Below are 56,255 nucleotides of genomic sequence, written 5' to 3'. Positions count from 1 at the left end.
AGCGCAGCAAGCGCAAGGGCAAATGGTCGGAGTGGGTGCGGGCCGAGCTGGACGCCATGTCGCCGCCCGAGTACGCCAACATGGTGCGCGCCGAAGTGAACCGCCTGGTGGCCGCCGCCCGCGGCTGATTCAGAACAGCCCCTGTATCGCCTCGCGCACCTTGAGCACCGCCGAGTCCAGTTGGGTGGAGGTGCGCCAGCCCAGCTCGACAGGATAGCGCGGCATCGGCAGGGGGCATTCGAGCAGGGCCAGCCCGGCAATCTGCGCCACCGCTTGCGCGGCGTGTGACGGAATGGTCGAAATCGCGTCGGTGCCCTTGAGCAGGTAGGGCAAGGCCGCGAAATGGGTGGTCGAGGCGCAGACCGTGCGGCTCAGGCCCAGGCTCGACAGGCCTTCGTCGACCATGCCGATGAAGCCGCCCGACGACACCAGAATCTGCTCTCGGGCGATGAACTCCCCAAGGCTCAATGTGCGCTGGCCGGGCGCCAGGCTGGCCGGGTCCGCCAGGCACAGATATCCGCCTTCCCCCAGCACCCTGCGGCTGAGCAGCCGTTCGGCGAATCCTCCCGATGCCACCGCCAGGTCGATGCTGCGCTCCATCAGTGCTGTGCCGACGATCTGGCTGTGGGTCTGGCGAAAGATCAGGCGCAACCCCGGCGCGCTGTGCCGCACCGCTGCCATGAGGCGCCTGCCGAACGCGATCTCGAAGTCATCCGACCAGCCCAACGCCACCGAGCGTCCTTCGAAATGACTGCCCTCGGGCTCGACCATCGCCAGGCTTTGCCGGCACTTGTTCAGCGCGTCAGAGACCACCGGCTTGAGCTGGTTGGCCCGCAGGGTCGGCGCCAGCCCACGGCCCGTACGCTCGAACAGTTGATCGTCGTAAACCTCGCGCAGGCGGCGCAACGAGGCGCTGACCGCCGATTGCGTGACGCCCAGGCGCAATGCCGCGCGGCTGGCGCTGGCCTCATCGTGCAGGGCTTCGAAGACTTTCAGCAGATTAAGGTCGACGCTGGCGATATTCATGCTGCTCATATCATTAACAAGTGGCGAGGGGTTTATTCATGTTGAGGGTGAGGCGGAGAATTGGCAACAGATCCCGCATTCACATCACAAGGAGTACCCCTGATGAGCAAGTCCATCGTTGCTGCGTTGCAGATCGGCGCCTTACCCGGCGGCAAGGCCGAGACCCTGGCGCAGATCCTGTCTTACGAGTCGGCCATTCGCGAGGCGGGCGCCAGTGTAGTGGTGATGCCCGAAGCCTTGCTCGGCGGCTACCCCAAGGGCGAGACGTTCGGCACTCAACTGGGTTATCGCCTGCCTGAAGGGCGCGATGCTTTCGCTCGCTACTTTGAAAACGCAATCGATGTGCCGGGTGCCGAAACCGACGCCCTCGGCGAGCTGTCGGCGCGTACCGGAGCCAGCCTGGTAATCGGTGTGATCGAGCGTTCAGGCAGCAGCCTGTTCTGCACCGTGCTGTTCTTCGAGCCGGAGGGCGGGCTGGTCGCCAAGCATCGCAAGCTGATGCCCACCGGCACCGAGCGGCTGATCTGGGGCAAGGGCGACGGTTCGACCTTGCCGGTCATCGACGCGAAGGCCGGGCGTATTGGCGCCGCTGTCTGCTGGGAAAACCAGATGCCGCTGCTGCGCACGGCGATGTACGCCAAGGGCGTGCAGATCTGGTGTGCGCCGACGGTGGACGAGCGGGAGATGTGGCAGTGCACCATGCGCCACATTGCCCAGGAAGGCCGGGTGTTTCTGATCAGCGCCTGCCAGGTTCAGGACTCGCCGCAGGCGCTGGGCCTCGACGTTGCCAACTGGCCTGCCGAACGTCCGCTGATTAATGGTGGCAGTGTGATCGTCAGCCCCATGGGCGAGGTGCTGGCAGGGCCGCTGGTGGGCGAGCGCGGCCTGCTGACCGCCGAGATCGACACCGACGAACTGGTGCGCGCCCGCTACGATTTCGACGTGGTCGGCCACTACGCGCGGCCGGATGTATTCGAATTGGTGGTAGATGAGCGGGCCAAGCCCGGGGTGCGGTTCGTCAAGGACTGATAGGTTTCCAACCTCTGCCACGGGAGCGCTTCTGGCCGAAGGCCGTGGGAGCGGGCTCGCCCGCGAAAGCGGCGTGCCTGACGCTCCGATGTTGTCTGACCCGCCGCTTTCGCGGGCAAGCCCGCTCCCACAGGGACGAGGGAGCCTGTCGCCAGGTGTCAGATCACCATCCCGCAGGGACGGGGGAGTCTGTCGCCAAGCCTCGGATCACCACTCCCCACTCGCCGGCTGCGGCAGGCTCAGGGTTCCGCTGTCGTAGAAACGCATGGTGCCGAACAGTCCGCCCGCCAGCTTGCCGTGCAGTTCATAGGGCAGGTTGTCCAGGCCCTGGCGTTCTGTCAGCCCGACTGCCTGACGCAATGCGGCAAACGCCGAAACGGTCACCGGCACGGTGAGGACGCCTTCGGAAAAACGCCCGATGGTGCCTTTCTGGTCGCTGACGCCGGAGGCCAGCAGCTTGCCGTTGACGTCCAGGTTCAGTGCCACGCCGTCGTACTGGATGTCCACGTCGTTGGGGTTCTGCAGGCGCAGTTTCACGGCGAAGCGCACTTCCAGGTCCTGCCCTTGCAGCGGCTCGATGCCCACCACGTTGATGTTCAACGGATCGCGATTGGGAAAAAGCGCACAGGCGCTCAGGGCCAGAAGCAGCACACAGGTACACAGGGTGCGGAAGGGGTGTCGCGGCATTGACGGCGCTCCGGTTGCCAAGGCGTGGCAGAGGCGCGATTGCGCCCCTGCCATTGAGCCTAGCGGTTCAACTCTGCGACCGCGCGCGCCGACAGAGGTTCGCTGTCGCCCGGCTGTTGCGGGTCTTGCAGGACCTTGACGGTGGAAGCCTCGGGGTCGAACTCGGTGACTTCCTCTTCATCCTGGTATTCCTCCGGCAGGAAGATATTGAGGATGATCGCGCAGAAGGCGCCCACCGTGATGGGCGATTCGAAGATGTTGTGCAGCGCCTTGGGCAGTTCGCGCAACACCTCAGGCACCGCCGCCACGCCCAGGCCCATCCCCAAAGAGATCGCCACGATCAGCATGTTGCGCCGATGCAGACCGGCCTCGGAAAGGATCTTGATCCCCGCCACGGCCACGGTGCCGAACATGATCAGCGTGGCGCCGCCCAGTACCGGTTTGGGCATCAATTGCAGCACCGCGCCGATGATTGGGAACAGCCCCAGCAACACCAGGATGCCGGCAATGAAGAACGCCACGTAGCGGCTGGCCACGCCCGTGAGCTGAATCACCCCGTTGTTCTGGGCGAAGGTCACCATCGGCAGGCTGTTGAAGGTGGCAGCCATCGCCGAGTTGAGGCCGTCGGCCAGCAAGCCCGATTTGATCCGGCGGATATACACCGGGCCGCTCACCGGCTGTTGGGAAATCATCGAGTTGGCGGTCAGGTCGCCCGCAGCTTCCAGCGGCGAGACCAGGAAAATCACCGCAATCGGAATGAAGGCCAGCAGGTCGAACGAGAAACCGTACTTGAACGGCACCGGAATGCTCATCACCGGCACATTCGGCATCTTGGCGAAATCCACCCGGCCCAGATACCAGGCCACGAAGAAGCCCAAAGTCAGGCCGATGATGATCGCCGAGAGGCGCAGCAACGGAATATTGAAACGATTGAGGATCACGATGGTAGCCAGTACCAGGCCGGCCAGCCCCAGGTTGGTGGCCGAGCCCAGGTCGGTGGCGCCGAAGCCGCCGGCCATGTCAGTCATCGCCACCTTGAGCAGCGACAGGCCCATCAGGGTGATGATGGTGCCGGTCACCACCGGGGTAATCAGCTTGCGCAGCTTGCCGATGAACTGGCTCAGGGCGACTTCGATGAACGCCGCGCAGAAGCACACGCCGAAGATGGTCGAGAGGATTTCCTCGGTGCCGCCGCCGCGGCTCTTGACCAAAAAACCGGCGCTGAGGATCACGCTCAGAAACGAAAAGCTGGTGCCTTGCAGACACAACAGTCCCGAGCCGATGGGTCCGAAACGCTTGGCCTGGACGAAGGTGCCCAGGCCTGAGACGAACAGCGCCATGCTGATGAGGTAGGGCACTTCACTGTCCAGCCCCAGAACGCTGCCGACGATCAGGGTAGGGGTGATGATGCCGACGAAGGACGCGAGAACATGTTGCAGCGCGGCGAAGATCGCCGCCGTGAAGTGCGGTCGGTCGTTGAGGCCGTAGATCAGGTCTGTCTTGCGGGACGCAGGGTGCGTCGGGGGCGTGCTGTGAGCTGTGGTCATGGTTAGCCTGCCTGTTGTTTTTATTCGGTCGTGGGCTTTGCAGTTGACGCTGGCCTGGCCTGTATACAAAAGCTGTCTACTGGGTCAGGTTTTGCGACTCTACAACATGTCGACACATTGAAAAACAATTCATTTGCAGATTGTGTACAAAAAGATGCCATGAGCGAGAAGCAGGGCCGTAGGAAAAGGCCGCGCAGAATGCCAGAAAATGCTTCGCGGGTCTGCGATACCCGCTTATTCTGTCGCACTGAACCTGAGCCGCACCCGGGCGTCCAACCTGACGCACGGTTTCGGGCCGCGACCGCATTCAGACTCTACAAGGAGGTTTCAAACGGGGTGTATCGATCTTGATGAGCACTGTAGAGCCATTTCCATTGACAGACCTGCAAATCGCGCTGATTTCCCGGGCGCTGGCGGACAGCAGGCGCTATCAGATTCTGCTGCAGATCAGCGCGTCCACGGAGCCGGTGCCCTGCGCCGAACTGCTCAAGGTGCATCCGGTCAGTGCCGCCACGGTGTCCCACCACACCAAGGAGCTGGAGCGAGCCGGGCTGATCAACACCCTGCGCGAAGGCAAGTACGCCCGGTTCGCCATGCAACGCGACGTGTTGCGCGCCTATGCGCAGCAGTTGATGCAGTTCTGCTGAAGTTCGGCCGAGGCGAGCTGGTCAGTCATCATATAAAGGTCCTTGACCGTTATCGGCATACGCCAGTAAATTGCCCGGCCTACGCTTTTCTTCCTTCTCCTGCCTGCGACAGGCGCATTCGGAGCTTCTTTATGTACCCAGACGTTCAGCTGTACATCGACGGCCAATGGCGCGCCAGTGAAGATGGTCGTACCATCGCCGTGCTCAACCCGGCCACCGGCGAAACCCTGGGCACCGTTGCCCATGCCTCCGTTGCCGACCTGGACCAGGCGCTGGCCGCCGCCGAGCGCGGTTTTGAAACCTGGCGCAGCACGCCGGCCTATGATCGCTACAAGATCATGCAAAAAGCCGCCAACCTGCTGCGTGAACGCGCCGACCAGATCGCTCGCATCATGACGCAGGAGCAGGGCAAGCCACTGGCCGAAGCTCGCATGGAAACCCTGTCCGCCGCCGACATCGTCGACTGGCTGGCCGAAGAGGGCCGTCGCGCCTATGGCCGCCTGGTGCCCTCGCGCAATGTTTCGGTCGAGCAGAAAGTCATCAAGGAGCCGGTAGGTCCAGTGGCTGCCTTCACGCCTTGGAACTTCCCCATCAACCAGGTGGTGCGCAAGCTGTCGTCGGCACTGGCCGCCGGTTGCTCGATCATCGTCAAGGCCCCGGAAGAAACCCCGGCGTCCCCTGCAGAGCTGATCCGCGCGTTCATCGATGCGGGCGTTCCGGCCGGTGTGATCGGCCTGGTGTTCGGCGACCCGGCGCAGATTTCCAGCTACCTGATCGCCCATCCGACCATCAAGAAAGTGACCTTCACCGGCTCCACCCCGGTGGGCAAGCAACTGGCCGCGCTGGCCGGTCAGCACATGAAGCGCGCCACCATGGAGCTGGGCGGTCATGCGCCGGCACTGGTGTTCGACGACGCCGACATCGACCTGGCCGCCCGTACTCTGGCAGGCGCCAAGTTCCGTAACGCAGGCCAGGTGTGCGTGTCGCCGACCCGTATCCTGGTTCAACGTGGCGTGTATGAGCGGTTCGTCGAGCAGTTCGTCGGTCTGGCCCGTGAAGTGAACGTGGGCAACGGTCTGGAGCAGGGCGTGACCATGGGCCCGCTGGCCAACGAGCGCCGTGCTCCGGCACTGGCGGCGCTGGTCAAGGATGCCTGCGAGAAGGGCGCGAAGCTGGAAACCGGTGGCAAGGCGATCGACGGCCCTGGCTACTTCTTCGAACCGACCGTGCTCAGTGGCCTGACCACCGACATGCGCGCCATGAGCGAAGAACCCTTTGGCCCGCTGGCGCTGATCGTGCCGTTCGACACGGTCGAAGACGCGGTCAAGGAATCCAACCGCGTGCCGTTTGGCCTGGCGTCCTATGCGTTCACCACCTCGATGAAAACCGCGCACATCCTCAGCACGCGCATCGAAGCGGGCATGCTGTCGATCAACCACCAGGGCATTGGCCTTGTCGAAGTGCCATTCGGCGGGATCAAGGATTCCGGCTACGGCTCCGAAGGCGGCACCGAGGCCATCGAGGCGTACCTGAACACCAAGCTGGTGACGGTGTTCAACCTCTAAGCATGTCGATGCGCCAATCCTTGTAGGAGCGCGCTTGCCCGCGACCGCGGTGTGTCAAATCCGGATGTGTGAATGACACACCGGGGTCGTCCGAATGCGGCCCAGAGCAAGCGCGCTCCTACAGTTCCTGCGCCGAGCCTCTCTTCTCGCGTTTCATCTGCATCACCAGGGTAAACCGGTCATCGGGATACACCGTCTCCGACACGGCAATCAAACCACCCTGATCGTCGCGGTACTGGCGGATGATGTTCAGCCCCAATAAGCCCGCCGCCGCATTCAAACGGGTCGCCAGGTCGGCATTCAACTGCACTGGCCGCACCTGCTGATCCACCGCATCGATCCGCCGCCCGAACTCCCGCTCGATCAACGCCGCGATCAACTCGCCAGGGCACTCCTGGGCCAGAGGAATCACGCTGGCATAGACCTCATCGGCGTACACATCCGTCCAGCACAACGGCGCGTGACGCTGGCCGACATCGACCTTGATGCTCGACATACAGAAGCAATGTGAACCCGGCTCCAGCCCCAGACGCCGGGCCTGGGCGATGTCCACCACGAAGTGCTCGACCTGCTGCACATCGCGGATATGGGTTTCGGCCACATGCACCAGATCCGCCACCGACGCCAGCGACTGCGAATAACCCCCACTGGGCGTCGCCGCTTCGACACGGGTGCCGACACGCTTGCGGCGCGACACCATGCCCTGGTTCTGCAACTGGGTAATGGCCGCGCGCACGGTGTGGCGGCTGACCTCGTACAGCTCGCACAGCTCGAACTCCGTCGGCAGCAGTGAACCCACCGGATAGCGGCCGTTACTGATGCCTTCCATCAAGTCCCTGGCGACCACGGCGTAACGCGTTTGATTGATGCCTTCCATCGAGCTCTCCCAACGACGAGTTGACAGTGTATCAGGGCAGGGGGTAATAATTATGTACGGACATAATAAATATGTACGGACATAATAAATATGTACGGCCAATAACAACATTTGGGACCCTCTTCATGTCCACTACCGTTTTTGATTCCGCCCTGTTCCGCGACATGTTCGGCACCGCCGAGATGCGTGAAGTGTTCTCCGACAAGGCGCTGATCGAGCGCTATATCGAAGTCGAAGTCGCGCTGGCCCGCGCCGAAGCCCGCTGCGGCGTGATCCCTGCCGAGGCCGCTGAACAGATCGCTGCCAGATCCACCTTCGAATCCCTTGACCTTGCGCTGATGCAGCACGAGACCGAGATCGTCGGTTACCCGATCCTGCCGCTGGTGGAGCAACTGTCGAAAACCTGCGGTGAGGCCGGGCGCTACGTGCACTGGGGCGCCACCACCCAGGACATCATGGACACTGCGGTCGTGTTGCAGGTCCGTGCCGCGCTGGCGCTGATCGAGCGTGACATCCAGGCCGTGCGTGGCCTGCTGGCCGGTCTTGCGCAGAAGTACCGCGACACGCCGATGGCGGGCCGTACCCATCTGCAGCACGCCTTGCCGATCACCTTCGGCTACAAGTGCGCGGTGTGGCTGAGCATGTTCGACCGGCATGCCGAGCGTCTGGTGGAGCTGCGTCCGCGGGTGGAAGTGGGGCAATTCGCCGGCGCGGCGGGCACTCTGGCCTCCCTGGGCGACAAAGGGCTGGAAGTGCAGGAAGCGCTGATGGATGAACTGGGCCTGGGCGTTCCGCAGGCGACCTGGCACGTGGCGCGCGACGGCCTGGCCGAAACCCTGAACTTCCTCGGCCTGGTCACCGCATCCCTGGGCAAGGTGGCGCTGGACGTCATGATGATGATGACCAGCGAGCTGGGCGAAGCCTACGAGCCCTTCGTCAAAGGCCGTGGCGCCAGCAGCACCATGCCGCAGAAGCGCAACCCGATCTCCTGCGAGCTGATGTACGCGGCGGCCAAGGGCGTGCGCCAGCAGGCGGGGTTGATGCTCGATGCGATGATTCAGGATTTCGAGCGCTCCACCGGGCCCTGGCAGGCGGAATGGATTGCCATCCCTGAAGCCTTCGCTCTGAGCGCCGCCTCCCTGGGCCAGGCCAAGTTCATGCTGGCCGGCCTTGAAGTGCGCCCGGAGCGCATGCTCAAGAACCTCAACATGACTCAGGGTCTGATCGTCGCTGAAGCGGTGATGATGGGCCTGGCGCCGGCCTTGGGGCGCCAGTTGGCCCACGACGTGGTGTACGCCGCCTGCCGCGTGGCCAACGACGAAAACATCAGCCTGCTCGACGCGCTGGTGGCCCAGGGCGCAGTCACCGAGCGCCTGGACCTGGCCGAACTGCAACGCCTGACCGACCCCTGCAATTACCTGGGCCTGGCGCCGCAGATGGTCGATCGCGCGCTGGCCCGTGAAGGTTCGGTCAAGCGCTGACCGGTTGAACCGGGCCTGCCAGGTTGCAGGCCCGGTGTTTCGCTATCTGTGCCCGATAAAAACAATGAGAGCGCCAACATGTCTTCTACCGGTAAAAAACCGTTCTACCGCGACCTGACGTTCCAGGTCGTCGCGGCCATGGTCCTGGGCATCGCCTTTGGCTTTATCGCCCCGGAAACGGCGGCCAGCTTCAAGATCCTCGGTGACATCTTTCTCAAGCTGATCAAGACCGCCGTCGCGCCCTTGGTGTTCTTTACCGTGGTGCACGGCATCGCGTCGGCGGGGGATATCAAACGGGTGGGCAAGCTTGGCCTGCGTGCGCTGATCTACTTCGAAGTGCTGTCCACGGTGGCGCTGGCCATCGGCCTGATCTGGGGCAACCTGCTGAACATCGGCTCGGGCATGCACGACGCCCATCCGAGCAGTGCGACCGCTGCCGCAGCCAGTGCCGCCGTCGCCAAGGGCCATGGCCCGGCATCGACCATGGATTTCATCTACGGCATCTTCCCGGACAACTTCGTCGGCGCGTTCGCCGGTGGCCAGTTGTTGCAGGTGCTGGTGATTTCCGTGCTGTTCGGCTTCGCGCTGCTGGCGCTCAAGCCCGAGCGTCGTGAAGTGATCGAGGACGGCCTGACGCGCATCTCCGAGTGCTTCTTCGAGTTCATCAACCTGATCATGAAGTTCGCCCCATTAGGTGCCTTTGGTTCGGTGGCTTACGCGGTGGGCAGCAACGGCACGGCGGTGCTGATGTCGCTGGCCAACCTGGTGCTGATGTTCTACGTGGCGATCTTTTTCTTCATCTTCGTGATTCTCGGCGCGGTGTGCCGGTTGTCCGGCTTCAGCCTGTGGCGCTTTTTGCATTACATCAAGGATGAAATCTTCATCGTGCTGGGCACAGCGTCTTCGGAAAGCGCGCTGCCGCGCCTGTTGCAGAAACTGGAGAAATTCGGCTGCTCCAAACAGAGTGTCGGCCTGGTGCTGCCCACCGGGTATGCGTTCAACCTGGACGGCACTTCCATCTACATGTCCCTGTGCGTGCTGTTCATCGCCAATGCCTACGGCGTGCCTCTGGGCTGGGAGCATCAACTGGGGATCATCGCGATCATGCTGGTCACCTCCAAAGGTGCAGCGGCGGTGTCTGGCGGCAGTTTCGTGGTGTTCGCCGCCACCGTCACGGCGGTCGGCGTGCTGCCTGCCGAAGGGCTGGCGCTGCTGTTTGGCGTGTACCGCTTCATGTCCATGGCGATTGCCACCTGCAACACCATCGGCAACAGCGTCGCCACCGTCGTCGTGGCCAAGTGGGCCGGGGAGTTCTCCGAGCAGACCGCCCGTGAGGAATACCGGCGTGAATTGGGCCGTGCGCCGGGGGCTGCGCTATGACCGGCACGCGGATCGAAAACGATGCGTTCGGCCCGGTGACGATCCCGGCCAATCGCTACTGGGGCGCGCAGACGCAGCGTGCCCTTGAGGTCTTCGGCAATCACGGTGAGCGTTTCGCCCCGGCGTTGATTCACGCCTTCGGCTTGCAGAAGATTGCCGCTGCGCGGGCCAACCAGCGCCTCGGCGTGTTACCTGAGGACATGGCCCACGCTATCGAGCAGGCGGCGCAACGGGTGGCGGCGGGGGAGTTCGATGAGCATTTCCCGCTGACGGTCTGGCAGACCGGTTCCGGCACCCAGACCAACATGAACGCCAACGAGGTGATCGCCAACCTGGCCAATCTGACGCTGGGCGGCGAGCTGGGCAGTAAACACCCGGTGCACCCCAACGATCACGTCAACCGTTCGCAGTCGTCCAACGACAGCTTTCCCACGGTGATGCACCTCTCAGCCACTTTGCAGTTGCGCGACGCTCTCTTGCCCGCCTTGAGCGAGTTGCGCGATGCACTGGCGGACAAGGCTCAAGCCTGGGCCGGCGTGTTGAAGATAGGTCGCACCCACATGATGGACGCGGTGCCGATGACCCAGGGCCAGGCCTTCGATGCCTTCGCCCGGCAGATCGGCCATGGCATCGACCGTCTCCAGGGCTGCCTGCCGCGCTTGCGCGTATTGCCCCAGGGCGGCACGGCGGTGGGCAGCGGGCTGAATGCGCCAGCGGGGTTCGATCAGGCGTTCTGCGAGGAACTGAGCCGGATCACCGATGAGCCGTTCAGCCCTAACCCGAGCAAGTTCGAGGGCATGGGCACCCATGATGCGCTGGTGGAGGTCTCGGGGGCGCTCAACGTATTGGCCGTGTCCCTGAGCAAGATCGGCAATGACATCCGCCTGCTGGGCTCAGGCCCGCGCTGTGGCCTGGGGGAGCTGCTGTTGCCGGACGACGGCCTGACCTCATCAATCATGCCCGGCAAACGCAATCCCACTATCGCCGAAGTACTGGTGCAGGCAGCCATGCAAGTCATGGGTAATCACACCACCATCACGGTGGCGGGGGCGTCCAGTGCGTTCGAGCTGAACGTGGCCAAGCCGGTGCTGATCCACAACCTGTTGCAGTCCATTGGCGTGCTCGCCCATTGCGTCGGGATCTTTACCGACAAGCTGGTCAAGGGGCTGGAGGTCAATCATCGGCAACTGGCGGCCAACCTGGAGAACGCACTGCTGATGGCCACCGTGCTCAACCCGCTGCTGGGCTACGACCGCGTCGCGCAGATCACCCGCAAGGCCGCAGAAGAAAGCATCTCGCCCAAGGCCGCAGCGGTGGCGCTGGGGTTCATCACAGCCGAGGAATATGAGCGGCAGGTGAGGCCGGAATTGATGGTCTGAACTGAAGGGTTTGGGTGTAATCACCGGCCCCTTCGTGGGCAAGCCCACTCCCACAGATTAGAAGTCGTGCCGCAACTGATCGGACACCCCCGAACACTGTGGGTGCGGGCTCGCCCGCGAAGACTGAGCCCCTGCCGCAACACATATGGTGGCCCACCGGGCCCCGTCGTGGGCAAGCCCACTCCCACAGATTAGAAGTCGTGCCGCAACTGACCGGACACCCCCCGAACCCTGTGGGAGCGGGCTCGCCCGCGAAGACTGACTCACTGTCGCAACACATGTGTTGGCCCACCGGGCCCCGTCGTGGGCAAGCCCACTCCCACAGAGTGCGCCTAGGTGTAGTGGACTGCGTTGTGTAACGAGCTCGGACCGACTGGGACAATAGTCAGTCCCCCTCAGGCAACCAGACAGCATCCCACAATGGGTAGTCTCCTATGCGTCGCACCAAGCCCGCCCTGAGTGGGTTGGCCACAATGTAACGAGCGAAATGGATCAGGTCGTCTTCATACCTCACAGCGATATCGTGATAACCCGGCTGCCAGATCCTTCCTTGGCGGCCGGTCACCTTGTTGACAGCAATGGCTGTTCTTGATTTGACCCGCCTTACGATATCCGGCAGCGATCCTGTCGCCAGTTCGACCAGCCAGTGAAAATGGTCAGGCATGACGACCCATGCCAGAGATTCAATGAGCCCCAGCGCCTCTGCTTCCCGCATTTCCTGGACCAACAGCCTGCCTAATCGCAAGTCTGCAAAATCCTGGCGATGACTCTCCAGGCGAGAAGTGACCAGATACATTCCGCCCACTGCGGAAAATCGACCGGTCCGCAGACGATGTGACTTTGATTTTCCAGTCATTTGCAGTTCTCCAACCCACATTGCAAACGCCAATCTAGTCCGGTCATAGAACGCTGATGCAGAGCGTGTTTTGCCTGACGTTTCCGGGTGAGCAATCCCCTGTGGGAGCGGGCTCGCCCGCGAATCGGAGTCACTGTCACAAGATATGTGGGGCCTGATAGCACCCTTTCGTGGGCAAGCCCACTCCCACAGTTCTGCGTCGTGCGCCGACTCGGGACCACCCGAAAACCCGTAGGAGCTTAGTGTCGGAGCCTGCAGGTAATGACTGAACTCCTGCCACGCCCCCGAACTCTCAACCCAGAGACCACCGGGGCAGGGATCGGGCATGAATAACACCGGCACGCTGTTCGAAACCGATCTGCCTGCGCGGCTGGACCGGTTGCCGTGGGGGCGGTTTCATACGTTGCTGGTGTTTGCGCTGGGCATCACCTGGCTGCTCGACGGCCTTGAGGTGACCCTGGCCGGGTCGGTGTCCGGGGCGTTGAAGGAAAGTCCGGTGCTGCACCTGAGCAATGCCGACATTGGCCTGGCCGGTGGCGCGTACATTTGTGGCGCGGTGCTGGGGGCGTTGTTTTTCGGTTGGCTGACTGACCGGCTCGGGCGGCGCAAACTGTTCTTCATCACTCTGGCGCTGTACATCAGCGCGACGGCCGCCACGGCGTTTTCCTTCAGTCTGTGGAGCTTCATGCTGTTTCGCTTCCTCACCGGCATGGGCATCGGTGGCGAATACACGGCGATCAATTCCACCATCCAGGAGTTCACCCCGGCGCGCTTTCGTGGCTGGGTCGACCTGACCATCAATGGCACCTTCTGGATTGGCGCCGCGCTGGGTGCCGGTGGCTCGATCCTTTTGCTCGATGCCGATGTGGTGGGGGGCGATCTGGGGTGGCGCTTGTGTTTCGGCATCGGTGCGGTGCTCGGGCTGGTGATTCTGCTGATGCGTCTGTGGCTGCCGGAAAGCCCGCGCTGGCTGCTGATCCATGGCCAGGCCGAGGAGGCGAGGGTGATCGTCAAGGGCATCGAGCAGCGCTTGCGCGAGCAGGGCCACGTGCTCAAGGATCCCGAAGGCCCGCCGTTGCGCCTGCATGCCCGGGACCACACGCCGCTCGGTGAAATCTTCGACACCCTGTTCAACGCCTATCGGCAACGGGCGCTGGTGGGCATGACGCTGCTGACCGCCCAGGCGTTCTTCTATAACGCGATCTTCTTCACCTACGCCCTGGTCTTGACCGAGTTCTATGGTGTGCCGTCGGCCTCCATCGGCTGGTATGTGCTGCCGCTGGCGCTGGGTAATTTCTGCGGGCCGCTGTTGCTGGGGCGGCTGTTCGATGTAGTGGGGCGGCGGGTGATGATCAGCCTCACCTACGCGGTGTCGGCGGTGCTGCTGTGCATCAGCGGCTATCTGTTCGAGCAGGGCCTGTTGAGCGTCACCCAGCAGGCCATCGCCTGGATGATCATTTTCTTCTTCGCTTCGGCGGCGGCCAGTTCTGCCTACCTGACCGTTGCCGAAACCTTTCCGCTGGAAATTCGCGCATTGGCGATTGCGGTGTTTTACGCCTTTGGCACGGCGTTGGGCGGGATCGTCGGGCCAACCCTGTTTGGCGAGTTGATCGACAGCCACCAGCGCGGGCCAGTGTTCATCGGCTACCTGATCGGCGCGGCGTTGATGTTGCTGGCAGCGGCGGTGCAGGCGATCTGGGGCGCGGCGTCGGAGCGCAAGTCCCTGGAGCAGGTGGCCCGGCCGTTGTCGCAGGCCAGGGATTAGCCGGCCTCTGCCGGTAGGCGTAGGAGCGCGCTTGCCCGCGACGGCGTCGTGTCAGCCGCCGTCAATGTCACAGGCCTGACGCCATCGCGGGCAAGCGCGCTCCTACAACATCAACGGCGGGCATCAGACTGGTCAGTTTTCTTCAATACCGCCCAACCCCCACCCCTTTAACCTCTGGCTCATTCAATGAACGGAGAACACTCTGAATGAACCTGATGATGTCCATGGCCGCCTTTGCGCTGGCCGCGTCGATCTCCCCTGGCCCGGTGAATGTGGTGGCGCTCAGCAGCGGCGCGCAGTTCGGGCTGCTGGCCAGCCTGCGGCATGTACTGGGTGCGACGGTCGGCTTTGTGCTGTTGCTGGTGTTCACCGGCTTTGGGCTGCACGAAGTGTTGCGTCAGTACCCGGTGCTGACCGACATCATTCGCTGGGCCGGTATGGCGTTTCTGGTCTATCTGGCCTGGAAACTGGCGCTCGACGACGGTCGCCTGGACGTCGACCAGCCCACCCAATCCCCCTCGTTCTGGCATGGCGCTCTGATGCAGTGGCTCAACCCCAAGGCATGGCTGGCCGCCGTGGCAGGGATGGGGGCGTTCGTCGCCGATGGCGAAGGGCGGTTGATCGGGCTGTTTGCGCTGATCTATTTCGTGATCTGCTACCTGTCGGTGGCCTGCTGGGCCTACGCCGGCGCCTTCCTCGGGCCCTGGCTGCGCAGCCCGCAGCGCATTCGCACGTTCAACCGCAGCATGGCTGCCATGCTGGCCGGGTGCGCGGTGTCGCTGTTGTACGTCTGATCACTGGCGGTATTGGCCGGGCGTGGCCGCCAGGTGCTTCTTGAACACTCGCTGGAAATGCGCCTGGTCGGCAAAGCCGTTCTGCTGGGCGATATCGGCGATTGCCTCGCCCTCGCGCAGTTGCCCTTGGGCATGCTGGATGCGGCGGTTGATGAGGTAGGCGTGGGGCGTCATGTGGTAATGCTGCTCGAAGGCACGAATCAGGTAGGCCTCGGAAAGGTTCGCCACCTGGCAGATGTCCTCGAGCCTCAAGGCTTCAAGAAAGTGTGCGTTGATGTAATCAGCTGCACGCTCAAGCCTGGCATTGACCTTCTTCAGCGGCGCGTCGCAATCGCCCAGGCGCTGCTGCATCAGGGTGAAGAAACCAATGGCCGCTTCGTGTTTCTGCAGCGATTCCAGTGCCGGATCGATCAACACCCGGTGCAGCGCCAACAACCTGCTGAACAGCTCGGGATCCTCACTTGAGATCGGCGACAGCGGCCGGAATCCCTCCACACCGCAAGCCTGTTGCACTCGGCCCAGCCACTGCGTATCGACGTACAGCATCACGTAGGACCACGGCTGGTCATCGATGGGATTGCAGGCGTGGACATCCCCCGGATTCATCAGCACCAGGGTGCCGGTGCGGATGGTCTGGGTGGTCTTTTCATGCAGGTAGGTGCTTTGCCCGGCGGTGATGGCGCCGATGGAAAACACTTCGTGGGAATGGCGCGAGTAACAGACTTTGCGCCCGTCGGCGATGGAGCGGGCTTCGATGAAGGGCAGGGCGGCATCCCTCCAGAACACCGGGGTTGCATCGTTGCTTGCCGGGTTCTGGAGAGGCATGTCAGGTCATCCTTTGCTGCGCGTGCAGCTGCTGAAAATGTCCAGCGCGGGCTGGTATTCGGTGGTCGAGACGCCGAGCAAGCCTAGCACCGAATGGAACAGGTAGTCATGGCTCAGGTCCGGCTGCTGCTGTTTGGCGGCCAGGCACGTACGGTCGACATTGGCGTCTTCCAGTGTCTGGTTGCCGAACCACATGACCATCGGCACGTGGGTCTGGGCACTCGGCGCGATGGCGTAGGGCGCAGCGTGCAGGTAGATGCCGTTTTCGCCCAGGGATTCGCCGTGATCCGACACGTAGATCATCGAGGTGTCGACCTTGTCCTGGTTGCGCTTGAGCAACTCGATGGTCTGCGCCAGGAAATGGTCAGTGTAGAGGATCGTGTTGTCGTAGACGTTCTTCAGCTCGTCAGAAGTGCAACTGCCCAACTGGTTGGTGCGGCACACCGGGGTGAAGCGCTCCATGGTCTTGGGGTAACGGTCGTAGTATTCCGGACCATGGCTGCCGTCGGAGTGCAGGACGATGATCGCGTTGTCCGACAGGGTATCGATGTACTCCTGCAAGCCCACCAGCAGCGATTCATCCAGGCAGTTCTGGCCGTCGCAGAAGGGGCTGTTCTGGGTTTTCGGAATATCGCTGTGGGGCACGCGCAGGCAGGTGCCCTTGCAGTCGCTGTTGTTGTCCAGCCACACCACCTTCAGGCCCGCGCGCTGCAGCATGTCCAGCAGGCCCTCGTAGGTCTTGCCTTTCTTGTCGCTGTAATCGGTGCGCGGAAACTTGGAGAACATGCACGGCACCGACACGGCGGTCGAGGTGCCGCAGGAGGCCACCTGGGTGAAGTTGAGGATGTCCTGTTTCTTCAGTTCCGGGTTGGTCTCGCGCTCATAGCCGTTGAGCGAGAAGTGGTCGGCGCGGGCGGTCTCGCCCACCACGAAGATCATCAGGCTTTTCTTCGGACGTTGCCGGGCCTGGGCGGTGAGGGCCGAATCGGCGCCTACGGTCTGGATCTTCACCGTCTCCTTGATCGCCACGGTCTGCTTGGTCAGCTTGCCGATGGCGTAGATGTAGTTGGTGGGGTTGATGAAGTGGGTCAGCTTGTCTTCATCGCGAAAGATCGGCGCGTAGGTCGAATAGAACGGGCCCACGGATGCAGCGATTACCAGCACGCACCCGATGCACACCAGCACCTTGTTGACCAGGCCCGGCAGCACGCGGCGGTAGGTCACCGGCCACAGCCAGATCAGGGCGATGGGCAGCGCACCAAGCAACAGCAGGTAGACGAACAGCTTGCCGCTCACCAGGGCCTTGGCTTCGCCGGGGTTGGTTTCCAGCACGTTCTGCATCATCACCGTGTCGATGGTGATGCCATAGCTGTTCATGAAATACGCCGCCGCCGCCGAACACAGCGCCACCAGGCTCAACACCGGCTTGAGGGTTGGCCGGAACGAGAACGGGGTCAGCAGCAGGGTAATGGCGGCCCAGAGAAAGATCGCAAAAGAGGCGTAGAACGCCGCGACCTTGATGCCTTGCAGCTGGGTCAGGCCGACCAGCGCGTGCCAGGTGGCCAGGTTGTAGAACACCACCATGCACAGGGAAAACAACATGACCAGGCGGGTAGAGGTGACGGGTTTGAGCCTTGAACGCATTTCCATATAAAGCACTACTCGAAGCACAGCCTGCACATACGTGGCATCGAACCTGTCCGTGGGATCGGCACGTCAGACAAACCTGTCATGGCAGGTGGGGGTGGTTAAGGGCGAGGATCGCGCGGAGTGTTTCAAAATATTTGTGAAGAATTTGTGAATCGAGCGTAGTCCAGCAACCCGGTCCTGCACTGTTTTTGAAAGGCAGGTTGTGCGCGCAGGGCTTTTTGCTAGCCTGCGTGGGAAGCTATTACTCTGATATCACCGAAGCCAAGGAGGTTGTGGATGAAACTCATCGGTATGCTGGATTCCCCTTATGTGCGGCGAGTCGCGGTCAGCCTCGCACGCATGGGGATCGCGTTCGAGCATGAGCCGGTTTCGGTGTTTCGCGGCATGGAGCGCTTTCGTCAGATCAACCCGCTGATCAAGGCGCCGACCTTCATCACCGATGACGGCACGGTGCTGATGGAGTCGAGCCTGATCCTCGATTATGTCGAATGCTTCAAGGGGCCGGGGAAGGGCTTGATGCCCACTTCACTGGCCGAACGCACCCGGGTCCTGCGCCTGTCGGGGCTGGCGCTGGTGGCCTATGAAAAGGCTGTGCAGATCTACTACGAGCGTAATCTGCGGCCAGAGCAAATCCAGCACGGGCCGTGGGTGGAACGGGTCAGCGAACAGTTGAAGACCGCCTGCGCCGAGCTCGAGCGTGAGCTGCGCGAGCAACCGCCCAGTGCCGGACCGGACATCGGCCAGGACGGCATCAGCATTGCCGTGGGCTGGAGCTTCATTCAGCTGGTAGTGCCGGATCAGGCCAGTGCTCAGGAGTATCCGCTGCTGGCAGCGTTCAGTGCCGAGGCCGAGCAGCTGGAAATCTTCAGCCGTTTGCCAATGGTCTAGTAAACCGCAGCCATAAAAAAACCGCTGTCACCTCAAGGGCGACGGCGGTTTTCTGTCTCGGAGCCGCTTACTTGCTGTCAGGCAGCGCGTAGGCGATCACGTAGTCGCCACGGTCAGCCGACTGGCGAGCGCCGCCGGCGGTGATGACGATGTACTGCTTGCCGGTCTTCGGCGAGACGAAGGTCATCGGGCCGCCCTGGCTGCCCACCGGCAGGCGGGCTTTCCAGGCTTCTTCACCGTTGGCGCTGTTGAAGGCGCGCAGGTAGTAGTCCTGGGTGCCGGCGATGAAGATCAGGCCGCCTTGGGTGGAGAGGGTGCCACCCAGCGTCGGCATGCCGATCGGCAGTTGCATGTGCATCTTGATGCCCATGGGGCCGGTGTCCTGCACGGTGCCGACCGGCACTTGCCAGGCGATCTTCTGGGTCTTCATGTCGATGGCGGTCAAGGTGCCGAACGGTGGCGCCTGGCACGGAATGCCGGCTACCGACAGGAAGCGGTTCTTGTTCACGGCATACGGGGTGCCCTTGAGCGGGACCGCGCCCATGCCGGTGTTCAGCGCTTCGCCGCCGCTGGAGGCCTTGGCGTCTTTCTGCTGCGGCACCATCTGGCTCCACAGGCCCAGACGCATGTCGTTGACGAAGATGAAACCGTGGACCGGGTCGGTCGACAGGCTGCCCCAGTTCATGCCGCCCAGCGAGCCCGGGAAGCTCAGGGACACGTCAGTACCTGGCGCTGTGTAGAGGCCGTCGTAGCGCATCTTCTTGAACGAGATACGGCACAGCAGCTGGTCGAACGGCGTGGCGCCCCACATGTCCGATTCGGTCAGGGTCTGCGCGCCGATTTCCGGCATGCCCACCGATTTCGGTTGGGTCGGCGAATACGGCTCGTTGGGGATGTTCGATGGCTTGACCGGCACTTCCTTGACCTCGGTCAGCGGCTGGCCGGTGTGGCGATCGAGCACGTAGATCTGACCGGCCTTGGTGCCGATCACGACGGCCGGAACCTTGCTGCCGTCCTTTTTGGTGAAGTCGATCAGGCTTGGCTGCATCGGCAGGTCGAAGTCCCACAGATCGTTGTGCACGGTCTGGTAGACCCACTTCTGCTCGCCGGTGGTGGCGTTCAGGGCCAGCACGGACGCGCCGTAGGTGTGGTCGAGCTGGGTGCGTTCAACGCCGTAGATGTCGGTGGACGAGCTGCCCATCGGCAGGAACACGGTGTTCATCGCCGGATCGTAGGACATCGGCGCCCAGCTGTTCGGCGTGCTGCGCACATAGGTGCTGTCGCCTTCCGGGGCTTTTTTGTCTTCAGGGTTGCCCGGATCGAACGCCCAGCGCATTTCACCGGTGACCACGTCAAAACCGCGAATCACACCGCCTGGCATGTCGGTCTGCACGTTGTCGGCGACACGGCCACCAACGACCACTGTGGTACCGGCCATCAGCGGCGCGGACGAGAGTTGGTAGTAGGAGTCCGGCACCTTGCCCAGGCCGGCTTTCAGATCGACCTGGCCGTTGTCGCCAAAGCCTTTGCACAGCTCGCCGGTGTCGGCATCGACCGCGATCAGGCGTGCGTCGATGGTGTTGGTCAGCAGGCGACGCGTGCAGTTGGCGCCTTCAGGCACGGCAACCGGTGCGGCGGGAGTGCTGCCATCGGTGGGTTGCGCAACGGCGGCGGTGGCGTCGAAGTACGCCAGGCCACGGCAACGCTGCCACACGGCGGACTTGGCGTTGGTTTCGTGCTTCCACAGCTCTTTGCCGGTGTCGGCGTCCAGCGCGATGATGTTGTTGTGCGGGGTGCAGATGAACACTTTCTCACCGATCTGCAGCGGGGTCATCTGGTCTTCGGCACCGTTGCCGTCGCTGATGGCCACGTCACCGGTGTGATAGGTCCAGACCGGCACCAGTCTGGACACGTTGCTGCGGTTGATCTGATCCAGCGCAGCGAAGCGGCTGCCACCTTCGTCGTTACCGTAGTGGGCCCAGTCTTTCTGCGCCTTGGCCGGGTCGACCTTGGTCAGCTCCGGGCCGTTGCCGGTGGGCGATACCGAGGCGTGAGGCTGGAACATGCCCCAGAAACCGGCAGCCATGGCGATGGCGAGCACGCCACCCAGCGCGTAACCACCCACGCCTCCAGGCAGGCCGTTGGCCTTGCGCAGGGTCGGGTAGACCAGCGCCACCAGCAGGCTCAACACGCCGAGGGCGAACAGGCGCGACACCAGCGGCCAGAACACCAGGCCTGCATCGGACACCGCCCACAGCAGGGTCAGCACCATGACGGCTGCGAACAGCCAGGCACCGGCAACGCGCCCCTTGAACAACAGGAATGCCGATGCGATCAGGCCAAGACCGGCAAGCAGGAAGTACCAGCTGCCACCGAGGGTGACGAGGTAACCGCCACCTGCTGCGAAAAGTAATCCAAATACCAGCACGCCAAGTGCGACGACCCAGATGGGCCAGCGACTGACGGATGCCGAAGGGCGAGACGTAGTCATGTTGCGTGATCCTGCTGACGTTGAGCGTCGTGCGAACGCTCTACGAGGGTGGGAAGAACGGTTTTGCAGTGCGAAGCCCGCATGCGCCGGGAGGCGAAGGGGGTAGCCACACAGGTAATTAACCAGTTAGTTAATTACCTAACTTTAGCAAAAAATCCGTGCCCTGCGGCAAATTGTCCTCGTAATCGATGGATAAACACTGTTGCTTATGGCGTAACAATTGGGTGTGAACCAACCGCGGCCCGAGACGCCCAATGCCAGATACCACCGACGACAGGCCGTTACCTATGACCAGACAGGACATCAGCGAGCTGTATCGCGGCTACATCGATTGCCTCAACCGGCAGGCCTGGCCTGAGCTAGGCCGCTTCGTGCATCAGGAGGCGCAGTACAACGGGCAACGCATCGGCCTGTCAGGCTACCGGGAGATGCTGGAAAACGATTTTCGCGCCATCCCGGATCTGCGCTTCGTGATCGATCTTTTGATCGCGGATCCACCGCACATCGCGGCGCGGCTCTGTTTCGATTGCACGCCTGTAGGGGAGTTGTTTGGCTTGCCGGTTAACGGCAAGCGGGTGAGCTTTACCGAAAACGTCTTCTATGAAATCCGCGACGGGCGCATTGCCCAGGTGTTTTCGGTGATCGACAAGGAGGCGGTCAGGGCGCAGCTGGGCAATGATTCACCCTGACGAGGCGAGCACGTATTGCAGCAAGCGCTGTTGCAGGTGAGGGATGGCGTTGTCCATCGTCAGATTCACCTCGTGGGCGTCCGGCCGCTTCAATGCAGGCGAACGTCTTTGCTCGAATTCGGTAGCACTTTAACGTTTGCCCTCAGGGTCGGACACCCGTATCGAGTGACGACCGGCTGCCTGACGCGGTAAGGTTCGTCCACGCAACGCAGCAGGGGACTGGTCGACACCCGCCCTGAACTGCTCACGCTTGTGCCCGGTCTCATTTTCTCTTCCTTTGCCTTTTCACTGCGCGGCCTGACGCTGCCGTGACTCAATCAAGAGGTTCGTTTCATGACCAAAGCTGCCTACGTTCCCCCCAAGGTCTGGACATACGAGGCACCGTCCGGTGGCCAGTTCTCGAGCATCAACCGCCCGGTGGCCGGCCCCACCCACGAAAAGACCCTGCCGGTGGGCAAGCAGCCGTTGCAGCTGTATTCCCTGGCCACGCCCAACGGGGTGAAGGTCACCATCATGCTCGAAGAGCTGTTGGCCCTTGGGCACAAGGACGCCGAGTACGATGCCTGGCTGATCAAGATCGGTGAGGGGGATCAGTTTTCCAGCGGTTTCGTCCAGATCAACCCCAACTCCAAGATTCCGGCACTGCTGGACCGCAGCGTCGAGCCGCCGGTGCGGGTGTTCGAGTCGGGCTCGATCCTTTTGTATCTCGCGGAAAAGTTCGGCGACCTGCTGCCCAAGGCGCCGGCTGCGCGTACTGAAACGCTCAACTGGCTGTTCTGGCAGATGGGTGCGGCGCCGTATCTGGGGGGTGGTTTCGGGCACTTCTATGTGTACGCGCCGGAGAAGATCGAGTACGCCATCAACCGCTTCACCATGGAAGCCAAGCGCCAACTGGACGTGCTCGACCGCCGCCTGGGTGAGAGCCGTTACCTGGCGGGCGATACCTACACCATCGCCGACATCGCGGTGTGGTCATGGTACGGCCAGGTGGCCTTGGGCAACGTGTATTCGTCCGCCGAATTCCTCGCCGCCCACGAGTACACCCACGTGCAACGCTGGGCCAAGGAAATCGCCAAACGCCCGGCCGTGATCCGTGGCTTGCGGGTCAACCGTACATGGGGCGATGAAGGCAACCAGGTGCCTGAACGCCACCAGGCATCGGATCTGGATTGACATGACGAATATCTGTAGGAGCGCGCTTGCCCGCGAAAGCGGTGAATCAGGCGCCATCGAGGCGTCAGGGCTGACGCCTTCGCGGGCAAGCGCGCTCCTACAGCTTATCGGTGCCCCCCCGAATTTGAGACCGCCCCGATTCCGTAGCGGGGGTATCTTCAGTCACTGCATGGGCCAGAATTTGTAGGAGCGCGCTTGCCCGCGAAAGCGGTGAATCAGGCGCCATCGAGGTGTCACGGCTTACGCCTTCGCGGGCAAGCGCGCTCCCACAGGTTATCGGTGCACCTCCCGAATTTGATCGCGCCCCGATTTCGTAGCAGTCCGGCTTGCCGGCGTCGGCGTCTTTGAAATCGCCGACGCCGGCAAGCCGGACTGCTACGGGGTTAACTGCGCAAATCGGTGTGTTTGTCTCCGCACGGCACCTTGTCTTGTTCTGCGGGGTGAAATTCGCCCTCCAGGTTCTGCTCGTCCAGGCGCAGGGTCAGCGCCTGTTCAATGCCGGCGACGGCTGCGGTGTCGTGCAGGTCGTCCACCAGCAACCAGAGCCTCGGCAGGTTCTGGAAATACACCTCATCGATTTCCACATCCCGGGTCAGCTCGCGGTCAACGCGCCAGAGGCACATGCGTTGCGCGGTTTCGGGGTCCTGTGGCCAGCGTTCGGAGGTGGTGATCCAGACTTCGTGATAATCGTGCAGATCGGTCTTACCCAGTTTTTCCAGCGAGACAAATGTATTCACTGCGTCACCTGTATGCGAGTGGATGCCAACAGACAGTCTCAGCTGTCCATGCGTGCCTCCCCGGTCAGGCCCGTTGCAGAGGCGTACAGGGTATATGGCCCGCTGGGCGCGGGTGAGTTCCATCAAATTGCGCTGACGCTCAGTGCCGATCGATCTGCCGCCGGTCCGGGCCATCTCCCGGGCTGTTGATCTTGATGTGCCGCGGGCGGATCTCGTCTGGCACCACGCGCAGCAAGAAGATGATCAACAGGCCGTTTTCGAAGGTCGCGCCCTGGACTTCGATATGGTCAGCCAAGTGAAACACCAGGCGAAAGGCGCCATGGGCGATGCCCTGATGCAGGTAGGTGGCGCCGGCGTCTGCCGAACGCTCGCCGCCGCAGACGATCAGCACGCTTTTTTCGATCCGCAGGTCCAGGTCGTCCGCCGACAGCCCGGCGGCCGCGACCACGATGCGGTAGTGATCGTCGCCGTAGCGCTCGATGTTATGGGGTGGATAGCAGGTGCAGGGTTCGTTGTGCAGGGCCGACTCGAACAGGTCGCTCAGCCGGTCGAAGCCTACGGATTGGCGCAGCAGGGGCGCTAGGGTGATTGCAGTCGCCATGTCAAAATCTCCTGGCATTGCGCAAGTGATCAAGACGGAGTCGCTTTCGGGCTCAGTACTGCAATCAGTTAGGCTTACCTGCCGGAAAACACAAGCATGGCGACACATTTTGCGGCAAAGGGCAGGGTGATCTAGCCCTGTGCCGACTCTTCGAAAATAGCCAGAAAGTCCTGCAAGGTGCTTTCCAGATACTTGCCGGCCCGGTAGTCGGCTTTCACGGCGTCACCACCCTCGATGACCGCCTGCGGGCTTTCGACAAATCGTCCGACCGGCTCGAACTGTTCGTCGAGCACCAGCACCAGCGGGATCGAAATGCGCTCAAGGTCCAGGCGCTGCTTGAGTTCATTCTCCGCGCGGCCCTTGGAGATGATCGCCAGGTCGATATTCGCCTTGCCCCGCTGCAGGTAATCCATGACTGCGATGTTGATCTGGCAGTCCGGGCACCACATTTCGCCGACTACCAGCAGATGAAAGGTCGCCTGCACCGCAAGCAGGCGCTGCTGGCTGGCGAGGCTGATGGCCTGCTGCTCGGCCAGCTTGTGCTGCATGTCGCGGATCGCGGCGATTTCTGTCGGGAAACCTCGGGCGACGAACGACTCGAAATGCTCCCCATACTCGAAGAGGTCTTTATAGGACGCCATGGTCAGTGCTCTGTGAAAAACGGATGGCTCATCCCAGCAGAATTGTCGGCGGGCGGCAACCTTTGCGCCAAAAGAGCTTGTTGTTGATCCAGATCACTAATTAGAATCAGTCTCATTTGAGTCGCGCTTTCCTACCGAGTCTTTAGATGTCCGACGCCGCGCCGCCCCCGCAACCCACTCTCGATGCCCTGTATCGCGACCACCATGGCTGGCTCGAAGGCTGGCTGCGGCGGCGCATGGGCAACGCCTGGGATGCGGCCGACCTGAGCCAGGATACCTTCGTGCGGGTACTCGGCAGTTCGCAACCGCTCGGCGAATTGCGCGAGCCCAGGGCCTATCTGCTGACGGTGGGCAAGCGCCTGCTGAGCAATTTCTACACCCGCCGCAGTCTGGAGCAAGCCTATCTGGAGGCGCTGGCGCAGTTGCCACAGGAATGCGTGCCTTCGCCGGAACAGCGCTGGGTACTGCTCGAAACCCTGCAGGCCCTGGATGAATTGCTCGACGGGCTGCCTGCCATGGTGCGTCGGGCGTTTCTCCTGAGCCAGCTGGAAGGGCTGGGCTATCGCGAGATTGCCGAGCGCCTCGACGTTTCCGAGCGCACCGTCAAACGCTACATGGCGCATGCCTATGAGCATTGCCTGTTGGTGGACTGGTGAACCGTGCCGCGCCCGCAGGCCAGGAACGTGAGGTCGTGCGCAAGGCAGCGCAGTGGCTGGCGCTGCTCGAATCGGGGGATGCCAGCGAAGCCGACCGGTTGAGACTGCAACACTGGCGCGACAGCCATGCCAGCCATGAGCAGGCGTGGCAGAAGGTCGAGCAACTGCGGCAGCGCTTCAACGGCCTGCCGACCCGTCTGGCGATGGCGACGCTGGACCGTCCCCAGCCAGGCCGGCGGGCGCTGCTCAAAGGTGCGCTGGGCCTGGCCGCGCTGGCGCCCGCTGCCTGGATGCTCAGCCGCCAGTTGCCGCTGGATGCCTGGCAGGCTGATCTTTCAACCTCGACCGGCGAGCACAAGCGCGTGGTCCTCGCCGATGGCAGTACGCTGGAGCTGAACACCGCCAGCGCGGTGAACCTGGACATGGCTGCACGCCGCCTGACCCTGGTCCGGGGTGAAATCGCGCTCAAGGTACCGGGTGAGTCGGCGCTGACCATCCAGGGGCCGTATGGCCGGGTGGTGGTCAGCCAGAGTGAAGTCTGCGTCCGTCTGAGCCGCGATGACTGCCGGGTGTCGGTGGTCAGTGGCAGGGTCCGTCTGTTGCCGTTGCAAGGGCCTGCACTGTTGTTGGAGGCGGGCCAGCAAGTCGATCTGCAGGTGAGCGGGGCAGGGCCGGTCAGCCCCTTCGACAACATCGCTCCCGGTTGGCGAGACGGTGTGGTGATGGCCCAGAATCAGCCCCTGGGGGATTTCTTGCGCGAGCTGTCGCGCTACCGCACCGGCCTGCTGCGCTGGGAGCCGGAGCTTGAAGCCCTGCGCGTCACCGGCAGCTTTCGCATCGACAACACCGACCGGGTGCTTTCCCTGCTCGCCGCCAGCCTGCCGATCGAGGTAAAAACCCGAACCCGCTACTGGGTAACCCTGGTGCCCCGCGCCAGCCGCGTGTGAGTGGCAACGCGAACCGGGATCGGGGCGGACGCAAATCCCGGCAACACCCCAACCCCCGTAGCAGCCGGGCTTGCCCGCGGGAGCGGTCTTGAATCAGCCCGGTTCAAAAAAGAAAACACATCCCCCTGTCCCCTTTTTCAACCTCACCGGTCATTGAAGGTAATTGAACAAAATACGAGAGCTTTCCTCTATGTCCGCCGTTTCGCCTTATCGCTTGCGCCCGCTGCTGCACCTGGGGCTGTTGTTCACCTTGAGCTCAAGCCCCTTCCTGGCCGCCACCAGTTGGGCCGACGCTACCCAGCGCCGCAGCTATCAGGTGCCAGCCGGCACATTGGGCGCAGCGCTGACCCGGTTTGCCGGCCTTGCCGGGGTCAATCTTTCGGTGGACCCGGCGCTGGTCAGCGGCCATGACAGCCCAGGCCTGTCCGGCGAATACGGCGTGGAAGAGGGCCTGCGCCGACTCCTGCAAGGCTCCGGCCTTGAGCTGGTGCCGGTGGGCGAGCAGGCCTACACCCTGACCCCCGCGTCGGAAGGCAGCAGCCTGCAACTGGCGCCGACGTCCATTCTCGGCGCGACGGCGGGGGCCGGCGACGGCCAGTCCTACGCCGGCGGCCAGGTGGCGCGGCGCGGTTCCCAGGGGCTGCTGGGCGACAAGGACTTCATGGACACCCCGTTCAGCATGACCACCTACACCCAGGAAACGGTCAAGAACCAACAGGCGCGCACCCTGGGTGACCTGATCGCCAGCGACCCGTCGGTTCGCGCCACCAACCCGGCAGGCGGGCGCTACGAGCAGTTCACCATTCGCGGCTTCAGCCTGTTCAACAGCGATGTGGCCTATAACGGCCTGTACGGCGTGCTGCCCACCTACACCATCGACATGGAAATGGCCGAGCGGGTCGATGTGCTCAAGGGGCCGAGCCAACTGATCAACGGCATCTCGCCACGAGGCAGTGTGGGCGGCGGGATCAACGTAGTGCCAAAGCGGGCGGGTGACACGCCCCTCACCGAACTGACCACCCTCTACGCCTCCAATAATCAGGTGGGTGGCGCGCTGGACGTGGGCCGCAGATTCGGCGACGAGAACCAGTTCGGGATCCGCTTCAACGGGGTGAAACAGTCCGGTGACACCGAATGGGACCACCAGAGCGTCGACCGGGAAATGGCCGTGCTCGGCCTGGACTTCCGCGGTGACCGGCTGCGCCTTTCGACCGATGTCGGCCACACCGAGCGTGACACCGACGCGCCGCAGGAGCGGGTGCAGATCGGCACCAACGCCAGGGTGCCCAACCCCAACGATGTACGGCACAACTACGCCCAGGCCTGGAGCAAGGCACGCACCAAAGACACCTTCGGCACCGTCAACGCCGAGTACGATGTCAATGAATCGGTGATGCTCTACGGCGGCGTCGGGGCGCGCAAAAGCAATCACGACTTCCTGCGGCACGCCGTGTCGATCACCAACAACGCCGGTGACTTCAGCGTCCAGCCCCGGGACTTCACCCGGGACGAAAACGTGCGCACGGCCACCGCTGGCGTGCGCAACTGGTTCCACACCGGTCCCGTCAGCCACGAGCTCAACCTGGCCGCCAGCTACTTCTACATGGACTTCGAAAACGGCGGTGCGCGCTACGCCTCGGCGCCCAGCAACCTGTTCAACCCGGTGGACACGCCAACGCCCGTCAACCCCACGCGCCAGGACGCCCGGGTCTACACCGAAAATCGTTTCAGCGGCGTGGCGCTGTCCGACACCCTGGGGTTCTTCGATGACCGTTTGCTGCTGACCCTTGGCGCGCGCTGGCAGCGGGTCAAGGTCGATGACTGGAGCGACGGCGTGAAAGGCATCACCTCCTATGACGAAGAAAAGGTCTCGCCCTCGGGCGGGATCCTCTACAAGGTCACCGATCAGGTCTCGCTGTATGCCAACTACATGGAGGGCCTGAGCCAGGGCAAGATCGCGCCGTCCACCTCGATCAACGAAGACGAGATTTTCCCGCCCTTCATCAGCCGCCAGGTCGAGTTCGGCGCCAAGTACGATCAGGGCACCTTTGGCCTGACGGCGGCAGTGTTCCGCATCAAGCAGCCTGCCTACGAGACCAATTCCATCACGCGGGTGTTCGGCCCCAACGGCAAGCGCCAGAACGACGGTGCCGAGGTCACGGTGTTTGGCGAACCGCTCAAGGGCGTTCGCCTGCTGGGCGGTGTGATGTACATCGACAGCGAACTGACCCACACCACCAACGGCACCTTCGACGGCAACCGCGCCCCGGCGACCCCCAAGTACAACGTCAACCTGGGCGCCGAGTACGACGTGCCGGGGGTGCAGGGCCTGACGTTGACCGGGCGCGGCATCTACTCAAGCTCGCAGTACCTGGATCAGGCCAACAGCAAGGAGATCGACTCGTGGGAGCGCTTCGACGTCGGCGCCCGCTACGCCTTCAAGGTCGAAGGCAAGTCGGTGACGCTGCGGGCCAACGTCGAGAACGTACTGGACAAGCGCTACTGGAGTTCGGCCGGTGCATCGGATGACAGCGAACCGGGCCTGACCCTGGCCACGCCGCGTACTTATCTGTTGTCGGCGACCATCGGCTTCTGATGACCAATCAGCCGGCCTCGGCCGCAGTCGCCGCCAGCAGCCAATGGCGGAAGACCTCGGCCGAGGGCGACAGACTGCGGTGCCTGACCGACACCAGGTACTCGCCGAACCCGGTGATGCATTCAAAGTCGGTCACCCGTTGCAGTTCACCCTTGGCGATCGCTTCGTCGCCCATGAAGGTCCAGGCAAGGCCGATGCCCATGCCTTGCTGCACGGCGCGAAACGCCAGGGTCAACTGGTTGAACACTGGCGCCTTGTCCGGCGGCAGGTAGTCGTGCCCCAGGTGTCTGAACCACTGTTGCCAATCCAGACAATGCCAGGCCGACGTATCGATCTGCACCAGGTTGGCTTTCGCCAGTTGTTCCAGCGTCTGGATACCCGCAACGTTCAGTGACGGGTGCGCCACGGGGTAGACGATCTCTGGCAGCAGGAAATCGCTGTTCAGCGACGCCCATTCACCCGCGCCGTAGAGCACGCCTAGGTCGAAGTCGTTGAGGCTGGCCTCGTCGATTTCGTTGATCGCATGCACGTGCACGGCGATGTCGGGGTAGGCCTTGTTGAATTCGATCAACCTGGGAAACAGCCAGAACTGCGCCAGCGCGTGGGTCGCCAGCACCGAAACGGCGTTGGACTGGTGCACGTTACGGATACGCGTGACGTTCTGGTAGAGGCTGGCGAGCATCACGTTGACCGTCACGAGCAATTCCTCTGCCGCTTGGGTCAGGGCGACCCCACGGGGTTTGCGCTCGAACAGCGCCACGCCCACCGAAGCCTCCAGCTGGCGCATCTGCTTGCTCACGGCGCTTTGCGTGATGAACAGCTCTGAGGCCGCGCCGGTAAAGCTTGCGTGACGTCCGACCGCCTCGAAGGTGATCAGTGTTTCCAGGGGCGGCAGGGTGCGCAGGTAGCGGTTGATGGCGACTCTCCAGGGGCTTCGGGATGTCCATGACATTCCGTGGGGGAATGTGTCGCTGAATTTTTATCGCATGTGCGCAGGTTTGGCCACCGATAGAATCTGGGCAAACTGCCTTTCGAGTCGAACACATGAACAGCGGGATCGGGTTTGCGTTGCTGGCGGCTGCCATCTGGGGCGGGGTGATCATCGGCCCCTCGCTGTTGCCGGAATTCAGCTCGGTGCTGATCAGCAGCGCGCGTTTTGCCCTGTACGGCCTGATTTCACTGCTGATTGCGCTGCCGTTCGCCTCACGCCTGTTCGCCAGGCTGACCCGCGCCGACCTGATGTTGCTGCTGCGCCTGTCGCTGGCCGGTAACGTACTCAACTACGCCTTGCTGGGCGCGGCGATCCAGTTGTGCGGGGTCACCGCCGGCGCGCTGATCAACGGCACGATGCCGATCGCGATCACCTACCTTGCCCGAGGCGACGCAGGCTCGCTGCCCCTTGGCAAACTCAAGCTGCCGCTGCTGATGGTCTTCCTCGGCATCTCATCGATCAGCCTCGGGCACACGGCAAGCGCCGCAACGGGCAGCTCCCTGTGGTCCCAGGCGCTGGGCCTGGCGTGCGGGTTCTGCGCGGTCTTCAGTTGGTCCTGGTTCGCCACGCGCAACGCGCGCTACCTCAGGCAGAGCCAGTTCAACAGCAGCGAGTGGTCAACCCTGATGGGTATCGTCACCGGCGTTGTCGCGGTGCTGTTCGGCGCCGTGGCGCTGCTGCTGTTTCCCGACCTCATGCCGAGCCAGGTCGAGAGCGGCCGCTGGATGACGTTCTTCTGGGTCTGCGCTTACCTGGCATTCTGTGGCTCGTGGCTGGCCAATGGCTTGTGGAACGCCTGCTCGCGGCGCATGGCCTCGTCACTGAGTGGCCAGTTGATCGTCATGGAGACGCTGTTCGCCTGTGTCTACGGGTTCATCTACACCCGGCATTTCCCCGGCCTCATGGAACTGCTGTCGATTTCGCTGCTGGTCGGCGGCGTGGTCTGGGCGGCCAGCCGCCATCGGGTGCCTGCGGTCAAGCTGCCGAGCTGCTGAGCCCGTTGCCTCGAACTGCTTCAGGCGTTGTCTTTGCCCGGTCGGGTGAAGGAATAGCGGTCGATGTCGGTGCGCAGCTTCCAGCCCTGGTGCTGCCAGAACTCGGCAGCGGGGTGGTTGGTCTTGAGCACGTCCAGGTGGCATTTTTCGATACCCAATGTTTCAAGCGCCGACAGGCAGCGCTGCACCAGGCGGTTGGCAATGCCCTGGCCCCGGTAATCCGGCAGCACCAGCAAATGCTGCAGATAACCCCGTCGCCCGTCGTGCCCGCACATCACGCATGCGCACAGGCCTGAGTTGGTCTGGGCGACGAAACTCATGCCCGGGTTGCGCGCCAGGTAGCGGGCGGTCGCTTCCCGCGAGTCGGCGTCGCGAATGGAAATGCCGGGGGTCATATTCATCAGGGCAATCACGGCATCGTAATCGTCCAGGGTCATCATGCGGATGTGGATCATGGCAGGTCCTGTGCACAGGGTGGCCGGGCAGGGTAACAGAGCCATGAGCGCCAGATATGACAGCCCCGTTGCAAGGCCAGGCGCGGCTAACAGAGTCTCTCTATCAGGGCCGAATGCTCTGACTATTAGACCTCTGGGAGAAGGCGTCTACCCTTGATCTAGCGTCGGCGATTGCCGTCCAGTTCAAACCTGATAAGGCGATAAAAAAACTACTGAGTTCATTCAGCCTCCAGTGGCTGTGGGGGCCGGGTGACACCGACCAAAGGTAGATCAAACATGGCAACTGAATCGAAATGCCCGTTCAACCATGCAGCCGGTGGTGGCACGACGAACCGTGACTGGTGGCCGAACCAGCTGAACCTGAAGATCCTGCATCAACATTCTTCCCTGTCCGACCCGATGGGTGAGGATTTCGATTACGCCAAGGCCTTCAAGAGCCTGGACTTCGCCGCAGTCAAAAGGGACCTGCTGGCGGTCATGACTGACTCCCAGGACTGGTGGCCAGCCGACTTCGGGCACTATGGCCCGCTGTTCGTGCGCATGGCCTGGCACAGCGCCGGCACCTACCGCACCGCCGATGGCCGGGGTGGCGCAGGCGCGGGGCAGCAGCGTTTTGCGCCGCTCAACAGTTGGCCCGACAACGTCAGCCTGGACAAGGCCCGGCGCCTGATCTGGCCGGTAAAACAGAAGTATGGCCGCAACATTTCCTGGGCCGACCTGATTGTCCTCACCGGCAACGTCGCGCTGGAATCCATGGGCTTCAAGACTTTCGGTTTCTCCGGCGGGCGGCCTGATGTGTGGGAGCCTGACGAGGACGTCTACTGGGGTTCGGAAACCACCTGGCTCGGCGGTGAAGAACGCTACGGCGCGCACAAGGCCATGGAGCAGCCGGGCCAGGGCGATCTGGTAGCCGAGCCTGCCAAGCGCCCGGAAGAAGAAAGCCGCACCGACTCGGGCGAGCGCATTCTGGAAAACCCGTTGGGCGCCGTGCAGATGGGCCTGATCTACGTCAACCCCGAAGGCCCGGAAGGCAACCCGGACCCGGTCAAGTCCGCCATCGACATTCGTGAAACCTTCGGCCGCATGGCAATGAACGATGAGGAAACCGTCGCGCTGATCGCCGGCGGCCACGCCTTCGGCAAGACCCACGGCGCAGGCCCGGCCGACAACGTCGGTGCAGAGCCCGAGGCCGCAGGGCTGGAAGAGCAGGGCCTGGGCTGGCGCAACAAGTTCGGCAGCGGCAAGGGCATCGATGCCATTACCAGCGGCCTGGAAGTGACCTGGACCTCGACGCCCACAAAATGGAGCAACGAGTACCTGGAAAACCTCTTCAACTTCGACTGGGAGCTGACCAAGAGCCCGGCGGGTGCCCATCAGTGGAAACCCAAGAACGGTGCAGGGGCAGGGCAGATTCCCAATGCGTTCGATCCGGCCAAACGGCAGGAACCGCGCATGCTGACGTCTGACCTGGCGCTGCGTTTCGACCCGATCTACGAACCGATCTCCCGGCGCTTCAAGGAAAACCCCGAGCAGTTGGCCGACGCCTTCGCCCGCGCCTGGTTCAAGCTCACCCACCGCGACATGGGACCGCTGGCACGCTACCTGGGCCCGGAAATGCCCGGTGAGGAACTGCTCTGGCAGGACCCGATCCCGGACGCCAAGCAACCGCCGATCAGCGACAGCGATGTGGCTGCGCTCAAGGCCAAGGTGCTGGAGTCGGGGCTGTCGGTGTCGCAACTGGTGTCCACCGCGTGGGCTGCTGCTTCCACTTTCCGCGGTTCCGACAAACGCGGCGGCGCCAACGGCGGGCGTCTGCGTCTGGCGCCACAGAAAGACTGGGCGGCCAACCAGCCCGAACAACTGGCTAAAGTGCTGTCCACCCTTGAAGGCATCCAGTCGGGGTTCAACGCCGGTGGCAAGCACGTTTCACTGGCGGACCTGATCGTGCTGGCCGGTGCTGCGGGCGTCGAGCAGGCGGCGAAGAACGCAGGGCACAGTGTCAGCGTGCCGTTCACCCCGGGCCGCGCCGATGCGTCGCAGGAGCAGACCGACGTCGAATCGTTCGGCTTTCTTGAACCCATCGCCGACGGCTTCCGCAACTACCTGAAAGGGCAGTACAAGGTGTCGGCGGAAAAACTGCTGGTGGACAAGGCGCAACTGCTGACCCTGAGCGCGCCGGAAATGACCGTGCTGCTGGGCGGCCTGCGGGTGCTGGATATCAATGTCGGGCAGAGCAAGCACGGCGTCTTCACCCAGCAACCGGGAGCGCTGACCAACGACTTCTTCAAGAACCTGCTGGACATGAACGTGGAATGGAGGGCCACTTCACCGAGCAACGAAACCTTCGAGGGCCGTGATCGCAAGACCGGTGCGGTGAAATGGACCGGCACCCGCGTGGATCTGGTGTTCGGCTCCCACGCGCAGTTGCGGGCCCTGAGCGAGGTATATGGCAGCGCCGATGCGCAGGAACGGTTCGTGAAGGACTTCGTGAAAGTCTGGGCCAAGGTCATGAATCTGGACCGTTTCGACCTGGCCTGATCCGGGCTCGGCCTGGCTTGAGTGAACTACAGCGCCGCCGTTTGAGGCGGCGTTGTCGTTTGTATTCCGCTCGGGACTAGGCCCATGAAAAAATTGATTTGTACAGGGCGCAGCGGTTCTCGTAGTTTGGCTTTCCCTGCAACTGCGTTCCCTGAATATGGAGATCAAGTCGTGAACACTGCCCGCACTCGCTTGTACGTCGATGCCCAATACACCAGCCCCTACGCAATGTCGGCGTTCGTGGTGCTCAAGGAAAAGGGCATTGATTTCGAATTGATTGCCCTGGACCTGGGCGCCCGCGAACATCAGGCCAAAGACTATGCCCATCTGTCCCTGACCCAGCGCGTGCCGACACTGGTGCAGGGGGATTTCGCCCTGTCCGAATCCAGCGCGATCATCGAGTACCTGGAAGAGGCTTTCCCGCAGGCGCCGGTGTTCCCGCAAGACATTAAACAGCGCGCCCGCGCGCGGCAGATCCAGGCCTGGCTGCGCAGTGACCTGATGCCCATCCGTCAGCAGCGCTCGACAGAAGTGGTGTTCTGCGGGCAAAAGCGGCCACCCCTGACCGCCGAAGCAGCGCCCGCCGTGAGCAAGCTGTTCGACGCCGCCAGCACCTTGCTTGCCGATGGCCGGGAATACCTGTTCGGTGAATGGTCGATTGCCGACGTGGACCTGGCCCTGATGCTCAACCGCCTGATTCTCAACGGCGACGACGTGCCGCCTGCCCTGGTCCAGTACGCACAACGCCAATGGCAGCGGCCCAGCGTCCAGGCATGGCTAAACATGCGGCGCTGAATGCTCAAGACACCACATCGCCCGCGGGGGCGTCCTTGAAATCGCTCCCGCCGGCAAGCCGTGCTGCTACGGTTTTCAGGTGTACCTCCGATGTTTGCCCGGCTCGGATCTGTGGGAGCGGGCTTGCCCGCGAAGGCGGTGGATCAAGCACCATCAAGGCGTCAGGTCGTACGCCTTCGCGGGCAAGCCCGCTCCCACAGGTTATCGGTACACCTTGGATGATGCGATCATCCTGGGGTCTTGTGCATACCGGAGCAGGATTAGATATTCATCTGATCCGTATTTTTCACATCAGCCTGAATCTGTACTGAAACAGCACATCCCTCCACAATCGATCCCACATCAAGGCACTCGCCCAATCCGGCCCGAAGCCTTGGAGGCAGGTGTTTTCACCTGTACCGCAAATCTGTCAATGAGAGGTGGCCCCATGGGCAAGATGACGCTTTTTCTGTTGGGATTTCTGGCGTTGACCATCGGCATCGGCATGCTGGCAACCATCCCGCCGGGTTGATATCCCTATCAGGCGCCATGGCGCGCCTGTCAGGGCTGTGCCGGGAGAGACACGCGCATTGCGGCTTTTAATAATAACTATTACCATTCGCGCCTTTCTCCCCATGCCCCCATCCCATGACTCTCAAGCTGCCGCGAAGCAAAGGCTTTCTTGATCACTACGAAGAGCTCGTGGGCACCTGGACTCGCCGTCTGAAGAACCGTCATCAGGCCGAAGACCTGACCCACGACGCCTTCGTGCGCGTGCTGGAGTCGGGTGGGGCCAGTGTCGAGCAGCCTCGCGCGTATCTGCACCAGACGGCCCGCAACATTGCGGTCGACACCTGGCGACGGGAAGACCGGCGCCAGGAGCTGGAAACACACTCCATCGACAGTTCAGCCGGCCACGAAGGTGACCCGGAGGCGTTCATGCATGCCGTTCAACTGGCCGACTCCGTCGAGCGGGCGTTGGCCGAGTTGCCGCTCAATTGCCGCAAGGTGTTCATCTGGCAGAAGCTCGAAGGCTTGAGCCAGCTCGAAATCGCCGAACGGCTGGGTTTGAGCAAGAACATGGTGGAAAAGTATATGATCCGCACACTTCGCCATCTGCGTGACCGGCTGGATGCCTCGGCGAAATGAAGCTTTGTCATCGGGAACAGGCCCGCCTTTTATCAGCTCAGGAAATGCCATGACGACGGACCGTGAATGCCCATGTGGCGCCGATGCTGTACGCGATCAGGCGGCCTTCTGGTTCGCCCGCTCGCGCGATGGCGACCTGCCTGCCGAGGAGCGTGCCGGTTTCGAAAGCTGGCTGGCCGAGCATGACCAGCACGCCCATGAAATCCGCCTGTTGCACAACCTCTGGGGCGCCGCCGACCTGCTGCCCCGTGCCCGTCTTGAAGCCCTGTGCGAAGCCGACGCGCCGACGCCGTTGCGCCCTCCGAAACCCGCGACGGGCAGGGCGTTCATCCGTTACGCCGTGGCCGCCAGCCTGGTGGCGATGGTGGGCGCAGGTGCCTTGTACCTGGGTGTGAACCCCAAGCCCGACTACAGCGAAGAGTTCGCCACGGTCCTGGGTGAACGGCGCCAGGTGGCCTTGCCCGATGGCTCGGTGCTGGACCTCAATGGCCGCACGCGCATGAAGGTGCATTTCTACCGCGACAGCCGGCAGATCGAGCTGGCCGAAGGCGAGGCCATGTTCAGCGTCGAACACGACCCTTCGCGACCTTTCGTGGTGCAGACTGGCCAGGGCTCGGTGACGGTCACCGGCACCCGTTTCGATGTGCGCCGCGATCCGGCCCTGACCCAAGTGGCGGTGGAATCCGGTACGGTGAAGGTCAAGGGCCGTGCCGACGAGCCGGGCAACCAGGTCACGCTGACCGCAGAGCTGGGCTCGAACATCGACGCCAGCGGCAAGGTGACCCCGGCATCGGCGGTCAACACCGCAGCGATCACCGCCTGGCGCGGCGGCAAGCTGGTGTTCAACGATGCCTCGCTCAAGGATGTGGTTCGGGATGTGTCGCGTTATCGGGAAAAACCGCTGCGGGTCGCGCCGGGCAAAACCGAGAACCTGCGCCTGACCAGCGTCTTCAAATCCGATGACACCGACGCTCTGTTGCGCGCCTTGCCAAGCATCCTGCCAGTGGCCGTGCGAACCCTGGCCGATGGCAGCCAGGAAATTTTTTCAAAATAGATTCAGGTTTTTTTCGCGCCCTTCGTCTTCTTGTCCAACTGCGATTGCTTAGCATTCAAAAATTCGCAGACAGGCTCCGCATTCTGGACTTCAGGACAAGAAACGACGTGAAAAACAATAGACTCAACGCGCTTCAACTGGCTGTCAGTCGCTCACTGCCATCTTCGCCATCCTCCCGCTGGCTGCCGTGGGTCCTGGCCTTTGCCGTGGGCACGGGTGCCAGTAACAGCTTTGCCGAAGGCGCGCCGACGGCGATTCACATCCAGGCTCAGTCCCTGGGCGCTGCGTTGAGTCAACTGGGTCAGCAGACCTCCCTGCAATTGTTCTTCAGTCCTGATCTGGTCGCCGGCAAGCAGGCCCCGGCAGTCGATGGCAACCTGTCGCCGGAGCAGGCCCTGCGTTCCCTGCTCAAGGGCAGCGGCCTGGATTACGAAATCTCCGCTGACACTGTGGTGCTCAAGCCTGCCGGAACCAGCGCCGCCGCGACCTCAGGCAGCATGGAAATCGCCCCCATGGAAGTGAAGGTGGTGGGTGACTGGCTCGGCGATGCCGACCAGGCGGTGGTGCAGAACCATCCTGGCGCGCGGACCGTCGTGCGTCGTCAGGCGATGGTCGAGCAGGGCGCGCAGAACGTCGGCGATGTGCTGCGCAGGATTCCCGGCGTGCAGGTGCAGGAATCCAACGGCACCGGTGGCAGCGATATCTCCCTCAACGTCGGCGTGCGCGGCCTGACTTCGCGCCTGTCGCCACGCTCCACCGTGCTGATTGACGGCGTGCCGGCGGCGTTTGCGCCCTACGGCCAGCCGCAACTGTCCATGGCGCCGATCTCCTCGGGCAACCTGGACAGCATCGACGTGGTGCGCGGCGCCGGTTCCGTGCGCTACGGGCCGCAGAACGTCGGCGGCGTGATCAACTTCGTGACCCGCGCCATCCCTGAAAAACTCAGCGGTGACCTCAGCAGCACCATCGAAACCAGCCGCCACGGTGGCTACAAGAATCTGGAAACCATGTTCATCGGCGGCACTGCGGACAACGGCCTGGGTGCGGCCCTGCTGTACTCCACCGTCAATGGCAATGGCTATCGATCCAGCAACAACGACAACGACATCGACGACGTACTGCTCAAGACGCACTGGGCGCTGACCGAAGAAGACGACCTGTCGGTGAACTTCCATTACTACGACGCCAAGGCCGACATGCCGGGCGGCCTGACCCAGCGCCAGTTCGACGCCAACCCGTACCAGTCCGACCGTGATTACGACAACTTCACAGGGCGGCGCAAGGACGTGTCGATCAAGTACAAGCGTCAGATCGACGACTCGACCCAGGCCGAGGTGCTGACCTATTACACCGACAGTTTCCGTGGCAGCAACATTGCCGCCCGCGATCAGAAGACCCTGGGTTCGTTCCCGCGCAGCTACCACACCTTTGGTATCGAGCCTCGGGTATCCCACGTGCTGGATCTGGGGCCGACCACCCAGGAAGTCAGCGTGGGTGCGCGCTATCTGAAAGAAGCCATGCACGAGCAGGCTTCGCGCCTGGGGCTGGTCAACAATACCCCGGTGGCGATTCCTGGCTCCGACGGTCACGTCTATCAGGACCGCACCGGCGGCACCGAAGCGACGGCGTTCTACATCGACGACAAGATCGACGTGGGCAAATGGACCATCACACCAGGCATTCGCTTCGAGCGCATCAGCACCGACTGGCATGAACGCCCTGTGCTGGGCACCAACGGTGTGCGGGTGCAGGAAAAGGATCGCAGCGTCAACAACAACGAACCGCTGCCGGCGCTGAGCGTGATGTATCACCTGTCGGACGAGTGGAAACTGTTCGCCAACTACGAAACTTCCTTCGGCAGCCTGCAATACTTCCAGGTGGCCCAGGGCGGTATCGGCAATGACACCGCCAGCGGCCTGCAACCGGAGAAGGCCAAGACCTACGAACTCGGCACCCGTTACGACAACGGCACCTGGGGCGGCGAGGTGACGGCGTTCTACATCGACTTCGACGACGAGCTGCAATACATCAGCAACGACGTGGGCTGGACCAACCTGGGCGCCACCAAGCACCAGGGCATCGAGGCCTCGGCGCACTATGACCTCAGCGCCCTGGATGCACGCCTGGCCGGCCTGACCGCCAACGCCGGTTTCACCTACACCCGCGCCACCTATGAAGGCGACATTCCGGGCTTCAAGGGCCGCGACCTGCCGTTCTACTCCCGTCAGGTGGCCACCGTGGGCCTGCGTTATGAAGTCGACCGCTGGACCTACAACCTCGACGGTTTCGCCCAATCGAAACAGCGCGCCCCGGGCACCGGCACCAACGCCGATGGCAGCTTCAATGGCAACTACATCACCGAGCCTTCGGCTGACGGCCAGTACGGCAACATCCCCGGCTACGTGACCTGGAACCTGCGTGGCGCCTACGACTTCGGCAAAAGCATGTCCAACCTGAAGCTGGGTGCAGGCGTGAAAAACGTCTTCGACCACCAGTACTTCACCCGCTCCAGCGACAACAACTCGGGGATCTACCTGGGCCAGCCGCGTACCTTCTTCGTGCAGGCGAGCGTGGGGTTCTAAGGCCGCCCGAGCCCCGTAGCAGCACGGCTTGCCGGCGGGGGCGGTGTGTCAGACAAGAATCCATTGCCAGACACACCGCTCCCGCCGGCAAGCCGTGCTGCTACGGGATGATTTGACAATCGGTTTGGCCCGGGTCAGCCCGGGAAATTGCACCGAAAACTCACGGCCCGGTGATCTGACGGTCCCGCCGGGAGTACTCTGCCAGTTGAAGGCTCAGTGCCGTTGACCACGGCATAGTCGAGCATGTTCAGCGGGGCGACACTGGGGTGGGTTTCGGAAGCGGGCAGCGCCAGTTGCGCGATGTCGGGTGGGGAAATCCAGTTGCCTCGCCGTTGCGTTGAACCGGGTGGGCCTTGGCGTGGGTCCCTGTTGAAGTCTCCCGTCATGAAAAAGCGCGAAGGCGTGTGCCAACTGACTTCGCGCAGCATGCGCGGGGCGTTGACACCCCCGCCGGAGATTGCATGAAAGCTGTAGACGCTGAAGAGTTCCTGGGAATCTGACCGGAAACGTAGCTGCAGGCCCAGCGCGGGGCGATTGAATCGGCCGCTCTCGCTGTTTGGCAAACCGTCTGAAATCAGCACGGGCCTCACGATTTCCAGTCCGCTGGCTTCAGAGACGACGATGGCCAGGTTGACCCGCAAGCGTTGAACATTGACAAAGAAGATCTGATATCGCTCCGGGCGCGTATCCGTGCCGGCGTTCCAACGGTAGTGCTCCACCTCGAAAGCTGTGCCGAACTGGTCCAGAACAGCAATTCGGTTCGCCAGAGGCGCCGACCTTGGCACTACCCCCACCTCCTGCAAGGCCACTACCGCATTGGCGCGAGCCAGTTGCAGGACGAACGTGCGCCACTTGGTATCGGTCGCTTCCGCAGCCCCCTGCATGTTCCAGGTCGCGACGTTCACCGGATGATTCCCTGCGACGCGGGGTCTGCCCAGTTCGATCAACGCGTCCTGACCATCGTCGCGAATCAGGGCGTGGTAATAATCACGGATGCCGCCTTGCAGGTGGATCCGGGCATGCCAGGGACCGTGCGCGGCACCGACGGCGAACTGCAGCATTCTCAGGGCGTCGCCGTAATCGAGGGTCTGAGGACCAAAGGGCGCCCGCAGGCCGTTCATGATGAATGCGTGGTGAAGGTGATAGAAGCTCAGCAACAGCGGGTAACTGTCCCGCGGGTGCACGGCATTGATGTGAGCGATGATCCCGGCTTCGTTGTACAGGCGACTGAAGGTTGACCTGAGAACCAGTGCGTAGCTGCGTTGCGCGGGGTCGTTGGCGCTGCGCATGCAATGGGTCGACAGGTAGTAAACCAGCCAGGCAGCCGTATGCCGTGCAGTCTCCGGGTTGGTGGGCAGCAGGGCGAAGATATCGGTCACGATGACTTCCAGCTGTGTCGCGAAATCTGTTGCGCTCAAGGATGGCAGTAGCTGCATCGAGGTGTAATCGTGAATCGTGTTGTCAACGGGCATGGGCGGGACTCACGATCAGGATGCCGAAGCGGTGGGTGGGGGTACGTAGCCGGGGAAAACCGCGACCAGTGCGCCATTCTGAACGGCCATGCCTGGACTTCCCGGCCCGCACAGAATTCCGTTGCTGGGGATGACCGGGCTGACGGCGTTGCCGTCGTAGGTGTATTGGTCCAGCCGATTGTTCTTCCCGATGAAGATCAGTTTGAGCAGACCGTTATGGACCGTGAGGCCGGGGGAATGGCCATATCGCCTGTTGATCAGCAGGATGCTGCTCGTCCAGTTTTCGCCATCGCTTTTGAGCAGATAGACTTTCTTGTCGTCGCGATCTTCATAGATCAGATGAATCAGACTCTGGTACAGGGTTGCCACAGGACTGAGGTAGGTGGAGATGTTGTTGTCCTTGTCTTTCTGGAGGGTTTTCCACGTTGTCCAGGTGACAAGATTGATGGTCGTTCTGTAAAAAACGCTCGAGAATCCAGAATGCTTGTAGAACATGAACAGCACGCCATTGAGGACCGAGAACGTCGGTGTTTGTGACAGCCCATCCGTGAGCTCTGCTGTCTGTGTGAAGGTCTGCGCCGTTTCGTTGTACTTGCACACCGCAATGTTGCCAGATGTGTTCTTGTAAACGATGACCAGTTGGCCTTTGAAAGACGCAAGCCCCGGTAAGGTTGTGCTGACCAGGCCAGTACTCGGTGTGCCCAGGCTCCACTGCGCTGATGAGGACTGCCGGCTGCTTAGCCTGATTTCGCCGCCACTCAGGTAGGCGCAATACAGAGTTCCTTTGTGCAGCACCATGCGGCAGCTTTCCGAAGAGGCTTCATCGACCAAGGTGGACCCGCTGAGAATGCCGTGCAGATTTTGGGTGTAGTTCAGATTCATGACCGAGGTTTCCTGAAAAAGGGAAACCTCACTTAGTCACGCTTTGCAGAGGTAAGCTGCCGGGTATTTCCCCGCTGATCTGTGGGAAAGGCTGATCTGTGAAGTGAGACGCTGAGCTGAGAAATACGCTGAACGGACGTTCCCAGACCTTGACGATGATTTGTAACGGGACAATACTTCGCTCGGATTCATATAGATGACTATATAACTACAACAGCGAAGCACTTCCCATGAATAGACTGTCCAGTGATGTCCGCCTGCCACTCTACCAGCGCCTTCGTGACCAGTTGGCCGAACAGATCGCCAATAACCGATGGCGTCCGGGGGAGGCGATTCCTACCGAAGCGGCGTTGTCCAGCGAGTACTGCCTGTCCACCGGCACGGTGCGCAAGGCCATCGACATGCTGGTGGGCGAAAATATCCTGGAACGTCAACAGGGGCGCGGCACCTTCATCCGCCGTCCGCAGTTCCAGTCTTCGCTGTTCCGTTTCTTCCGTTTCCAGAGCGTGTCCGGCGAGCGTCAGGTGCCGGAGAGCCGCATTCTGTCCATCGATGCCATGACGTCGCCTTCGGCCGTGTCCCAGGCCCTTGGCCTGCCGCTGGAAGCTCCGGTGATCCGCATGATCCGCCTGCGTCTGCTGGACGCGCAACCGGTGCTGGCGGAGGAAATCTGGCTGCCGCAGGTGCAGTTCCAGACACTGCTGGAAATCGACCTGAGCAAACAGGGCCCGCTGCTGTACCCCATCTACGAAGAGCTGTGCGGCCAGGTGGTGGCCTACGCCGAGGAAACCCTCACCGCCGAGGCCATCAGCGACGTGCACGCCCGGCTGCTGCAGGTGCCCGCAGGCAGCCCGGTGGTGGTGATCGAGCGTCTGGCGCGCAACTACGCCGGCCAACCACTGGAATGGCGCCGCTCCCGTGGCCATGCCAGCCACTTCCGCTACAGCGTCGATATTCGCTAGGGCTGAATACCCCCTGTAGGAGCGCGCTTGCCCGCGACTGCGTCGTGTCAGGTCAGACGTTGCCGCAGACATACCGCGGTCGCGGGCAAGCGCGCTCCTACGGATTCGGATCAAGCCCCGTCACTCGAGAACGGGCTGAACAACAACTGCCGCATCACACGTATAAGGACAAGAACCATGTTCAACTGGTATCGCCAAGTCACTCCTCGGGAGCGTAAAACGTTCTGGGCCTGTTTCGGCGGATGGTCGCTGGATGCCCTTGAAGTCCAGATGTTCGGCCTGGCGATCCCGGCGCTGATCGCCGTCTTCGCCCTGAGCAAGGGCGACGCGGGCCTGATCAGCGGCGTGACCCTGGTCACCTCGGCGCTGGGCGGCTGGGTCGGCGGCACGCTGTCGGACCGTTATGGCCGGGTACGCACCCTGCAATGGATGATCCTCTGGTTCTCGTTCTTCACCTTCCTCTCGGCGTTCGTCACCGGCTTCAGCTCGCTGCTGGTTGTCAAGGCGCTGCAAGGCTTCGGTATCGGCGGCGAGTGGGCCGCAGGCGCCGTATTGATGGCTGAAACCATCAACCCCAAATACCGCGGCAAGGTCATGGGCACCGTGCAGAGCGCATGGGCCGTGGGCTGGGGTCTGGCGGTGGGCGTGTTCACCCTGATCTACTCGTTCGTCCCGGCCGATATCGCCTGGCGCGTGATGTTCCTGGTGGGCCTGCTGCCGTCGCTGCTGATTATCTGGGTGCGTCGCAACGTCGAGGAGCCGGACAGCTTCCAGCGCCTGCAAAAGACCAACGCCATCCCGCAGAGTTTCTTCAAGTCCCTGGCCGGGATCTTCCGTCCTGAACTGCTGCGCGTGACCTTGCTCGGCGGCCTGTTGGGCCTGGGTGCCCACGGCGGTTACCACGCGGTCATGACCTGGCTGCCGACCTTCCTCAAGACCGAGCGCAACCTGTCGGTGCTGAACTCCGGCGGTTACCTGGCGGTGATCATCGCCGCCTTCTGGTGTGGCTGCGTGGCCAGCGGCTTCCTGATCGACCGCATCGGCCGCCGCATGAACATCGTGCTGTTCGCCCTGTGCTGCGTGATCACCGTGCAGTGCTACGTCTTCCTGCCGCTGACCAACACCCAGATGCTGTTTTTGGGCTTCCCGCTGGGCTTCTTCGCGGCCGGCATTCCGGCAAGCCTGGGCGCACTGTTCAACGAGCTGTACCCGGCTGACGTGCGCGGGGCAGGGGTGGGCTTCTGCTACAACTTCGGTCGCGTCCTGTCCTCGGTGTTCCCGTTCCTGGTCGGCCACATGAGCGAGTCGATGTCCCTGGGTTCGGCCATCGGTATCGATGCCGGTATCGCCTACGGCGTGGCTGTGCTCGCCGCGCTGTGCCTGCCGGAAACCCGCGGTCGCAGCCTGGAAAACACCGCCGCCCCGACCCAGGGCCCGACCCCGCGCAACGAAACCGCCAGCGCCTGATGTTCCTGTTGCGCGCAGCCCGGTGCTGCGCGCGTCCTCTGATAGATGAGACCCATGTCCGATACCTTTCCCGCGTCGATCATTGGCATTGACGGCCACGCACATGTATTCAGCAGGGAGCTGGATCTGACTTCGGCACGACGCTATTCGCCCGACTACGATGCCACCCTGGCAATGTACCGGCACAACCTGCAAGCCCACGGCCTGAGCCACGGCGTGCTGGTGCAGCCGAGTTTTCTGGGCACGGACAACAGCTACCTGCTCGATGCCCTGAAACAGGCGCCGACGCAGTTGCGCGGTGTGGTGGTGGTCGAGCGTGACATCAGCCGCGCGGAGCTTGAGGCGATGGATCGGCTGGGCGTGGTCGGCGTTCGCCTGAACCTGATGGGCAAGGCACTGCCGGACTTTTCCGAGCCTGCCTGGAAGGTGCTGTTCGGGCACATCGCCGAGCTTGACTGGCATGTGGAACTGCATCGCCACGTGGCGGACATTCCGACCCTGGTGCGCGGGCTGATGCCGTTCGGCATCAAGGTGGTGATCGATCACTTCGGGCGTCCCGATGCGCGGCTGGGGCTGGATCAGCCGGGGTTTCAACAAATGCTGGAACTGGGGCTCAGTGGCCGGTTGTGGATGAAGGTTTCCGGCATCTATCGGCTGGACGGCAACGAACAAGAAAACCTCGAATTCGCCCGCGCAGCCCTGCCGTTGCTGGAGCAGAGCTTCGGTGCCCAGCGCATGGTCTGGGGCAGCGACTGGCCCCACACCCAGCATGAAGGCCGGGTGAGCTACGCCAGCGTCGTCGAGCAACTGCGGGCGCTGGGCTGCTCGGCCCAGGCGATGCGCTCGCTGCTGATCGAGGCGCCGCAGGTGCTGTTTGATTTTGCGCCGGTCGAGGCCTGATTCCCGCAGCTGTCAGCCAGATGAACAAATTGTTAGTCAGGCGCACTCACAGTTTCATGGGGTATTCATTTGTCGTTCATGGGCCTCGGGCGCAGGCTGGGTACCTAGAGAATCGCTCCGGGTCCGGGGCATTTTCAACCTGTCGAGGAATGTTCCATGAACGCCAATTCGTTATTGCTGGTTCCCATGCTGGGCCTGGTCGCCGTGCTGTCGGGCTGCGCAGGCCCCATGCCCAAGGCTGACCCGAGCGAAGCCTGGATCGGCTTGCAGGAAGAACCGTCCGGTGTCCTGATGGCCGAAGATGTGGATGGCCACCGGTTGAATGACGGCCGTTACTTCGACGTCAAACCCGGAGCCCACAAGCTTGATGTCAACCTGATCGTCGAAGGCAACGGCGATGACGGCCAGATGAACTGCGAGGCCGGCATCCGCTTCAACCAGTTCAAGGCGGGCGAGCATTACAAACTGGTGGAATCGAGCCTGGGCGAGGAATACAGCGTCAAACTCGAAGACGCCCAAGGCCATCAGTTGGGCCGCACCAGAGACTTCACCTGCATGCCGGGGTGAGCTGACGCTCCCTTGATCGACGGTTTTCGTTGAGCCCATGGTCGGAAGGCTGTGGGCTTTTTTGTTGAATGTTGGGTGAATATGCATTGCTTCGGACTCGGTTGAGAACGGTTCCGCTATTACAGCGGGTCACTTTGCCTACACAAGTCGTTGTCGTGTGCGCGGAGTGTATTGTGGGAGCGCATTGATTCGCGAATGCATGTACATCCACAGCATTTCTATGGCCCGAACCTTCTTTCGCGAATCAATTCGCTCCCACAGGTTTTGTGACACGGCGCGATGAGATGATCGCCACCATTCCCTGTAGCAGTCCGGCTTGCCGGCGATGGCAACCTCAAAGACGCCAGTGCCGGCAGGCCGGACTCCTACAGGATATGAGGGCTGACGAACGATCTGGGTACACCTTTCGCGAGTTGACGACCAAACTCGCGAAAAATAGGATCAGACTTCGCTGGCAATGATGCTGAATGCTAAAGGAGGGGCAAAGAATGCGCTCATCTAAAAAACTCAATACCGTGAAGTCGACGCCAATCTCCGACTTCGTCCGCAATGCCACCTCCGAAGAAAAGGAGCGTGTCTATCAAGAGGTGATGAAAAAGGCGTGGGAGCGGCAGGATCGAATCATCGAACAAGCCCGCAAAATGTAGCCTGGCTCAGGCTTGCAAAGCCGCCTTTGAGGCGGCTTTGTCATATCAGCCCAACGCCAACACCTGCCGGCACTCCAGCACCAGGCTCGCGCCGCCGGAGGGGCTGTTGCCGATGCGCAGTTTGAAGCCGTGCAGGTTGACGATGGCCGCGACGATGGACAGGCCCAGGCCGAAGCCGCTCTGCTGGTTACCGGTTTCGCTGCGGTAGAAGCGCTTGAACACTGCATCGCGTTCGGCGTCGGGGATGCCGGGGCCGGTGTCCTGGACTTCGAGGAAGGTGGTTTCGCCCTCGGCCCGGGCGATCAACAGCACCTGGCCGCCCGCCGGGGTGAATTTGATCGAGTTGCTCAGCAAATTCGAAAGCGCCTCGAACAGCAGGGCGCGGTCGCCGACCACCGGTGGCAGGTTCTCGGCGACTTTCAGATGCAACGAGACGCGACCTTCCTCGGCCAGCGGCAGGTAGAAGTCATGCAATTCCTGCAGCAGCGGCGCCGGATCGAGCTGCCCGAACGCGGAGCGGCGCTGGTGGTCTTCAAGCTCGGAGATGCGCAACAGCCCGCGAAAGCGCGCCATCAGGGTGTCGGCGTCGGCGATGACCTGGGCCATCTGCTCACCCTGGGGCGAGTCTTCGGCCGATTGTTGCTGAATCCGGTAAAGCTGCGCCCGCAGGCGGGTGAGCGGGGTGCGCAGGTCGTGGGCGATGTTGTCGCAGACCCCCTTGACCTCGTTCATCAGCCGCTCTATACGGTCGAGCATGGCGTTGACGATGTCGGCCAGCATGTCCAGTTCGTCACGTCGGTTCGACACCGGTAGGCGGCGGGTCAGATCGCCTGTAACGATGGCTTCGGCACTGGCCTGGATCGCGCGGATTCGCAGCAGCGGCCGTCTTCTGAGCAGGTGCCAGCCCAAGGCGCCAGGCAGGATGGTCAGGGAAATACCCCACAGCAGCGCGCGCAGGATCAGGGTGGTGACCGCGAACAGCGAGCCGTTGTCGCGCACCAGCACCAGCCAGCGGTTGTCCATGGTGTGGATCGCCACGGCGTCGCAACTGGCGGGCGGCAGGTTCGGGTCGTCGGAATCGATGCAGGTGTCCAGTTCCTGGATCTGGCCATTGAGGGCCAGGCCTTCGGGAATTTCGCGGATCGGTCCGCTGATGGGTTTGAGGTTGTCGTCGAACAGGCCGTAGGCGTCCACGGTGCGGATGTCGAACTTGTCGCTGGTGCGCAGGGCGTCATCGAGTTGCGCGCCTTCGAAGCGCGAGAACAGCTGCTGGCGTTGCATCAGCGAGTGCCGGGCCAGGGTGTTCAGGTAACTGGTGACTTCCCAGTACAGCACCCCCATGAGGATGCTGCTCCAGGCCACGAACAGAAAACTGTAGAGCGCCAGCAGACGGCTGCTGGAGGAGCGCCAGCCCTTAGACGGGTTCGGCAATGACATAACCTGAGCCTCGAACGGTACGTATCAGCGGCGTCAGGGTAGGGGGATCGATTTTCTTGCGCAAGCGACCGATATGAACGTCGATCAGGTTGGTGCCAGGGTCGAAGTGGTAACCCCAGACTTCCTCGAAGATCATCATGCGCGTGATGATCTGGCCGCTGTTGCGCATCAAAAATTCCAGCAGCTTGTATTCGGTGGGCAGCAGGTTCAGCGGTTGCCCGGCGCGGCTGGCCTCGCGGGTGATCAGGTTCAGTTCAAGGTCCGCGACCCGCAGCATGGTTTCGGCCTGGGTTACCGGGTTGCTGCGGCGCAGCAGCACCTCGACCCGGGCGGCCATCTCGTCGGAGGCGAAGGGCTTGGACAGGTAGTCATCGCCACCGGCACGCAGCCCGCGCACGCGTTCGTCGACATCGGACAGGGCGCTGATCATCAGGATCGGCGTGGCGATACCCAGCGCGCGCATGGTGGTGACGATTGCCAGGCCATCGACTTCCGGCAGCATGCGGTCCAGCGTGATCAGGTCGTAATCGCCGCTGACGGCACGCACCAGGCCTTCGCGGCCGTTGTCGACCCAGTCGACGTGCAGGCCATGGCTGCTGAGTTCAGCGACGATTTCCTTGGCAGTGACGGCATCGTCTTCGATTGTCAGAATTCGGGTCATGGGGCTTTATGAACCACGTAGTGACTGAAGGCTGTAGTTTGCCTTTAAACGTAGCTGCTATTTCTTAAAAATAATTTAAGAAGGTGCATGCACGCGCATCTCCCTGTAGGAGCGCGCTTGCCCGCGATTGCGGTGTGTCATTAACGCAGGTGTTCAAGACAGACCGCGGTCGCGGGCAAGCGCGCTCCTACAGCGGTTTGCGTACGTCTTCGGATTTTGCTTTTTCGTGGGTATTCGAGCGAGGGCGCTTTTCCTTCTTCGGCATCCCACTCTCACTGCGAATCTGCGCATGGCTTATCAGCGCAAAGATAAAGCTGCCGCCGATGATATTGCCCGCCAGCGTAGGCCCGGCGAACACCAGCCAGAACTCCTTCCAGGCCAGTTCCCCGGCGAACACCAGGTAGGACACTTCCGCCGAACCCACCACGATATGGGTGAAGTCCCCCAGGGCCATCAGGTAGGTGATCATCAGGATGATCCACATCTTGGCGTTTTCCATGGACGGGATCATCCAGACCATGGTGGCGATCATCCAGCCGGAGACGATGCCCTTGGCGAACATCGTCGTGCTTTCGTTCTCCATCACCTTGCGCCCGATTTCCAGAAAGGCTTCGTCGGTCTTGGTGTCGAAGATCGGCAGGTGCAGCATCACGTAGGCCACCAGCAGCGTGCCGCACAGGTTGCCCACCAGCACCACGGTCCACAGCCGCAGCAGACGTCCGAAGTTGTTGAGGGTGGGCTTGGTCATCACCGGCAGGACGGCCGTCAGGGTGTTTTCGGTGAACAGTTGCTGGCGGGCCAGGATGACGGCCAGAAAGCCTGCGCTGTAGCCGACGCTGGCGATGACCTTGAAGGTATCGCCGTCGGGCAGGCGCGAGTTGAGCAACCCCATGGCCATCAGTGACAGGCCCATGGTCAGGCCTGCGGCCAGGGCCGACCAGAACAGCGCCGCGACATTGCGCTCCAGCTCCTGGTCGCCCTGCATGCGAATGGTCTCGTGCAGCACGGCGGCGCGGGGTGGCTGGTTTTCATCGATCTCGCGTTCTTCTTCCGGCGTCAGGCCCGGGGTCTTGCCGTCTTCTTCTTTGCTGTTCATGGCGGGGGCTCGTGGTGGGTCGTGCTGTTGCTTCAGACACGCCGCGCTTGCCGTCGTTCGGTACTCCCCCCGGACTTGTAGGAGCGCGCTTGCCCGCGACGGCGGTTTGCCTGACACACCTCTGGTGAATGCCACACCGCAATCGCGGGCAAGCGCGCTCCCACAACAGAGCGGGGGTCAGATGGCGAGATCGGTGCTGTCGATGCGGTTCACGCCTGCGGCCGTCAGCTCCTGCCACGCCTTGTCCAGCGAGCCATTGAGGTCGATGGCCTTGCACGCATCGGCGATCACCCAGGTATTGAATCCCGCCGCCCGCGCATCGAGGGCCGACCAGGCCACGCAGAAGTCCAGCGCCAGGCCCACCACGAACACGCTGTCGATGCCGCGCTCCTTGAGGTAGCCCGCAAGGCCGGTCTGGGTGGTGCGGTCGGCCTCGACGAAGGCCGAGTAACTGTCGATGCCCGCGTTGCAGCCCTTGCGCAGGATGAGCTGCGCATGGGGAATCGCCAGATCCGCGTGCAATTCGGCACCGGGGCTGCCCTGAACGCAGTGATCCGGCCACAGCGTCTGCGGCCCGTAGGGCAGGGTGATGCTGTCGAACGGCGCGCGGCCCGCATGGCTTGAAGCGAACGAGATGTGCCCGCCCGGGTGCCAGTCCTGGGTGATGACCACGTTGCGAAAGCGTGCGCCCAGCCGGTTCACCAGCGGCACCAGGGCATCGCCCCCGGCAACGGCCAGCGCGCCGCCGGGCATGAAGTCGTACTGCATGTCGATGACCAGCAGGGCGGCGCGCGGGTCATCGGGCAGTCGGGCCAAAGAGGCGTTCATCAGGCAAACACCCGGATCGGCGCGCCGGCGTGCCAGGCCTGGATGTCTTCGATCATCTGGCTGAAGAACATCCGGTAATTGTTTTCCGTCACATAGCCCACGTGCGGCGTCGCCAACAGGTTCGGCAGGCTGCGGAACGGATGGTCGGCCGGCAGCGGTTCGACGCTGTAGACGTCCAGCGCTGCGCCGGCGATTTTCTTCTGCTTGAGCACGTCGATCAGCGCCTCTTCATCGACGATAGGCCCGCGAGCGGTGTTGACCAGGTACGCGGTGGGCTTCATGCGGTTGAGCGATTCTGCGTCCACCAGGCCACGGCTGCGGTCGCTGAGCACCAGGTTGACGGAGATGATGTCCGACTGTTCGAACAGGGCCTGCTTGCTGACGTAGGTCACGCCGTGTTCGGCCGCGCGTTCGGCGGTGAGGTTTTCGCTCCAGGCGATGACTTTCATGTCGAAGGCCTGGGCATAGCGGGCGATTTTCTGGCCGATGCTGCCCAGGCCGACGATGCCCAGGGTCTTGCCGTACAGGTCGCTGCCAATGCCGATCTGCCAGTTGCCAGCGCGCAGAGAGTTGGCTTCGTCGACGATATTGCGGGTCACGCCCATGATCAGCGCCCAGGTCATTTCCGGGGCGGCGTATTTGTAGCTGTCGGTGCCGACCACGGTGATGCCCAGGCGCGCGGCGGCCTTGAGGTCCAGGGCGGCATTGCGCATGCCGCCGGTCACCAGCAACTTGAGATTGGGCAACTGGCTGAGCAGGGCGTCGTCGAAGATCGTGCGCTCGCGCATCACGCAGATGACGTTGAAATCCTTCAGGCGCTCGAGCATGGTCGCCGTGTCGGCAGGGTACTCGTGCAGGAAGCTGACGTCGCCGATAGGGTCCAGGACTGTCCAGTCCACCACGTCACGGGCAACGGATTGCCAGTCATCGAGTACGGCAATTCTCAGCGTCTGAGTCATTTGGGTTCAGGCCTCATTCAAGGAGCACACAGGTTTTATGGCGCACACAGTACGCCTGCCGTGCGTGGGTTGGAACCCTCTGACAGCGCTGTTTCACCCCGTAGCAGCACGGCTTGCCGGCGGGAGCGGTGTGTCAGGCGCCAGGGAGGTGACTGACACGACGCCCCCGCCGGCAAGCCGTGCTGCTACGGACCGGGGATGCTGTGGGACCTAATTGAACAGCCCCGCCGCGATGTTGATCGAAAACCCCAGGATCGAGGTATTGAACAGAAAGCCGATCAGCGATTGCGCCAGCACTACCTTGCGCAGGCTGCGGGTGGCGACGCCGACGTCGGAGGTCTGCACCGCAACGCTGATGGTGAAGCTGAAGTACAGGAAGTCCCAGTAATCGGGGTTCTGCTCGTTGTCGGCGAAGCGCAGGGCGCTGTCTTCGCCGTCCCAGGTGTAGAACAGCCGGGCGTAATGCAGGCTGAAGATCACCCCGGTCAGCAGCCACGAGCCAACAATGGTCAGGCCCGTGAAAGCGTAATGCAGGGCCTTGTCGCTGGACGACATGTCCTTGATTCCCGACAACTCCAGCACGATGGCCGCAAGGCTTGCGATCGCGGCCACGCACACCATCACCAGCACGACGCCTGCGTTCTCGTCTTCGGCTTCGGCAATGCGCCGCACGTCTTCGGCGTTGGAGCGAAAGGTGCGCAGCATGATGAGGACCATGTAGATCCAGCCGCCGACGTTCCAGCCGATCAGGCATTTGCTGGTCAGGGTGATGTTCGGCGCGATGAAGGCCGCGGCGATGCCGGCAGCCAGGCCCAGGGCGAAGGCGATGGTCAGGCGAGGGTGGGTCTTGGCGATATGGGACATGGAGGACTTCACGGCGATAACCTGCTGGAACCTTAGCACGCCGTGGTCGGTGGAGCGGGTAAAGAAAAACGGCGCGCAAGGGGTTACGCGCCGGTCGCCATTTGGCAATTTACGTGGTCGGTTTAAGCGGCCTCAGCGCACCAGGCAAGGCTGCTTGTTGTTGAACTTCCAGTTCGGCACCAGGAACTGCATGGCAACGCTGTCGTCGCGCGCGCCCAGGCCCATGCCTTTGTACAGTTCGTGAGCCTTGGCCACCTGGTCCATGTCGATCTCGACGCCCAGGCCGGGTTTCTTCGGCACTTCGACGTTGCCGCCGATGATCTTCAGCGGCTCCTTGGTCAGGCGCTGGCCGTCCTGCCAGATCCAGTGGGTGTCGATGGCGGTGATGTTGCCCGGCGCTGCGGCAGCGGCGTGGGTGAACATCGCAAGCGAGATGTCGAAGTGGTTGTTGGAATGCGAACCCCAGGTCAGGCCCCACTCGTTGCACATCTGCGCCACGCGCACCGAACCCTGCATGGTCCAGAAGTGCGGGTCGGCCAGCGGGATGTCCACCGATTGCAACTGGATCGCGTGGCCCATTTCACGCCAGTCGGTGGCGATCATGTTGGTGGCGGTGCGCAGGCCGGTCGAACGACGGAACTCGGCCATGACTTCGCGGCCCGAGTAACCGTTCTCGGCGCCGCACGGGTCTTCGGCGTAGGCCAGGACTTTATGCTGGTCGCGGCACAGGCGGATGGCTTCCTTGAGCGACCAGGCGCCGTTGGGGTCCAGGGTGATGCGCGCTTTCGGGAAGCGCTCGGCCAGCGCCGTTACCGCTTCGATTTCCGCATCGCCGTTGAGCACGCCGCCCTTGAGTTTGAAATCTTCGAAGCCGTACTGGGCGTAGGCCGCTTCAGCCAGACGCACCACGCGCTCGGGGGTCAGGGCTTCTTCGTGACGCACCCGGAACCACTCGTTGTCGGCGTCGTGTTCGGTGCGGTAGGGAAGGTTGGTTTTGCTCTGATCACCGACGTAAAACAGGTAGCCGAGCATTTTCACCGAGTCGCGCTGCTGGCCTTCACCGAGCAAGGCCGCCACCGGGACTTCCAGGTGCTGGCCCAGCAGGTCGAGCACGGCGGCTTCGATGCCGGTGACCGCGTGGATGGTGATGCGCAGGTCGAAGGTCTGCAGGCCACGGCCGCCCGCATCGCGCTCGGCGAAGGTGCGGCGCACGTCGTTGAGAATCTTCTGGTAGTTGCCGATGGTGCTGCCGACCACCAGCGAGCGGGCGTCTTCCAGGGTCTGGCGGATTTTCTCGCCGCCCGGGATCTCACCCACGCCGGTGTGCCCGGCGTTGTCCTTGAGGATCACGATGTTGCGGGTGAAGTACGGGCCGTGGGCGCCGCTGAGGTTGAGCAGCATGTCATCGTGGCCGGCTACCGGGACGATCTGCATGTCGGTGATGACGGGGGTGCTGCCGGAATGCTGTGTGGTCATGACTCAATCCTTGGGTGTAGAGGGCGCTGCGGGCAGCGCCTTGATTAAGAGGTTCAGCGTTTCACGAATGGCTCGGGCTGACATCGGCCTTGGCGACCGGCACGCTGCCGGGCTTGGGCGAGGTGCGCACGGTGAACACCAGAATCGCGGCGATGATCGAGGTTGCGGTCAGGCCATACAGGCCGCCCTGGATCGAGCCGGTCTGCTGTTCGAGGATGCCGAAGGTGGTCGGCGCGACGAAACCGCCCAGGTTGCCCACCGAGTTGATCAGCGCGATGACGCCTGCAGCGATCCGCGCATCCAGGTAACCCTGGGGGATCGGCCAGAACAGCGAGGAGGCCGACTTGAAGCCCATCGCCGCGAAGCAGATGGCAACGAAGGCGAACACCGGGCCACCGGTGGTGGACATGAACATCCCGGCGGCGGCGATCAGCAGCGCAGCGGCGACCCAGGCTTGCTGGTGTTTCCATTTGGCCGACAGCGAGGCGAAGCCGTACATGCAGACGATGGCGATGAACCAGGGAATCGAGTTGAACAGGCCCACCTGGAAGTCGGAGAGGTCGCCCATCTTCTTGATGATGCTCGGCAGCCAGAAGGTGGCGGCGTAGATCGTCAATTGAATGAAGAAATACATCAGGCAGAACAGGATGATCTGCGGGTCCTTGAGCAGCTTGCCGATGGACAGCTTCACCGGGTTTGCGGCTTCACGGGCACGCTGCTCGGCGTCGATGGCATTGACCAGCGCGTCCTGTTCGGCGGTGGTCAGCCATTTGGCATCGTGGGGCTTGGAGTCCAGCCAGAACCAGACGAAGACGCACAGGCCCACCGAGAACATGCCTTCGATGAAGTACATCCACTGCCAGCCATGGAAGCCCAGGCCTTCGATCTGCAGCAGCAGGCCGGACAGCGGGCCGGAAATCAGCGAGGCGAACGCCGAGCCGCTGAGGAAAATGGCAATGGCCTTGCCGCGTTCGGCACCCGGCAGCCAGCGGGTGAAGTAGTAGATCACCCCTGGAAAGAATCCGGCTTCGGCCACACCCAGCAGAAAACGCAGGATATAGAAGTGGGTTTCGGTCTGGATGAACGCCATGCCCGCGGCCACCAGGCCCCAGGTGAACATGATGCGGGTCAGCCAGAGGCGGGCGCCGACTTTCTGCATGAGGATGTTGGACGGAACTTCGAACAGCGCATAAGCGATGAAGAACAGGCCGGCGCCGAAGCCGTAGGCGGCAGCACCAATGCCCAGATCGTGTTCCATGTGACTACGCACGAACCCGATGTTGACCCGGTCGATGTAGTTGACGATGAACATGATGACGAACAGCGGCAGGATGTGGCGTTTGACCTTGGACACCGCCGATTGCAGCACGGAATCGTTGGCGTCGGCCATCCGGGGTGAGGATGTGTTCACTCTTGTTGACTCCCACTGATTATTTTTATGCGGGTTGTTGCCATGTGTGTGACAAGGTGTGTCCCTTGTTGTTAGTCATCATACAAGTAATGTTTCGCCGTGCAACTGGTTTTGCGGGGCTTGCGCAGAATTATCCGGCGCAATATTCTTCCTTGTACGACAAGCTGGATGAGTGTGTGGATGCGGGTTCTACGCCTGTTCTATGGGCGTTTCAGGGGCTCTCAGGCGCAGGTCGGGATAACACTGTCGGTGTTGTCGGGCCCCAGTCCTGATGAAAAAATACAAGTAGGGTTGGGAGGTTTCCTGATCGCTTCGTTAATCACTCTTCGTACAACTGATCATGCAGACACCTCCCAAACGCCGTCAGCACAATCTGGCCACCGACCTGGTCACCGACCTGAGCCAGCGCATCCTCATGGGCACCATTGCCCCCGGCGCCAAGTTGCCCTCGGAAAACGAGATCGTGCGTGAGCACGGTGTCAGCCGCACCGTGGTCCGCGAGGCGATTTCCAAGTTGCAGGCATCGGGGTTGGTCGAGACCCATCAGGGCAAGGGCACCTTCGTGCTGGCGCGTTCGGAGCAGAGCGGCCTACATCTGAAGATGGAAACCGCGTTCAGCGTGCGGCACATGATCGAGCTGCGCATGGGGCTGGAAACCCAGGCGGTGGCCCTGGCCGCCCAGCGCCGAACCCCGGCGCACCTGGCGGCCATGCGCGAGGCGCTGGACGATTATCAGGATCTGCTGGCCAAGGAAGACAGTTGTGTGGAAGCCGACCGACGTTTTCACCTGCTGATCGCCGAGGCCACCGGCAACCCGTATTTCTTCGAGATTCTGCAGAACCTGGGCAACGCCGTGATCCCGCGCAGCCGAATCGGCTCAAGCGAAAGGGCCGGCAGCAGCCTCACCCATCACGCCTACCTCGCCAATCTGGAACACGAAGCGATCCTCGCCGCCATCCGCAGGCAAGACCCCGACGCCGCACGCGCCGCCATGTGGACTCATCTGAGCAACAGCCGCGAACGCCTGGCGCCAGTGGAGTGAACGCAATTCCCATGAACACCTGCGTCCCTGTGGGAGATTCTATGGTTGAGGGCAAAGTTTTTTAGCCCTCTTTCCTGCCTGGTATGCGTCCTTGTTCTGCATCAGGGAAAATGCGACGC

Annotated in this window: 50 protein-coding genes (1 of these 50 running past the window's edge); 27 read left to right on the top strand and 23 right to left on the bottom strand. The window is 62.4% G+C overall.

What is annotated here, in order from left to right; translation table 11 throughout:
- Positions 1 to 128 carry the 3' end of a hypothetical protein gene (locus tag ACIPOO_RS24350; protein WP_400610369.1) on the top strand. It extends 130 nt beyond the left edge of the window, so only the last 128 of its 258 coding nucleotides appear in the window; the start codon falls outside the window, past its left edge; its stop codon occupies positions 126 to 128.
- Between the two features lies 1 nt (position 129).
- Here the strand turns inward: ACIPOO_RS24350 and ACIPOO_RS24345 are convergent, their stop codons facing one another.
- The gene (locus ACIPOO_RS24345) at positions 130 to 1,035 is read right to left on the bottom strand and encodes a LysR family transcriptional regulator (RefSeq protein ID WP_400610367.1); all 906 of its coding nucleotides are present in this window, start codon (positions 1,033 to 1,035) and stop codon (positions 130 to 132) included.
- Positions 1,036 to 1,128: 93 nt separating this feature from the next.
- Here ACIPOO_RS24345 and ACIPOO_RS24340 point away from each other — a divergent pair, with 93 nt between their 5' ends.
- A complete protein-coding gene (locus ACIPOO_RS24340; protein WP_400610365.1) occupies positions 1,129 to 2,055 on the top strand; it encodes a carbon-nitrogen hydrolase family protein in 927 nt (308 codons plus the stop codon).
- A 207-nt stretch (positions 2,056 to 2,262) separates the two neighbouring features.
- On the opposite strand, the gene ACIPOO_RS24335 is transcribed toward ACIPOO_RS24340, so the two are convergent.
- Together ACIPOO_RS24335 and ACIPOO_RS24330 are read right to left on the bottom strand one after the other, a co-directional pair.
- Entirely contained in the window at positions 2,263 to 2,742 is a 480-nt protein-coding gene (locus tag ACIPOO_RS24335; protein ID WP_400610363.1) for an LEA type 2 family protein, read from the bottom strand.
- 59 nt (positions 2,743 to 2,801) lie between these two features.
- A complete protein-coding gene (locus ACIPOO_RS24330) occupies positions 2,802 to 4,289 on the bottom strand; it encodes a nucleobase:cation symporter-2 family protein (RefSeq protein WP_400610361.1) in 1,488 nt (495 codons plus the stop codon).
- Between the two features lie 374 nt (positions 4,290 to 4,663).
- On the opposite strand from ACIPOO_RS24330, the gene ACIPOO_RS24325 reads away from it, so the two are divergent.
- The gene (locus tag ACIPOO_RS24325) at positions 4,664 to 4,936 is read left to right on the top strand and encodes a helix-turn-helix transcriptional regulator (RefSeq protein ID WP_274133283.1); all 273 of its coding nucleotides are present in this window, start codon (positions 4,664 to 4,666) and stop codon (positions 4,934 to 4,936) included.
- A 131-nt stretch (positions 4,937 to 5,067) separates the two neighbouring features.
- Complete coding sequence (locus ACIPOO_RS24320) at positions 5,068 to 6,501, top strand: NAD-dependent succinate-semialdehyde dehydrogenase (RefSeq protein ID WP_400610359.1); 1,434 nt, start codon at positions 5,068 to 5,070, stop codon at positions 6,499 to 6,501.
- A 118-nt stretch (positions 6,502 to 6,619) separates the two neighbouring features.
- Here the strand turns inward: ACIPOO_RS24320 and ACIPOO_RS24315 are convergent, their stop codons facing one another.
- Positions 6,620 to 7,369, bottom strand: coding sequence for a GntR family transcriptional regulator (locus tag ACIPOO_RS24315; protein ID WP_400610453.1), 750 nt, complete (start codon positions 7,367 to 7,369; stop codon positions 6,620 to 6,622).
- Positions 7,370 to 7,503: 134 nt separating this feature from the next.
- On the opposite strand from ACIPOO_RS24315, the gene ACIPOO_RS24310 reads away from it, so the two are divergent.
- The 3 genes from ACIPOO_RS24310 to ACIPOO_RS24300 all read left to right on the top strand — a co-directional run bounded on the left by ACIPOO_RS24310 (position 7,504) and on the right by ACIPOO_RS24300 (position 11,618).
- Positions 7,504 to 8,859 (top strand): adenylosuccinate lyase family protein, encoded by a 1,356-nt coding sequence (locus ACIPOO_RS24310; RefSeq protein WP_400610357.1) that lies wholly within the window; start codon positions 7,504 to 7,506, stop codon positions 8,857 to 8,859.
- A 78-nt stretch (positions 8,860 to 8,937) separates the two neighbouring features.
- A complete protein-coding gene (locus ACIPOO_RS24305) occupies positions 8,938 to 10,239 on the top strand; it encodes a cation:dicarboxylate symporter family transporter (RefSeq protein WP_400610355.1) in 1,302 nt (433 codons plus the stop codon).
- A complete protein-coding gene (locus ACIPOO_RS24300) occupies positions 10,236 to 11,618 on the top strand; it encodes a class II fumarate hydratase (RefSeq protein ID WP_400610353.1) in 1,383 nt (460 codons plus the stop codon). Before ACIPOO_RS24305 ends, ACIPOO_RS24300 begins: the two co-directional genes overlap by 4 nt.
- 385 nt (positions 11,619 to 12,003) lie before the next feature.
- Here the strand turns inward: ACIPOO_RS24300 and ACIPOO_RS24295 are convergent, their stop codons facing one another.
- Positions 12,004 to 12,474: an REP-associated tyrosine transposase gene (locus ACIPOO_RS24295; RefSeq protein WP_400610351.1), complete on the bottom strand. Its 471-nt coding sequence runs from the start codon at positions 12,472 to 12,474 to the stop codon at positions 12,004 to 12,006.
- A gap of 325 nt (positions 12,475 to 12,799) precedes the next feature.
- Here ACIPOO_RS24295 and ACIPOO_RS24290 point away from each other — a divergent pair, with 325 nt between their 5' ends.
- Complete coding sequence (locus ACIPOO_RS24290; protein WP_400610349.1) at positions 12,800 to 14,239, top strand: MFS transporter; 1,440 nt, start codon at positions 12,800 to 12,802, stop codon at positions 14,237 to 14,239.
- A gap of 206 nt (positions 14,240 to 14,445) precedes the next feature.
- Positions 14,446 to 15,033 carry a LysE family translocator gene (locus ACIPOO_RS24285; protein WP_400610347.1) on the top strand — a complete coding sequence of 196 codons (588 nt, stop codon included), beginning with the start codon at positions 14,446 to 14,448 and terminating at the stop codon, positions 15,031 to 15,033.
- Here ACIPOO_RS24285 and ACIPOO_RS24280 read toward each other — a convergent pair whose 3' ends face one another.
- Together ACIPOO_RS24280 and ACIPOO_RS24275 are read right to left on the bottom strand one after the other, a co-directional pair.
- Positions 15,034 to 15,858: an AraC family transcriptional regulator gene (locus tag ACIPOO_RS24280; RefSeq protein WP_400610345.1), complete on the bottom strand. Its 825-nt coding sequence runs from the start codon at positions 15,856 to 15,858 to the stop codon at positions 15,034 to 15,036. It abuts the gene before it with no gap.
- A 6-nt stretch (positions 15,859 to 15,864) separates the two neighbouring features.
- Positions 15,865 to 17,508: a phosphoethanolamine transferase gene (locus ACIPOO_RS24275; protein WP_400610343.1), complete on the bottom strand. Its 1,644-nt coding sequence runs from the start codon at positions 17,506 to 17,508 to the stop codon at positions 15,865 to 15,867.
- Positions 17,509 to 17,784: 276 nt separating this feature from the next.
- Here ACIPOO_RS24275 and ACIPOO_RS24270 point away from each other — a divergent pair, with 276 nt between their 5' ends.
- Complete coding sequence (locus tag ACIPOO_RS24270) at positions 17,785 to 18,396, top strand: glutathione S-transferase family protein (protein ID WP_400610341.1); 612 nt, start codon at positions 17,785 to 17,787, stop codon at positions 18,394 to 18,396.
- Positions 18,397 to 18,463: 67 nt separating this feature from the next.
- On the opposite strand, the gene ACIPOO_RS24265 is transcribed toward ACIPOO_RS24270, so the two are convergent.
- Entirely contained in the window at positions 18,464 to 20,887 is a 2,424-nt protein-coding gene (locus tag ACIPOO_RS24265) for a glucose/quinate/shikimate family membrane-bound PQQ-dependent dehydrogenase (RefSeq protein WP_274136571.1), read from the bottom strand.
- Positions 20,888 to 21,174: 287 nt separating this feature from the next.
- Between ACIPOO_RS24265 and ACIPOO_RS24260 the strand changes: the two genes are divergently transcribed.
- Positions 21,175 to 21,576 (top strand): ester cyclase, encoded by a 402-nt coding sequence (locus ACIPOO_RS24260; RefSeq protein ID WP_400610339.1) that lies wholly within the window; start codon positions 21,175 to 21,177, stop codon positions 21,574 to 21,576.
- 333 nt (positions 21,577 to 21,909) lie between these two features.
- The gene (yghU, locus tag ACIPOO_RS24255; RefSeq protein WP_400610337.1) at positions 21,910 to 22,749 is read left to right on the top strand and encodes a glutathione-dependent disulfide-bond oxidoreductase; all 840 of its coding nucleotides are present in this window, start codon (positions 21,910 to 21,912) and stop codon (positions 22,747 to 22,749) included.
- 383 nt (positions 22,750 to 23,132) lie between these two features.
- Here yghU and ACIPOO_RS24250 read toward each other — a convergent pair whose 3' ends face one another.
- The 3 genes from ACIPOO_RS24250 to ACIPOO_RS24240 all read right to left on the bottom strand — a co-directional run bounded on the left by ACIPOO_RS24250 (position 23,133) and on the right by ACIPOO_RS24240 (position 24,728).
- Positions 23,133 to 23,486 carry a hypothetical protein gene (locus tag ACIPOO_RS24250; RefSeq protein WP_274132799.1) on the bottom strand — a complete coding sequence of 118 codons (354 nt, stop codon included), beginning with the start codon at positions 23,484 to 23,486 and terminating at the stop codon, positions 23,133 to 23,135.
- 139 nt (positions 23,487 to 23,625) lie between these two features.
- On the bottom strand, positions 23,626 to 24,087 hold the full coding sequence (locus ACIPOO_RS24245; protein WP_274132800.1) for an Hsp20 family protein: 462 nt from the start codon (positions 24,085 to 24,087) through the stop codon (positions 23,626 to 23,628).
- Between the two features lie 131 nt (positions 24,088 to 24,218).
- On the bottom strand, positions 24,219 to 24,728 hold the full coding sequence (locus ACIPOO_RS24240; RefSeq protein WP_400610335.1) for a thioredoxin family protein: 510 nt from the start codon (positions 24,726 to 24,728) through the stop codon (positions 24,219 to 24,221).
- Positions 24,729 to 24,874: 146 nt separating this feature from the next.
- On the opposite strand from ACIPOO_RS24240, the gene ACIPOO_RS24235 reads away from it, so the two are divergent.
- The 3 genes from ACIPOO_RS24235 (at position 24,875) to ACIPOO_RS24225 (ending at position 28,927) form a co-directional block, all read left to right on the top strand.
- On the top strand, positions 24,875 to 25,384 hold the full coding sequence (locus tag ACIPOO_RS24235) for a sigma-70 family RNA polymerase sigma factor (protein ID WP_400610333.1): 510 nt from the start codon (positions 24,875 to 24,877) through the stop codon (positions 25,382 to 25,384).
- Positions 25,381 to 26,331 carry a FecR domain-containing protein gene (locus ACIPOO_RS24230; RefSeq protein WP_400610331.1) on the top strand — a complete coding sequence of 317 codons (951 nt, stop codon included), beginning with the start codon at positions 25,381 to 25,383 and terminating at the stop codon, positions 26,329 to 26,331. The genes ACIPOO_RS24235 and ACIPOO_RS24230 overlap by 4 nt, the downstream gene beginning before the upstream one ends.
- A 190-nt stretch (positions 26,332 to 26,521) precedes the next feature.
- A complete protein-coding gene (locus tag ACIPOO_RS24225; protein WP_400610329.1) occupies positions 26,522 to 28,927 on the top strand; it encodes a TonB-dependent siderophore receptor in 2,406 nt (801 codons plus the stop codon).
- Between the two features lie 7 nt (positions 28,928 to 28,934).
- Here ACIPOO_RS24225 and ACIPOO_RS24220 read toward each other — a convergent pair whose 3' ends face one another.
- The gene (locus ACIPOO_RS24220; RefSeq protein WP_274132807.1) at positions 28,935 to 29,879 is read right to left on the bottom strand and encodes a LysR substrate-binding domain-containing protein; all 945 of its coding nucleotides are present in this window, start codon (positions 29,877 to 29,879) and stop codon (positions 28,935 to 28,937) included.
- A gap of 92 nt (positions 29,880 to 29,971) precedes the next feature.
- On the opposite strand from ACIPOO_RS24220, the gene ACIPOO_RS24215 reads away from it, so the two are divergent.
- On the top strand, positions 29,972 to 30,913 hold the full coding sequence (locus ACIPOO_RS24215; protein WP_400610327.1) for a DMT family transporter: 942 nt from the start codon (positions 29,972 to 29,974) through the stop codon (positions 30,911 to 30,913).
- A gap of 20 nt (positions 30,914 to 30,933) precedes the next feature.
- On the opposite strand, the gene ACIPOO_RS24210 is transcribed toward ACIPOO_RS24215, so the two are convergent.
- Positions 30,934 to 31,368 (bottom strand): GNAT family N-acetyltransferase, encoded by a 435-nt coding sequence (locus tag ACIPOO_RS24210; protein ID WP_400610325.1) that lies wholly within the window; start codon positions 31,366 to 31,368, stop codon positions 30,934 to 30,936.
- 276 nt (positions 31,369 to 31,644) lie between these two features.
- Here ACIPOO_RS24210 and katG point away from each other — a divergent pair, with 276 nt between their 5' ends.
- The 5 genes from katG (at position 31,645) to ACIPOO_RS24185 (ending at position 39,465) form a co-directional block, all read left to right on the top strand.
- Positions 31,645 to 33,906: a catalase/peroxidase HPI gene (gene katG / locus ACIPOO_RS24205; RefSeq protein ID WP_400610323.1), complete on the top strand. Its 2,262-nt coding sequence runs from the start codon at positions 31,645 to 31,647 to the stop codon at positions 33,904 to 33,906.
- A gap of 171 nt (positions 33,907 to 34,077) precedes the next feature.
- Positions 34,078 to 34,701, top strand: coding sequence for a glutathione transferase (gene yfcF, locus ACIPOO_RS24200; protein ID WP_400610321.1), 624 nt, complete (start codon positions 34,078 to 34,080; stop codon positions 34,699 to 34,701).
- Positions 34,702 to 35,328: 627 nt separating this feature from the next.
- Complete coding sequence (locus ACIPOO_RS24195; RefSeq protein ID WP_274132816.1) at positions 35,329 to 35,829, top strand: sigma-70 family RNA polymerase sigma factor; 501 nt, start codon at positions 35,329 to 35,331, stop codon at positions 35,827 to 35,829.
- Between the two features lie 49 nt (positions 35,830 to 35,878).
- Positions 35,879 to 36,883 carry a FecR family protein gene (locus ACIPOO_RS24190; protein ID WP_400610319.1) on the top strand — a complete coding sequence of 335 codons (1,005 nt, stop codon included), beginning with the start codon at positions 35,879 to 35,881 and terminating at the stop codon, positions 36,881 to 36,883.
- A gap of 137 nt (positions 36,884 to 37,020) precedes the next feature.
- The gene (locus tag ACIPOO_RS24185) at positions 37,021 to 39,465 is read left to right on the top strand and encodes a TonB-dependent siderophore receptor (protein ID WP_400610451.1); all 2,445 of its coding nucleotides are present in this window, start codon (positions 37,021 to 37,023) and stop codon (positions 39,463 to 39,465) included.
- Between the two features lie 134 nt (positions 39,466 to 39,599).
- Here the strand turns inward: ACIPOO_RS24185 and ACIPOO_RS24180 are convergent, their stop codons facing one another.
- Complete coding sequence (locus tag ACIPOO_RS24180) at positions 39,600 to 40,937, bottom strand: endonuclease/exonuclease/phosphatase family protein (RefSeq protein ID WP_400610317.1); 1,338 nt, start codon at positions 40,935 to 40,937, stop codon at positions 39,600 to 39,602.
- Positions 40,938 to 40,952: 15 nt separating this feature from the next.
- Complete coding sequence (locus tag ACIPOO_RS24175; RefSeq protein WP_400610315.1) at positions 40,953 to 41,819, bottom strand: hypothetical protein; 867 nt, start codon at positions 41,817 to 41,819, stop codon at positions 40,953 to 40,955.
- A gap of 230 nt (positions 41,820 to 42,049) precedes the next feature.
- On the opposite strand from ACIPOO_RS24175, the gene ACIPOO_RS24170 reads away from it, so the two are divergent.
- The 5 genes from ACIPOO_RS24170 (at position 42,050) to ACIPOO_RS24150 (ending at position 46,362) form a co-directional block, all read left to right on the top strand.
- Complete coding sequence (locus ACIPOO_RS24170) at positions 42,050 to 42,781, top strand: GntR family transcriptional regulator (RefSeq protein WP_400610313.1); 732 nt, start codon at positions 42,050 to 42,052, stop codon at positions 42,779 to 42,781.
- Positions 42,782 to 42,958: 177 nt separating this feature from the next.
- A complete protein-coding gene (locus ACIPOO_RS24165; protein ID WP_400610311.1) occupies positions 42,959 to 44,248 on the top strand; it encodes an MFS transporter in 1,290 nt (429 codons plus the stop codon).
- A gap of 54 nt (positions 44,249 to 44,302) precedes the next feature.
- Positions 44,303 to 45,148, top strand: coding sequence for an amidohydrolase family protein (locus ACIPOO_RS24160; protein WP_400610309.1), 846 nt, complete (start codon positions 44,303 to 44,305; stop codon positions 45,146 to 45,148).
- 156 nt (positions 45,149 to 45,304) lie between these two features.
- Complete coding sequence (locus ACIPOO_RS24155) at positions 45,305 to 45,715, top strand: hypothetical protein (RefSeq protein ID WP_274132827.1); 411 nt, start codon at positions 45,305 to 45,307, stop codon at positions 45,713 to 45,715.
- Positions 45,716 to 46,203: 488 nt separating this feature from the next.
- Positions 46,204 to 46,362, top strand: a complete 159-nt coding sequence (locus ACIPOO_RS24150; protein ID WP_400610307.1) for a hypothetical protein — start codon at positions 46,204 to 46,206, stop codon at positions 46,360 to 46,362.
- A gap of 45 nt (positions 46,363 to 46,407) precedes the next feature.
- Here ACIPOO_RS24150 and ACIPOO_RS24145 read toward each other — a convergent pair whose 3' ends face one another.
- The 8 genes from ACIPOO_RS24145 to ACIPOO_RS24110 form a co-directional block, all read right to left on the bottom strand.
- Positions 46,408 to 47,799, bottom strand: a complete 1,392-nt coding sequence (locus ACIPOO_RS24145) for a sensor histidine kinase (protein ID WP_400610305.1) — start codon at positions 47,797 to 47,799, stop codon at positions 46,408 to 46,410.
- Complete coding sequence (locus ACIPOO_RS24140) at positions 47,777 to 48,460, bottom strand: response regulator transcription factor (protein WP_274132829.1); 684 nt, start codon at positions 48,458 to 48,460, stop codon at positions 47,777 to 47,779. The genes ACIPOO_RS24145 and ACIPOO_RS24140 overlap by 23 nt, the downstream gene beginning before the upstream one ends.
- 187 nt (positions 48,461 to 48,647) lie before the next feature.
- Positions 48,648 to 49,556 carry a formate/nitrite transporter family protein gene (locus tag ACIPOO_RS24135; protein WP_400610303.1) on the bottom strand — a complete coding sequence of 303 codons (909 nt, stop codon included), beginning with the start codon at positions 49,554 to 49,556 and terminating at the stop codon, positions 48,648 to 48,650.
- 177 nt (positions 49,557 to 49,733) lie between these two features.
- Positions 49,734 to 50,384 (bottom strand): bifunctional nicotinamidase/pyrazinamidase, encoded by a 651-nt coding sequence (gene pncA, locus ACIPOO_RS24130; RefSeq protein WP_400610301.1) that lies wholly within the window; start codon positions 50,382 to 50,384, stop codon positions 49,734 to 49,736.
- Entirely contained in the window at positions 50,384 to 51,343 is a 960-nt protein-coding gene (locus tag ACIPOO_RS24125; protein WP_400610299.1) for a D-2-hydroxyacid dehydrogenase family protein, read from the bottom strand. Before ACIPOO_RS24125 ends, pncA begins: the two co-directional genes overlap by 1 nt.
- 210 nt (positions 51,344 to 51,553) lie before the next feature.
- The gene (locus ACIPOO_RS24120) at positions 51,554 to 52,207 is read right to left on the bottom strand and encodes a DUF1345 domain-containing protein (RefSeq protein WP_400610297.1); all 654 of its coding nucleotides are present in this window, start codon (positions 52,205 to 52,207) and stop codon (positions 51,554 to 51,556) included.
- Positions 52,208 to 52,339: 132 nt separating this feature from the next.
- Positions 52,340 to 53,683: a glucarate dehydratase gene (gene gudD / locus ACIPOO_RS24115; protein ID WP_400610295.1), complete on the bottom strand. Its 1,344-nt coding sequence runs from the start codon at positions 53,681 to 53,683 to the stop codon at positions 52,340 to 52,342.
- 61 nt (positions 53,684 to 53,744) lie between these two features.
- A complete protein-coding gene (locus tag ACIPOO_RS24110) occupies positions 53,745 to 55,073 on the bottom strand; it encodes an MFS transporter (RefSeq protein WP_400610449.1) in 1,329 nt (442 codons plus the stop codon).
- Between the two features lie 361 nt (positions 55,074 to 55,434).
- Between ACIPOO_RS24110 and ACIPOO_RS24105 the strand changes: the two genes are divergently transcribed.
- Positions 55,435 to 56,136, top strand: a complete 702-nt coding sequence (locus tag ACIPOO_RS24105; protein ID WP_400610293.1) for a FadR/GntR family transcriptional regulator — start codon at positions 55,435 to 55,437, stop codon at positions 56,134 to 56,136.
- Positions 56,137 to 56,255: the final 119 nt, after the last annotated feature.

Origin of the sequence: Pseudomonas sp. NPDC090201 (genome assembly GCF_044746825.1) — a bacterium.
Classification (GTDB): Bacteria; Pseudomonadota; Gammaproteobacteria; order Pseudomonadales; family Pseudomonadaceae; genus Aquipseudomonas; species Aquipseudomonas putida_AD.
The sequence above is the reverse complement of the archived record's forward strand: the minus strand, read 5'-3'. Positions and strand labels throughout refer to the sequence as shown.

Bases quoted from the DNA above. Each gene is read 5' to 3' on its own strand.
- ACIPOO_RS24340 (WP_400610365.1), top strand. From the start codon at position 1,129: ATGAGCAAGTCCATCGTTGCTGCGTTGCAGATCGGCGCCTTACCCGGC.
- ACIPOO_RS24190 (WP_400610319.1), top strand. From the start codon at position 35,879: ATGACGACGGACCGTGAATGCCCATGTGGCGCCGATGCTGTACGCGAT.
- ACIPOO_RS24120 (WP_400610297.1), bottom strand. From the start codon at position 52,207: ATGTCCCATATCGCCAAGACCCACCCTCGCCTGACCATCGCCTTCGCC.
- ACIPOO_RS24150 (WP_400610307.1), top strand. From the start codon at position 46,204: ATGCGCTCATCTAAAAAACTCAATACCGTGAAGTCGACGCCAATCTCC.
- ACIPOO_RS24105 (WP_400610293.1), top strand. From the start codon at position 55,435: ATGCAGACACCTCCCAAACGCCGTCAGCACAATCTGGCCACCGACCTG.
- ACIPOO_RS24215 (WP_400610327.1), top strand. From the start codon at position 29,972: ATGAACAGCGGGATCGGGTTTGCGTTGCTGGCGGCTGCCATCTGGGGC.
- ACIPOO_RS24320 (WP_400610359.1), top strand. From the start codon at position 5,068: ATGTACCCAGACGTTCAGCTGTACATCGACGGCCAATGGCGCGCCAGT.
- ACIPOO_RS24210 (WP_400610325.1), bottom strand. From the start codon at position 31,368: ATGATCCACATCCGCATGATGACCCTGGACGATTACGATGCCGTGATT.
- ACIPOO_RS24240 (WP_400610335.1), bottom strand. From the start codon at position 24,728: ATGGCGTCCTATAAAGACCTCTTCGAGTATGGGGAGCATTTCGAGTCG.
- ACIPOO_RS24110 (WP_400610449.1), bottom strand. From the start codon at position 55,073: ATGGCCGACGCCAACGATTCCGTGCTGCAATCGGCGGTGTCCAAGGTC.
- ACIPOO_RS24330 (WP_400610361.1), bottom strand. From the start codon at position 4,289: ATGACCACAGCTCACAGCACGCCCCCGACGCACCCTGCGTCCCGCAAG.
- ACIPOO_RS24155 (WP_274132827.1), top strand. From the start codon at position 45,305: ATGAACGCCAATTCGTTATTGCTGGTTCCCATGCTGGGCCTGGTCGCC.
- ACIPOO_RS24175 (WP_400610315.1), bottom strand. From the start codon at position 41,819: ATGAATCTGAACTACACCCAAAATCTGCACGGCATTCTCAGCGGGTCC.
- ACIPOO_RS24180 (WP_400610317.1), bottom strand. From the start codon at position 40,937: ATGCCCGTTGACAACACGATTCACGATTACACCTCGATGCAGCTACTG.
- ACIPOO_RS24235 (WP_400610333.1), top strand. From the start codon at position 24,875: ATGTCCGACGCCGCGCCGCCCCCGCAACCCACTCTCGATGCCCTGTAT.
- ACIPOO_RS24270 (WP_400610341.1), top strand. From the start codon at position 17,785: ATGAAACTCATCGGTATGCTGGATTCCCCTTATGTGCGGCGAGTCGCG.
- yghU (WP_400610337.1), top strand. From the start codon at position 21,910: ATGACCAAAGCTGCCTACGTTCCCCCCAAGGTCTGGACATACGAGGCA.
- ACIPOO_RS24295 (WP_400610351.1), bottom strand. From the start codon at position 12,474: ATGACTGGAAAATCAAAGTCACATCGTCTGCGGACCGGTCGATTTTCC.
- ACIPOO_RS24305 (WP_400610355.1), top strand. From the start codon at position 8,938: ATGTCTTCTACCGGTAAAAAACCGTTCTACCGCGACCTGACGTTCCAG.
- ACIPOO_RS24220 (WP_274132807.1), bottom strand. From the start codon at position 29,879: ATGTCATGGACATCCCGAAGCCCCTGGAGAGTCGCCATCAACCGCTAC.
- ACIPOO_RS24160 (WP_400610309.1), top strand. From the start codon at position 44,303: ATGTCCGATACCTTTCCCGCGTCGATCATTGGCATTGACGGCCACGCA.
- ACIPOO_RS24345 (WP_400610367.1), bottom strand. From the start codon at position 1,035: ATGAGCAGCATGAATATCGCCAGCGTCGACCTTAATCTGCTGAAAGTC.
- ACIPOO_RS24310 (WP_400610357.1), top strand. From the start codon at position 7,504: ATGTCCACTACCGTTTTTGATTCCGCCCTGTTCCGCGACATGTTCGGC.
- ACIPOO_RS24275 (WP_400610343.1), bottom strand. From the start codon at position 17,508: ATGGAAATGCGTTCAAGGCTCAAACCCGTCACCTCTACCCGCCTGGTC.
- ACIPOO_RS24135 (WP_400610303.1), bottom strand. From the start codon at position 49,556: ATGAACAGCAAAGAAGAAGACGGCAAGACCCCGGGCCTGACGCCGGAA.
- ACIPOO_RS24225 (WP_400610329.1), top strand. From the start codon at position 26,522: ATGTCCGCCGTTTCGCCTTATCGCTTGCGCCCGCTGCTGCACCTGGGG.
- ACIPOO_RS24140 (WP_274132829.1), bottom strand. From the start codon at position 48,460: ATGACCCGAATTCTGACAATCGAAGACGATGCCGTCACTGCCAAGGAA.
- ACIPOO_RS24260 (WP_400610339.1), top strand. From the start codon at position 21,175: ATGACCAGACAGGACATCAGCGAGCTGTATCGCGGCTACATCGATTGC.
- ACIPOO_RS24290 (WP_400610349.1), top strand. From the start codon at position 12,800: ATGAATAACACCGGCACGCTGTTCGAAACCGATCTGCCTGCGCGGCTG.
- ACIPOO_RS24245 (WP_274132800.1), bottom strand. From the start codon at position 24,087: ATGGCGACTGCAATCACCCTAGCGCCCCTGCTGCGCCAATCCGTAGGC.
- ACIPOO_RS24265 (WP_274136571.1), bottom strand. From the start codon at position 20,887: ATGACTACGTCTCGCCCTTCGGCATCCGTCAGTCGCTGGCCCATCTGG.
- ACIPOO_RS24300 (WP_400610353.1), top strand. From the start codon at position 10,236: ATGACCGGCACGCGGATCGAAAACGATGCGTTCGGCCCGGTGACGATC.
- katG (WP_400610323.1), top strand. From the start codon at position 31,645: ATGGCAACTGAATCGAAATGCCCGTTCAACCATGCAGCCGGTGGTGGC.
- ACIPOO_RS24335 (WP_400610363.1), bottom strand. From the start codon at position 2,742: ATGCCGCGACACCCCTTCCGCACCCTGTGTACCTGTGTGCTGCTTCTG.
- gudD (WP_400610295.1), bottom strand. From the start codon at position 53,683: ATGACCACACAGCATTCCGGCAGCACCCCCGTCATCACCGACATGCAG.
- ACIPOO_RS24125 (WP_400610299.1), bottom strand. From the start codon at position 51,343: ATGACTCAGACGCTGAGAATTGCCGTACTCGATGACTGGCAATCCGTT.
- ACIPOO_RS24170 (WP_400610313.1), top strand. From the start codon at position 42,050: ATGAATAGACTGTCCAGTGATGTCCGCCTGCCACTCTACCAGCGCCTT.
- ACIPOO_RS24280 (WP_400610345.1), bottom strand. From the start codon at position 15,858: ATGCCTCTCCAGAACCCGGCAAGCAACGATGCAACCCCGGTGTTCTGG.
- ACIPOO_RS24285 (WP_400610347.1), top strand. From the start codon at position 14,446: ATGAACCTGATGATGTCCATGGCCGCCTTTGCGCTGGCCGCGTCGATC.
- ACIPOO_RS24165 (WP_400610311.1), top strand. From the start codon at position 42,959: ATGTTCAACTGGTATCGCCAAGTCACTCCTCGGGAGCGTAAAACGTTC.
- ACIPOO_RS24195 (WP_274132816.1), top strand. From the start codon at position 35,329: ATGACTCTCAAGCTGCCGCGAAGCAAAGGCTTTCTTGATCACTACGAA.
- ACIPOO_RS24145 (WP_400610305.1), bottom strand. From the start codon at position 47,799: ATGTCATTGCCGAACCCGTCTAAGGGCTGGCGCTCCTCCAGCAGCCGT.
- pncA (WP_400610301.1), bottom strand. From the start codon at position 50,384: ATGAACGCCTCTTTGGCCCGACTGCCCGATGACCCGCGCGCCGCCCTG.